54 protein-coding genes and 3 tRNA genes (1 of these 57 running past the window's edge) are annotated in these 57368 nt (G+C 68.9%); 30 read left to right on the top strand and 27 right to left on the bottom strand.

The annotated features are described in order from the left end of the window. The 3 genes from D451_RS0123225 to D451_RS0123215 form a co-directional block, all read left to right on the top strand. Window positions 1–488 carry the 3' end of an ArsA-related P-loop ATPase gene (locus D451_RS0123225; protein ID WP_017536171.1) on the top strand. Its footprint begins 562 nt before the window's first position, so the window shows 488 of its 1050 coding nt (coding positions 563–1050); its start codon lies beyond the left edge, outside the window; it ends in the stop codon at window positions 486–488. Further along, window positions 485–1678, top strand: coding sequence for an ArsA family ATPase (locus D451_RS0123220; RefSeq protein ID WP_017536170.1), 1194 nt, complete (start codon window positions 485–487; stop codon window positions 1676–1678). Before D451_RS0123225 ends, D451_RS0123220 begins: the two co-directional genes overlap by 4 nt. Before the next feature lie 521 nt (window positions 1679–2199). Continuing rightward, window positions 2200–4599, top strand: coding sequence for a penicillin-binding protein (locus D451_RS0123215; RefSeq protein ID WP_017536169.1), 2400 nt, complete (start codon window positions 2200–2202; stop codon window positions 4597–4599). Between the two features lie 59 nt (window positions 4600–4658). Here D451_RS0123215 and D451_RS0123210 read toward each other — a convergent pair whose 3' ends face one another. Then, window positions 4659–5111, bottom strand: a complete 453-nt coding sequence (locus tag D451_RS0123210; protein ID WP_014912788.1) for a GatB/YqeY domain-containing protein — start codon at window positions 5109–5111, stop codon at window positions 4659–4661. Window positions 5112–5209: 98 nt separating this feature from the next. On the opposite strand from D451_RS0123210, the gene D451_RS0123205 reads away from it, so the two are divergent. Next, a complete protein-coding gene (locus tag D451_RS0123205) occupies window positions 5210–6130 on the top strand; it encodes a metallophosphoesterase (RefSeq protein WP_014912882.1) in 921 nt (306 codons plus the stop codon). Between the two features lie 74 nt (window positions 6131–6204). Further along, a tRNA-Pro gene (locus D451_RS0123200) sits at window positions 6205–6278 on the top strand. Window positions 6279–6368: 90 nt separating this feature from the next. On the opposite strand, the gene D451_RS0123195 is transcribed toward D451_RS0123200, so the two are convergent. After that, window positions 6369–6950 carry a hypothetical protein gene (locus tag D451_RS0123195; protein ID WP_017536168.1) on the bottom strand — a complete coding sequence of 194 codons (582 nt, stop codon included), beginning with the start codon at window positions 6948–6950 and terminating at the stop codon, window positions 6369–6371. Between the two features lie 502 nt (window positions 6951–7452). Here D451_RS0123195 and D451_RS0123185 point away from each other — a divergent pair. After that, the gene (locus D451_RS0123185; protein WP_017536166.1) at window positions 7453–8334 is read left to right on the top strand and encodes an aldo/keto reductase; all 882 of its coding nucleotides are present in this window, start codon (window positions 7453–7455) and stop codon (window positions 8332–8334) included. A gap of 54 nt (window positions 8335–8388) precedes the next feature. On the opposite strand, the gene D451_RS0123180 is transcribed toward D451_RS0123185, so the two are convergent. Both D451_RS0123180 and D451_RS0123175 read right to left on the bottom strand, forming a co-directional pair. Continuing rightward, the gene (locus tag D451_RS0123180; protein WP_234305952.1) at window positions 8389–9522 is read right to left on the bottom strand and encodes a protein NO VEIN domain-containing protein; all 1134 of its coding nucleotides are present in this window, start codon (window positions 9520–9522) and stop codon (window positions 8389–8391) included. A 202-nt stretch (window positions 9523–9724) separates the two neighbouring features. After that, window positions 9725–10321, bottom strand: coding sequence for a TetR/AcrR family transcriptional regulator (locus D451_RS0123175; RefSeq protein WP_017536164.1), 597 nt, complete (start codon window positions 10319–10321; stop codon window positions 9725–9727). 71 nt (window positions 10322–10392) lie between these two features. Here D451_RS0123175 and D451_RS0123170 point away from each other — a divergent pair, with 71 nt between their 5' ends. Beyond that, window positions 10393–11934, top strand: coding sequence for an MFS transporter (locus tag D451_RS0123170; protein WP_017536163.1), 1542 nt, complete (start codon window positions 10393–10395; stop codon window positions 11932–11934). Between the two features lie 44 nt (window positions 11935–11978). Here D451_RS0123170 and D451_RS0123165 read toward each other — a convergent pair whose 3' ends face one another. From D451_RS0123165 to D451_RS0123155, 3 genes are all read right to left on the bottom strand, one after another. Then, entirely contained in the window at window positions 11979–12599 is a 621-nt protein-coding gene (locus D451_RS0123165) for a hypothetical protein (RefSeq protein ID WP_234305953.1), read from the bottom strand. A gap of 136 nt (window positions 12600–12735) precedes the next feature. Further along, entirely contained in the window at window positions 12736–13524 is a 789-nt protein-coding gene (locus D451_RS26830) for a hypothetical protein (protein WP_036568592.1), read from the bottom strand. A 171-nt stretch (window positions 13525–13695) separates the two neighbouring features. After that, window positions 13696–14220 (bottom strand): lytic polysaccharide monooxygenase auxiliary activity family 9 protein, encoded by a 525-nt coding sequence (locus D451_RS0123155; RefSeq protein ID WP_017536161.1) that lies wholly within the window; start codon window positions 14218–14220, stop codon window positions 13696–13698. Between the two features lie 519 nt (window positions 14221–14739). On the opposite strand from D451_RS0123155, the gene D451_RS0123150 reads away from it, so the two are divergent. Both D451_RS0123150 and D451_RS0123145 read left to right on the top strand, forming a co-directional pair. Continuing rightward, a complete protein-coding gene (locus D451_RS0123150; RefSeq protein ID WP_017536160.1) occupies window positions 14740–15810 on the top strand; it encodes a DUF4037 domain-containing protein in 1071 nt (356 codons plus the stop codon). Between the two features lie 73 nt (window positions 15811–15883). Further along, window positions 15884–16705 (top strand): oxygenase MpaB family protein, encoded by an 822-nt coding sequence (locus D451_RS0123145; RefSeq protein WP_017536159.1) that lies wholly within the window; start codon window positions 15884–15886, stop codon window positions 16703–16705. Here the strand turns inward: D451_RS0123145 and D451_RS0123140 are convergent. Together D451_RS0123140 and D451_RS28360 are read right to left on the bottom strand one after the other, a co-directional pair. Next, a complete protein-coding gene (locus D451_RS0123140; RefSeq protein WP_017536158.1) occupies window positions 16702–19662 on the bottom strand; it encodes an AfsR/SARP family transcriptional regulator in 2961 nt (986 codons plus the stop codon). The genes D451_RS0123145 and D451_RS0123140 overlap by 4 nt on opposite strands. 166 nt (window positions 19663–19828) lie before the next feature. Further along, on the bottom strand, window positions 19829–19996 hold the full coding sequence (locus D451_RS28360) for a hypothetical protein (RefSeq protein WP_017536157.1): 168 nt from the start codon (window positions 19994–19996) through the stop codon (window positions 19829–19831). 524 nt (window positions 19997–20520) lie between these two features. Between D451_RS28360 and D451_RS0123130 the strand changes: the two genes are divergently transcribed. From D451_RS0123130 to D451_RS0123120, 3 genes are all read left to right on the top strand, one after another. Beyond that, window positions 20521–21141 (top strand): hypothetical protein, encoded by a 621-nt coding sequence (locus D451_RS0123130; RefSeq protein WP_152472987.1) that lies wholly within the window; start codon window positions 20521–20523, stop codon window positions 21139–21141. After that, window positions 21138–21737 carry a hypothetical protein gene (locus tag D451_RS0123125; protein ID WP_017536155.1) on the top strand — a complete coding sequence of 200 codons (600 nt, stop codon included), beginning with the start codon at window positions 21138–21140 and terminating at the stop codon, window positions 21735–21737. Before D451_RS0123130 ends, D451_RS0123125 begins: the two co-directional genes overlap by 4 nt. A 433-nt stretch (window positions 21738–22170) precedes the next feature. Further along, a complete protein-coding gene (locus D451_RS0123120) occupies window positions 22171–22707 on the top strand; it encodes a hypothetical protein (protein WP_152472985.1) in 537 nt (178 codons plus the stop codon). Here the strand turns inward: D451_RS0123120 and D451_RS0123115 are convergent. Then, the gene (locus D451_RS0123115; RefSeq protein WP_020379972.1) at window positions 22704–24050 is read right to left on the bottom strand and encodes a hypothetical protein; all 1347 of its coding nucleotides are present in this window, start codon (window positions 24048–24050) and stop codon (window positions 22704–22706) included. The genes D451_RS0123120 and D451_RS0123115 overlap by 4 nt on opposite strands. Window positions 24051–24152: 102 nt before the next feature. Here D451_RS0123115 and D451_RS0123110 point away from each other — a divergent pair, with 102 nt between their 5' ends. The 3 genes from D451_RS0123110 (at window position 24153) to D451_RS0123100 (ending at window position 26636) form a co-directional block, all read left to right on the top strand. Further along, window positions 24153–24680: an NUDIX hydrolase gene (locus D451_RS0123110; protein ID WP_036568589.1), complete on the top strand. Its 528-nt coding sequence runs from the start codon at window positions 24153–24155 to the stop codon at window positions 24678–24680. Window positions 24681–24881: 201 nt separating this feature from the next. Continuing rightward, window positions 24882–25319, top strand: a complete 438-nt coding sequence (locus D451_RS0123105; RefSeq protein ID WP_017536151.1) for a hypothetical protein — start codon at window positions 24882–24884, stop codon at window positions 25317–25319. 504 nt (window positions 25320–25823) lie between these two features. Next, entirely contained in the window at window positions 25824–26636 is an 813-nt protein-coding gene (locus D451_RS0123100) for a DUF2786 domain-containing protein (RefSeq protein WP_026125298.1), read from the top strand. 211 nt (window positions 26637–26847) lie between these two features. Here D451_RS0123100 and dnaN read toward each other — a convergent pair whose 3' ends face one another. Together dnaN and D451_RS0123090 are read right to left on the bottom strand one after the other, a co-directional pair. After that, window positions 26848–27990: a DNA polymerase III subunit beta gene (dnaN, locus tag D451_RS0123095; protein ID WP_017536149.1), complete on the bottom strand. Its 1143-nt coding sequence runs from the start codon at window positions 27988–27990 to the stop codon at window positions 26848–26850. A gap of 121 nt (window positions 27991–28111) precedes the next feature. Further along, window positions 28112–28570 carry a DUF4442 domain-containing protein gene (locus D451_RS0123090; RefSeq protein ID WP_026125297.1) on the bottom strand — a complete coding sequence of 153 codons (459 nt, stop codon included), beginning with the start codon at window positions 28568–28570 and terminating at the stop codon, window positions 28112–28114. Between the two features lie 115 nt (window positions 28571–28685). On the opposite strand from D451_RS0123090, the gene D451_RS0123085 reads away from it, so the two are divergent. Then, window positions 28686–28774, top strand: a tRNA-Ser gene (locus D451_RS0123085). 92 nt (window positions 28775–28866) lie between these two features. Further along, complete coding sequence (locus D451_RS0123080; RefSeq protein WP_017536148.1) at window positions 28867–29850, top strand: HNH endonuclease; 984 nt, start codon at window positions 28867–28869, stop codon at window positions 29848–29850. 57 nt (window positions 29851–29907) lie between these two features. Here D451_RS0123080 and D451_RS0123075 read toward each other — a convergent pair whose 3' ends face one another. The 3 genes from D451_RS0123075 to D451_RS27520 form a co-directional block, all read right to left on the bottom strand. Further along, the gene (locus D451_RS0123075) at window positions 29908–30837 is read right to left on the bottom strand and encodes a universal stress protein (protein WP_026125296.1); all 930 of its coding nucleotides are present in this window, start codon (window positions 30835–30837) and stop codon (window positions 29908–29910) included. A 111-nt stretch (window positions 30838–30948) separates the two neighbouring features. After that, a complete protein-coding gene (locus D451_RS0123070) occupies window positions 30949–31866 on the bottom strand; it encodes a universal stress protein (protein ID WP_026125295.1) in 918 nt (305 codons plus the stop codon). A gap of 88 nt (window positions 31867–31954) precedes the next feature. After that, window positions 31955–33610 (bottom strand): MinD/ParA family ATP-binding protein, encoded by a 1656-nt coding sequence (locus D451_RS27520; protein WP_017536145.1) that lies wholly within the window; start codon window positions 33608–33610, stop codon window positions 31955–31957. A gap of 180 nt (window positions 33611–33790) precedes the next feature. Here D451_RS27520 and D451_RS0123060 point away from each other — a divergent pair, with 180 nt between their 5' ends. Next, window positions 33791–34765 (top strand): NAD(P)H-quinone oxidoreductase, encoded by a 975-nt coding sequence (locus tag D451_RS0123060; RefSeq protein ID WP_017536144.1) that lies wholly within the window; start codon window positions 33791–33793, stop codon window positions 34763–34765. A gap of 33 nt (window positions 34766–34798) precedes the next feature. Beyond that, on the top strand, window positions 34799–35350 hold the full coding sequence (locus D451_RS0123055; RefSeq protein WP_017536143.1) for a bacterial proteasome activator family protein: 552 nt from the start codon (window positions 34799–34801) through the stop codon (window positions 35348–35350). Between the two features lie 97 nt (window positions 35351–35447). On the opposite strand, the gene serS is transcribed toward D451_RS0123055, so the two are convergent. After that, window positions 35448–36731 (bottom strand): serine--tRNA ligase, encoded by a 1284-nt coding sequence (gene serS / locus D451_RS0123050; protein WP_014910424.1) that lies wholly within the window; start codon window positions 36729–36731, stop codon window positions 35448–35450. 147 nt (window positions 36732–36878) lie between these two features. Here serS and D451_RS28355 point away from each other — a divergent pair, with 147 nt between their 5' ends. Then, the gene (locus D451_RS28355) at window positions 36879–37052 is read left to right on the top strand and encodes a hypothetical protein (protein ID WP_014913146.1); all 174 of its coding nucleotides are present in this window, start codon (window positions 36879–36881) and stop codon (window positions 37050–37052) included. Window positions 37053–37090: 38 nt separating this feature from the next. Here D451_RS28355 and pheA read toward each other — a convergent pair whose 3' ends face one another. The 7 genes from pheA to D451_RS0123010 all read right to left on the bottom strand — a co-directional run bounded on the left by pheA (window position 37091) and on the right by D451_RS0123010 (window position 43213). Further along, window positions 37091–38038 (bottom strand): prephenate dehydratase, encoded by a 948-nt coding sequence (gene pheA, locus D451_RS0123040; protein WP_014908585.1) that lies wholly within the window; start codon window positions 38036–38038, stop codon window positions 37091–37093. A 37-nt stretch (window positions 38039–38075) separates the two neighbouring features. Next, on the bottom strand, window positions 38076–38690 hold the full coding sequence (locus tag D451_RS0123035; protein WP_014912342.1) for a DUF4446 family protein: 615 nt from the start codon (window positions 38688–38690) through the stop codon (window positions 38076–38078). Between the two features lie 42 nt (window positions 38691–38732). After that, a complete protein-coding gene (locus D451_RS0123030; RefSeq protein ID WP_017536141.1) occupies window positions 38733–39584 on the bottom strand; it encodes a glycosyltransferase in 852 nt (283 codons plus the stop codon). Window positions 39585–39589: 5 nt separating this feature from the next. Next, entirely contained in the window at window positions 39590–39946 is a 357-nt protein-coding gene (locus D451_RS0123025) for an STAS domain-containing protein (RefSeq protein ID WP_193789629.1), read from the bottom strand. Between the two features lie 130 nt (window positions 39947–40076). Beyond that, on the bottom strand, window positions 40077–40655 hold the full coding sequence (locus tag D451_RS0123020) for an ATP-binding protein (RefSeq protein ID WP_017536139.1): 579 nt from the start codon (window positions 40653–40655) through the stop codon (window positions 40077–40079). A gap of 235 nt (window positions 40656–40890) precedes the next feature. Beyond that, window positions 40891–42813 (bottom strand): PAS domain S-box protein, encoded by a 1923-nt coding sequence (locus tag D451_RS0123015; RefSeq protein WP_017536138.1) that lies wholly within the window; start codon window positions 42811–42813, stop codon window positions 40891–40893. A 67-nt stretch (window positions 42814–42880) separates the two neighbouring features. Then, window positions 42881–43213: a rhodanese-like domain-containing protein gene (locus tag D451_RS0123010; protein WP_017536137.1), complete on the bottom strand. Its 333-nt coding sequence runs from the start codon at window positions 43211–43213 to the stop codon at window positions 42881–42883. Window positions 43214–43296: 83 nt separating this feature from the next. On the opposite strand from D451_RS0123010, the gene D451_RS0123005 reads away from it, so the two are divergent. Next, the gene (locus D451_RS0123005; protein WP_017536136.1) at window positions 43297–43887 is read left to right on the top strand and encodes an SSI family serine proteinase inhibitor; all 591 of its coding nucleotides are present in this window, start codon (window positions 43297–43299) and stop codon (window positions 43885–43887) included. Window positions 43888–43983: 96 nt separating this feature from the next. Here D451_RS0123005 and D451_RS0123000 read toward each other — a convergent pair whose 3' ends face one another. Together D451_RS0123000 and D451_RS0122995 are read right to left on the bottom strand one after the other, a co-directional pair. Further along, window positions 43984–44595 carry a TenA family protein gene (locus D451_RS0123000; RefSeq protein ID WP_014910743.1) on the bottom strand — a complete coding sequence of 204 codons (612 nt, stop codon included), beginning with the start codon at window positions 44593–44595 and terminating at the stop codon, window positions 43984–43986. Window positions 44596–44923: 328 nt separating this feature from the next. Continuing rightward, a tRNA-Leu gene (locus D451_RS0122995) sits at window positions 44924–45006 on the bottom strand. A gap of 229 nt (window positions 45007–45235) precedes the next feature. Here D451_RS0122995 and D451_RS0122990 point away from each other — a divergent pair. The 8 genes from D451_RS0122990 (at window position 45236) to D451_RS0122955 (ending at window position 54867) form a co-directional block, all read left to right on the top strand. Then, a complete protein-coding gene (locus tag D451_RS0122990) occupies window positions 45236–46000 on the top strand; it encodes an FhaA domain-containing protein (protein WP_421648055.1) in 765 nt (254 codons plus the stop codon). 296 nt (window positions 46001–46296) lie between these two features. Then, complete coding sequence (locus D451_RS0122985; protein ID WP_014912863.1) at window positions 46297–46809, top strand: FHA domain-containing protein FhaB/FipA; 513 nt, start codon at window positions 46297–46299, stop codon at window positions 46807–46809. Beyond that, on the top strand, window positions 46806–48155 hold the full coding sequence (locus tag D451_RS0122980; protein WP_017536134.1) for a Stp1/IreP family PP2C-type Ser/Thr phosphatase: 1350 nt from the start codon (window positions 46806–46808) through the stop codon (window positions 48153–48155). Before D451_RS0122985 ends, D451_RS0122980 begins: the two co-directional genes overlap by 4 nt. 4 nt (window positions 48156–48159) lie before the next feature. Beyond that, a complete protein-coding gene (locus tag D451_RS0122975; RefSeq protein WP_017536133.1) occupies window positions 48160–49566 on the top strand; it encodes an FtsW/RodA/SpoVE family cell cycle protein in 1407 nt (468 codons plus the stop codon). After that, window positions 49563–51023, top strand: coding sequence for a peptidoglycan D,D-transpeptidase FtsI family protein (locus tag D451_RS0122970; protein WP_017536132.1), 1461 nt, complete (start codon window positions 49563–49565; stop codon window positions 51021–51023). Before D451_RS0122975 ends, D451_RS0122970 begins: the two co-directional genes overlap by 4 nt. Then, a complete protein-coding gene (locus D451_RS0122965; RefSeq protein ID WP_026125293.1) occupies window positions 51023–52531 on the top strand; it encodes a serine/threonine-protein kinase in 1509 nt (502 codons plus the stop codon). The genes D451_RS0122970 and D451_RS0122965 overlap by 1 nt, the downstream gene beginning before the upstream one ends. A 107-nt stretch (window positions 52532–52638) precedes the next feature. Further along, window positions 52639–54447 carry a Stk1 family PASTA domain-containing Ser/Thr kinase gene (pknB, locus tag D451_RS0122960; protein ID WP_036568597.1) on the top strand — a complete coding sequence of 603 codons (1809 nt, stop codon included), beginning with the start codon at window positions 52639–52641 and terminating at the stop codon, window positions 54445–54447. Window positions 54448–54612: 165 nt separating this feature from the next. Then, entirely contained in the window at window positions 54613–54867 is a 255-nt protein-coding gene (locus D451_RS0122955; RefSeq protein ID WP_014909918.1) for a cell division protein CrgA, read from the top strand. A gap of 218 nt (window positions 54868–55085) precedes the next feature. On the opposite strand, the gene D451_RS0122950 is transcribed toward D451_RS0122955, so the two are convergent. Then, window positions 55086–55985, bottom strand: a complete 900-nt coding sequence (locus D451_RS0122950; protein ID WP_193789628.1) for a rhomboid family intramembrane serine protease — start codon at window positions 55983–55985, stop codon at window positions 55086–55088. A 42-nt stretch (window positions 55986–56027) separates the two neighbouring features. Then, the gene (locus D451_RS0122945; RefSeq protein ID WP_017536129.1) at window positions 56028–56552 is read right to left on the bottom strand and encodes a peptidylprolyl isomerase; all 525 of its coding nucleotides are present in this window, start codon (window positions 56550–56552) and stop codon (window positions 56028–56030) included. Between the two features lie 247 nt (window positions 56553–56799). On the opposite strand from D451_RS0122945, the gene D451_RS0122940 reads away from it, so the two are divergent. After that, a partial coding sequence (locus tag D451_RS0122940) for a hypothetical protein (RefSeq protein WP_017536192.1) occupies window positions 56800–57368 on the top strand: 569 nt, incomplete at its 3' end.

Raw genomic sequence — 57368 nt, 5'->3', positions numbered from 1 at the left:
CCGGCCTGGCCACCACCGGTCCCGTCCACGACCAGGCCGAACGGGCCATGAAGGTCGTCCGCTCCGACCGGACCCGCGTGCACTTCGTGACGACGCCGGAGGAGATGCCCGTCCAGGAGACCCGAGAGGGGATCGCCGAGATCGAGGCGTCCGGGCTGCGCGTCGGGGCCGTGATCGTGAACATGGTCGGCCCGACGCTGCTCGACGCGGCCGATCTGTCCGCCACCGCCGCGGCGGGCCCGGACGTCGACGCCATCACCGAAGGCCTGAAGGCCGCCGGGCTGGACGATCCCGCGCTCCTGTCCGAGGGCCTGGCCTCCGAACTGCGAACGTACGCGCTGCGCCACCTCCTGGAACTACGCCTCCTCGGCGAACTCCGAGAGACCGGCCGCCCTCTCCTGACCCTGTCCCGTCTGGAATCGGGCGCGCCACGATCCGCGCTGTCCGGGCTGGCGCGAAGACTGACCGAACAGGGGGCACGTCGATGACCGAGGCGGCGAGACCGCGGACCGCTCGTCCCGAACCCCCACCCCTGGACGTGGACGCCCTGATCGACGACGTCGCCACACGGGTCGTGGTGTGCTGCGGCTCCGGCGGCGTCGGCAAGACCACCACGGCGGCCGCGTTGGCCCTGCGGGCCGCCGAACGCGGACGACGCACGGTCGTGATCACCGTGGACCCGGCCCGCCGACTGGCCCAGGCCATGGGCCTGGACCGGCTGGACCACACGCCGCGCCCCGTCACTTCGCGGGAGGACGCGGAGGGTTCCTCCGGGCGAGGCGAACTGCACGCGATGATGCTCGACATGAAGCGGACCTTCGACGAGATCGTCGAGGAGCACGCCGACCCCGAGAGAGCCCGCCGGATCCTGGCCAACCCCTTCTACCGATCCCTCTCCACGGGCTTCTCCGGCACGCAGGAGTACATGGCCATGGAGAAGTTGGGGCAGCTGCGCCGCTCCGAGGCCTGGGATCTGATCGTCGTCGACACCCCTCCCAGCCGGTCCGCCCTGGACTTCCTGGACGCGCCGAAACGGCTGGGCCGGTTCCTGGACGGCGGGCTCGTCCGCTTCCTGACCGCCCCGAAGGGCAACGGGGTCCTCCGCTTCCTGGGCGCGGGCTTCGACGTGGTCGGCTCGGTGATCGGGAGGATCACGGGCCCCGGTTTCCTGAACGACCTGCGCTCCTTCGTCTCCGCCTTCGACGCGGTGTTCGGCGGCTTCCAGGAACGGGCGGAACGCACCTACCGGTCGCTCCGCGGCCCCGACACCGCGTTCCTGGTCGTGGCCGCGCCCGAGCCCGACCCCCTGCGCGAGGCCTCCTTCTTCATCGAACGGCTGCGCCGGGACTCGATGTCTCCGGCCGGGCTGGTCCTGAACCGGACCCACCCCCTTCCCGCCGGCCCGGCCGCCGAACTGAGCGCTCAGGAGGCCTTGGAGGCGGCGGAGTCGCTGGAGGGCACGGGAGAACACCCCCTGGCCGCCGCGGCGCTGCGCCTGCACGCCGAGCGGGTGCGCGCACGCGAACGGGAGCTGCTCCTGCGGGACCGGACACTGGCCGCCCACCCGGGGATCCGGACGGTCGAGGTCGCCGACCGCGCCGAGGCCGTGCACGACCTGAACGGGCTGCGCGGCATCGGCGCGTCCCTGGCGGGCGCCGCCCCGGAGACGGAAGGATAGGGATCGCGGTGCCAGGGTGACGAACGACGCGTCGGCGCCGATTCGCCGGTGGAGAGCGCCTCACGCGCACCGTTCGTTCCGGATTCGGTCGTTCTCCCGACATGTGATCGGTTTCTCGGTCACAGGTGGTCGGTGTGCTCTGGTTGAGTGGAGGGTGACACGGCGGCCTCGTACCGTCGAACGGGATAGGCGACACGCGCGGTGTCGCCACACCTTCGTCTCTGGAAAACAAGGTTCGGACCGTCGAACCGACAGAACCCGGGCGCCCCGCCTCCCGTCTCACCGGGCATGACCCGTACGGGTCCCGACATGGCCGATCGACCACCCGCTCCCACCAGGAGAACGACGTGCGTCGGTCGAACCGCACCGGATCTGTTCGGCGATAAGCGTGTAAAGATGATCAAGGGGCACGGCTCGTGCGTGGAGTCGGGCGTTATCGCGTGAAACGCAACGTCCGGCGCCGATCGCACCGCTTTATCGCGTTCGCGGTCACTTAGTCTGATGGGGTGGGTCAGGGGACATTGCTTCAAAGAATCAGCCAACTCATGATCGTCGGCGTGGTCGCCGGCCTCCTCGTCGCCGCGTTGGCCCTCCCCGCGGTCGGTGGTCTGGGGATCACCGCCCGCAACGTGGCCGCCGGCTTCCTGGAGATGCCCAGCCAACTGGAGACCCCGCCTCCCCCGCAACGCTCCACCATCTATGACCGGGACGGCGGTGTGATCGCCGAGATCTTCGACCAGAACCGCGAACTGGTCGAGTTCGACGACATCTCCCCGGTGATGCGCGACGCGATCCTCGCGATCGAGGACTCGCGCTTCTACGACCACGGCGGACTTGACGTGTCCGGCACCCTGCGCGCCGCCGTCCGCACGATGGGCGGCAACACCGAGGGCGCCTCCTCCATCACCCAGCAGTACGTCAAGAACGTCCAGATCGAAGCGGCCACCTCCCAGGAGGAGCTCGACCACGCCCGCGAGGAGACCATCGCCCGCAAGATCCGCGAGCTGCGGTACGCGATCGCCCTCGAACAGAGGATGACCAAGGACGAGATCCTCGAGGGCTACCTCAACATCGCCTACTTCAGCGATGGCGCCTACGGCGTCGAGTCCGCCGCGCAGCACTTCTTCCAGGTGCCCGCGAGCGAGCTGAAGCTGGACCAGGCGGCCACCATCGCCGGCCTGGTCCGCTACCCCTACCTGTACAACCCGCGCTTCTTCCCCGAACAGACCGAGGAACGGCGCAACGTCGTCCTGGACCGGATGGTCGTCACCGGCGCCATCACCGAGGAGGAGGCCGAGGAGGCCAAGAAGGTCGAACTCGACCTCGAACTGGACACCCCGCCCAACGGATGCGTGCCCAGCGACCAGCCGTTCTTCTGCGACTACGTGGTCCAGGAGATCGAGCAGGACGAGCGCTTCGGCCCCAACGAGACCGAACGGGCCCGCTGGCTGCGCACCGCCGGACTGGAGATCCACACGACCCTGGACCCGCAGACCCAGGAGGCCGGCCAGGCCGCCGTGGACAAGTGGGTCCCGCGTGAGAACGAGTCCCGCAAGGTGGCCGCCCAGGCCGTCATCGAGCCGGGCACCGGCCACATCCTCGGCATGATGCAGAGCCGCAACTACGGGCCGGACGAGAGCAAGCTCGGCGAGACGTCGATCAACTTCACGACCGACTCCGACCGGGGCGGCAGCAGCGGTTTCCAGGCCGGTTCGACCTTCAAGGCGATCACCCTGGCGGCCGCGCTCGACGAGGGACTGCCGTTCAGCACCTCGTTCAACTCGCCCAGCTCCACCACGGTGAGCGGACAGACCTCCTGCAACGGAGGCCGCCTGGAGAGTTGGAGCCTGAGCAACGCCGGTGACAGCAACGCCGGCAACCACAACATGATCTCCGGCACCAAGGCGTCCTCCAACACCTTCTTCGCCCAGCTCCAGGCGCGGGTCGGTCTGTGCGACACCATCAAGATGGCCGAGCGGCTCGGACTACAGCGGGCCGACGGGACACTGTTCACGGAGAACGAGAACACCCTCGCCAACAGCAGCTTCACGCTCGGCAGCGAGGAGGTCTCCCCGATGCGGGTGGCCAACGCCTACGCGACCTTCGCCTCCGGCGGCATGTACTGCGAGCCGCAGGCCATCACCAAGATCGAGGACCGCCAGGCCGGCACCACGATCGACATCGAGCCCGAATGCGAGCGGGCCATCAGCGAGGACGTCGCCGACGGAACCGCCTACCTGCTGTCGCAGACCTTCAACGGCGGTACGGCGGCCAGCCTCGGCATCGGCCGTCCCGCCGGCGGCAAGACCGGTACGACCGACGGCTCGGCCGCCGCGTGGTTCGCCGGTTTCACCCCGCAGATGGCCAGCGCCGTGTTCGTGGGCGACCCCCGCGGACCGCAGCAGTACCCGCTGCGCAACGTCACCATCGGCAGCCGCCACTTCCCGGTCGTGTACGGGGCGACGATCCCCGGGCCGATCTGGCAGGAGACCATGCGCGGCGCCCACGAGGGGCTGGAGACCCGCCGGCTCGCCTCCGCACCGGGAAGCTTCGGTTCCACCTCCGAACCGCGCTCGTCCGACGAGGACGATGACGGGGACGAGGAGGCCAGCCCGGCCTCCGACGACGGCGGGGTCCCGAACGTGATCGGCATGTCGGAGTCGGCCGCGGTGGCGCAGCTGGAGGACGCCGGATACTCGGTGAACGTCTCCGGTACGACCCTGCGCTCCTCCGAGCCCTCCGGTTCCGTGGCCGCGATCAACCCCGACCCCGGCCGGCGGCTGCCCAAGGGCGCCACGGTCATCGTGTTCCTGAGCGACGGCTCCGGACGTGAGAGCGCCGGTGGAACGCACCCCGGGAACGAGGAATGGCATCCGGTCCGACCCGCCACGCTCCCCACCGGGGAGAACTCCGGCGAGTAGGTTCCGGAACCGCGAAGAAGGGGCGGGGTGAGCACATCACCCCGCCCCTTCCGCGTGTTCTAGCCGAGCCGGCCCTTGACCTCGGCGGCCACGCGGGCACCGTCCGCGCGACCCGCGATACGGGGGTTGAGCACCTTCATGACCTTGCCCATCTCCTTCATCCCGGAGGCGCCGGTCTCGGCGATCGCGGCCTCGACGAGTTCGGTCAGCTCCGCGTCGGTGAGAGGCTGGGGCAGGTAGTCCGAGATGACCTCGCTCTCGGCGCGCTCGTTGGCGGCGTCGTCGGGTCGACCGCCCGCGTCGAAGGCCTCGGCCGCCTCACGGCGCTTCTTGGTCTCACGGACCAGGAGCCGGGTGACCTCCTCGTCGCTCAGGACGCTTCGGGAGGAGCCGGAGGACTCCTCGGTGGCGATCGAGGCGAGCACCATGCGCAGGGTGGCGGTACGCACCTTGTCGCGCGCCTTCATCGCGGTGGTGAGGTCGGACTTGATGCGGTCTTTGAGTTCGGACATGCGTCGATCCTACGGTCGCCGCTCCCGCCATCACCAACGGTTTGCGCACGGGACCGTTCCGGATCTGAGACGATCGTGCGACGACGAAGGAGGGTCGGATGGGCGCTGACAACAGACGGATTCTGCGTGGAATCGGGCGTGCGGCCGCGATCACGGGCGCGGTCGGTGTGGCCGGGCTGGGATACGCCTCGGTCATCGAACGCAACTGGTTCCGGCTGCGCAGATACGAACTCCCCCTGCTGCCACCGGGGAGCCCCCGGACCCGGATCCTGCATCTGTCCGACGCCCACCTGACACCCGGGCGCCGCATGCTCATCGACTGGATCCGTGGGCTGGAGAGGTACGAGCCCGACCTGGTCGTCAACACCGGCGACTCCCTCGCCCACCCGGAGGCCGTGGGCCCCTTCATCGACGCCCTCGGTCCGCTTCTGGACCGCCCCGGCGCCTTCGTCTACGGCTCCAACGACCTCTTCTCCCCCCAGCTGAAGAACCCCGCGCGCTACCTGTGGCGGACCAGTAAGACCGACTACCGCAAGCGTCGGGTACCGGACCTGCCCTGGCGCGAACTCGGCGCGGCGATGTCCGCGTCGGGCTGGTTGGACCTGAACAACCACAAGGGGTCCCTGAAGGTCGGCGAGATCGACGTCGCCCTGGCCGGGGTGCACGACTCGCACATCAAACTGGACCGCTACGACGACATCGCCGGCCCGGCCGACCCCGCCGCCGACCTGCGGCTGGGCGTGCTCCACTCCCCCGAACCGGCCAACCTGGACCGGTTCGTGGCCGACGGCTATCAACTCCTGCTCGCCGGACACACCCACGGCGGCCAGCTGTGCCTGCCGTTCTACGGCACGCTCGTCACCAACTGCGGGATCGACCGCAAGCGGGCCTGGGGACTTCACGAATACGACGACGCGTGGCTGCACGTCTCCGGCGGCCTGGGCACCTCGCCCTACGCCCCGGTGCGCTTCTGCTGCCGCCCCGAGGCCTCCCTCCTGGACCTCGTCGCGAAGGCCTGACGCCCCTCCGGTCGACGTGGCGCGAACCGCGTCGCGAGCACTCCCCGAGTCCGCTAGACTTGGGGACGTTGCTTCGGGGTGTAGCGCAGCTTGGCAGCGCGCTTCGTTCGGGACGAAGAGGTCGTGGGTTCAAATCCCGCCACCCCGACAGAGCACGAAGGCCGGTTCCTCAGGGACCGGCCTTCGTCGTGTCCGAGGTGATACGGGGCCTGGCGTCGGTTCGTGCGTCACCCATGCGTCACGACGGTCCCGAGGGCATCACGGCCGACCTTCCGGGCCAGGTCGGCCCCTCGTGCTCCCACTTCACACGATCCACTCCGTGGAACGGGTCCCTGAAGACGATCACCCGTTCCTCCTGCTCCCTCCCACGCTCGATCAGCCTCACCTCGACCTCCGCGTCGGAGACACGTTCCTCGAACTCGCACGCGAATCGGAAGGTCGAGGCGAGGGTCCTCGCCCCCTGCCCCTCCAGTCCGGTCGGATATTCGCCCCGATGATCCGCGGGTTCGAAGACGAGGATGTTCTCCGAGCCGCCCGCACACTCGATCCGAGGGATGTTCCCCTCCGACATGTTCTCCGTCCGGTTGACGACGATCAGTACGAATTCGTGGACCCGGGACACCGCGGCGCCCCCGAAGGCCTCCGTCCTCGAGACGGTCCGCACCAGGGAGTCCTCCACATCGCGCCCCGGTGGGGCGACGTACTCGCCGAACGTCGCCACCCGATCGACCTCCTCGGGGTCGTTCGGCGTCCAGGAGACGAGCGACGCCGCCACCGATCCGACGACGGCGCCTCCGGCGAAGAACACCCACGCTCTCATCCGACCCAAGGGGCGACACTCCTCTTTCGCGCCCTCTCGGGGTTACGCGAGTGGTGGTGGAAGGACACGACCGCCGGAAGGGCGGCCGGGCCCGCGTTCCGGGGCCGGCCCCCGAACGGTCGCGGGGAATCGACGACCACGGTAGGCGTCACCCACCCCGGATCAGGCCATATGACCCATAACGGCCAGAGTGTGAACCCGGCGCCCCCGAAAGCGACGAGGGTCGCCCCGGAGCGCGGAACCGACCATGTCGATCACGGACGACACCGCCACCGATCGAGAGGGGCCGACCGGGCGAAAGCACCGTCCTCGGACGTTTCCACCGTCGAGGCGAACCGGAAACCGCATCACCTCGCCGACGCGCTCAGAGGTTCCTTGCCACCGCCCCGACCTGCTGGGATTCTGCCCGCAACACCGCAGCGAGCCTGCTCTCGCACGTCGTGGCCCGATCCCCCTCCGCCATGAACACGCGGCGCCCCGCGCCGCCCGGAAGGAACCTCTCGTGACCGACGTACACACCACACCGGATCTCGCCCGCCTGTCGGGGACCTTCGCCATCGGCGGCGACCTCCCGGTACACCGGCTCGGGTTCGGCGCCATGCGCTTGACCGGTCCGGGTGCGTGGGGAGAGCCCCATGACCGCGAGGAGGCGATCGCCGTCCTGCGACGCGCCGTCGAACTGGGCGTCACCCTCATCGACACCGCCGACTCCTACGGCCCCGAGGTCAACGAGCGGCTGATCCGCGAGGCCCTGCACCCCTACCCCGAGGACCTTCTCGTCACCACCAAGGTCGGCATGGTGCACTCCGGCCCCGGGCAGTGGGAGGCCGAGGGCACCCCCTCCCACCTCAAGCGACAGGTGGAGGCGAGCCTTCGCAACCTGGGCCTGGAGCGCATCGACCTGCTCCAGCTCCACTGGATCGACCCGGAGGTGCCGCTCTCCGAACAGCTGGGCGCCCTCGTGGAGCTGCGCGAAGAGGGCAAGATCCACCACATCGGGCTGACCGGTGTGACCAGGGAACAGCTCAGGACCGCCCGCAAGACCACCCCCATCGCCTCGGTACAGAACGAGTACAGCCCTTCCCAGCGCAGGTCCGAGGACGTCCTGGAGCGATGCGAGCAGGACGGGATCGCCTTCCTGCCCTGGGCTCCGATCTCGCGTGGAGAACTGGCGCACCCGGACTCGCCGCTGGCCCCGCTCGCGGCCGAGCACGGGGTGACACCGGCCCAGCTCGCGCTGGCCTGGCTCCTGCACCGGTCGCCGGTGATGCTGCCGATCCCGGGCACCTCACGCGTGGAGCACCTGGAGGAGAACATGGCCGCCGCCTCGGTGCGTCTCTCCGAGGAGGAGGCCGAGCGCGTCAGGAGGCTCCTCGCCCTCTGACCCCACCCGGGAGGGGCCGTCCCGCCCCTCCCGGGCTTTCCTCCTTCCGGTCCTCTAGGAGAGGTCCGGATGGTGGTAGACGTACGAGACGACTTTGAGGTGCTGCTCCCGGATCTCCCAGGGGGAGGTGCAGTGCAGAACGCCTCCCTTGGCCTCGGGAGGCGACACCGTGCGGTCCAACTCGATCGAATGGACGACCACGAGAGCGTTGTGGGGCGCGAACTCGCGCTGCTTCTCCACTTCGGCGCGGGTGAGGATCACCTGTGCCCCTTCGGAGGTGGTCCCCTTCACCTCCACGTACAGTCGTTCGTCCCCTCGGGTCAGGAGCAGATCGTAGGATCTCTTCGCGCCGACGTCCTCGACCGACCACCCGTCGGCCTCGAAGTGGGCGGTGGCTCTACCGACGCTGTGGTCCTCCAGCGCCTTCCGTTCGGCCGCGCTCATCCGGCGCCCCTGGCCCGTGCCCGACCGACGGCGCCCGGCGGTCCTGGCCGCCGCCTCCTCGGCCTCCAGGACCTCGGGACTCTCCGCCTCCGGCTTTCGCTCTTTCGGTTTCGGGTTCTCGGAGACGGTGGCCCGCCGTGACGATCGAAGGTTTCCCACAGTGCCGTTCTCGACCCAGTGGCGCCATGATTTGGGCGCCCATTCCAGGGTCTCCTCCGCCGAGTACGTCTTGTTCCTACGTGCTTCGATCCACTCCCATGCGACAGCGTCGTTTTCGGGGGTCAGATCGAGAAGTGCGATGTCATAGGCGTAGTTGATGAAGGAATCCTTCGCCTGCCCACCCTGCTGCTCGACTTTCTCGACCCGCTCGATCACCCCCAATCCGCAGAACTCCACGTAGCCCTTCTGTTTTCCGTTGCGCGGGACGGCGCGGAACAGGAGAAGTGGAGGTGCGTACGCGGACGGCACCCGATGATGATCGAAGGCTTCGAGCATCGCAGCGTTACCGGGGGTCCTGCCGAGTGCGACCTCCGTGCTCGCCTTGTGGTCGCCGTAGTAGCGGACGTACCCGTCTTCCACCTCGAAGTGGTCTTTCCAGGGTGTCTCCACCGTCCCGGACTTCCAAGGGCTCGATCGGATGAGGATGGCGGGACGACGTGAGCCATCGACCGCGGTGATGCCTGCCGTCCCGTTGATCCCCTTCTCCAACTGGACCTGTTCTCCGTACGCGGAAGAGTGGGTCACGTGATGGAAATTGGGGTAGCCGTCCACCTGAGAAATATGTTCGACCTTGGGTCGTGGATAACGAAATACCTGCCCTGCACGCAACCGGCCTTTCACAGCCACCCCTTCCCACCGCTCTCATGTTCCCGCGCCGAGAATAACGACAGGCGACGACACCCACGCTCCGCAGGTATCGAGAAGGTGTGGAGGGGACGAAAGAACCTCAGGGGGTGGGGTGGAGGCCTCGGAAGAGTTCGGCGAGGTGGGTGCCGGCGGTGACCAGCGGCTTCTCGCTTCGGGTGGCGCGGCACTGGATCTCGGCGCCCTCCAGGGCGCTGAGCGCGAAGCAGGCCGCGTCGTCGGCGGTCGCCTCGTCCACTCCGACGGCCCGAAGCCTGGCGGCGATGATGTCCCTCCAGGTGCTCAGGGCGGTCTCGTAGTCGTGTTGGACGGGGGCCGAGTGGCCGATCCGTTCCAGGGCCGCGGCCGAGGCCAGGCAGGCGTCGCGCCATTCCGAGGCGCGTAGTTCCTCGATGTGCAGGTGCGCGAAGGCCACGATCCCCTCGGCCGGGTCGTCGCTGCTCTCCATGCCCTGGCGGAGAAGGGAGGCGTAGTGGTCGGCGTCGACGCGGAGCGCCTCCGCGGCCAACTGACCCTTGCCGTCGGGGAAGAAGTGGTAGAGGGAGCCGAGTGTGGCGTCGGCCTCGCGGGCGATCTGTTTGACCCCGGTGCCGTCGTAGCCCTGCCTGCGCAGCAGTTCCACGGTCGCCCGCAGGATCCGGTCGCGTGTAGGGAGCGTTGAACCGGTCGACTCGTCCATACCCCCGACTTTACTGGATAGAGCGATCGTTCTATTGTCTAGATCGAACGTTCTAATCAGTGGAGGATCGAATGAACCCCCAAGCGACCGAGGACCGGGCCGGCGCCCGGGCATGGCTCGGACTCGCGGTACTGGCCCTGCCGACACTGCTCGTCGGCATCAACACCACCGTGCTGTTCCTGGCGCAACCGGAGCTGAGCGCGGAGCTCGGCGCGAACGAGGCCCAACGCCTGTGGATCACCGATATCTACGGGTTCCTCATCGCCGGGTTCCTCATCACCATGGGGACCCTCGGAGACCGGATCGGTCGACGCCGCCTGCTGCTGATCGGCGCGGCGACCTTCTCCCTGGCCTCGGTGCTGGCGGCCTTCTCCCCCACCCCCGAACTGGCGATCGTCACCCGAGGGCTGATGGGCGTCGCCGGCGCGACGATCATGCCGTCGACGCTCTCCCTGATCCGGAGCATGTTCCACGATCCTCGACAGCGCACGTCGGCGATCGCCGTGTGGGCGACCTCGCTGTCGGTCGGCATCGCCCTGGGCCCGCTCCTCAGCGGCGCGATGCTCCAGTTCTTCTGGTGGGGCTCCACCCTGCTGATCGGCCTGCCGTTCCTGATCCTGTTGCTCGTCGTGGGGCCGATCCTGCTCCCCGAGTATCGGGATCCCACGGTCAGAGGCTCGATCGACCTGCTCAGCGTCGCCCTGTCCCTGGTCTCGGTCCTGGCCGTCATCTACGGGATCAAGCACGCGGCGACCGACGGGCTCACCCTCTCCACCGTCGCCTCGGCCGTGGCCGGTGTCGTCATCGGCGTGATCTTCCTGCGCCGCCAGCACAGGCTCGACGACCCGCTGCTGGATCTGACCATGTTCCGCGATCGCGCTTTCAGTGCCGCTCTGTCGCTGATCGTGCTGGTGCTCTTCGTGTTCGGCGGCATCCAGTTCCTGTTCTCGATCTATCTCCAACAGGTGGTCGGGTTCTCTCCGATGTGGTCCGGGATCTGGATGGCGCCCTCCGCCGCGGGTCTGCTGGTGGGCTCCCTGCTCGCGCCCTCCCTGATCCGTTGGGCCCGGCCGGGCGTCGTCGCGGCCGGCGGTCTCGTACTCTCGGTCGTCGGCCTGGGTCTGATGTCCCAGGTGGCGACGGCGGGCGAAACCGACACCTCCTCCCCCTCCTTCCTTCTTCTCCAGCTCGGGGTGACCCTCGCCTTCCTCGGCATGGGGCCGTCCATGGTGCTGGGAGCGGATCTGGTGGTGGGCTCCGCTCCCCAGGAGAAGGCGGGATCCGCCTCGGCCATGGAGGAGACCGCGGCCGAGTTCGGCGTCGCCACCGGCATCGCCGTCCTGGGCAGCGTGGGCGCCGTCCTCTATCGAGGGTGGATGTCCGGCGTGGACGTGGAGGGGGTCCCGGAGGAGGCCTCCCGTCGTGCCGTGGAGAGCCTGGACGGGGCCTTGGCGGAGGCGGACGTGATCGGCCCGGAGCTGGTACATCGGGCCCAGGAGGCCTTCGCCCAGGGCTTCGCCTGGGCCGGGCTCGGCAGCGCGTTCCTCTTCGTTCTCGTGGCGGTCGGAGCGGTCCTGTTCCTGAGGAACGTCTCCTCCGACGGCGGTCACTGACACTTCCCGTGGGTGGTGGGGCCGGCCTTCCGAGGCCGGCCGTCTCACCCCTCCAACAGGGACACCGCGCGTTCGGCGATGGCGACGATGGTCTCCTCGTCGTCGGTGAAGTCCGCGGCCCCGGAACGCCCGTCCCAACGCTCCTGGGCGGTGACCTCGACCAGGACGCCCTCCACACGGGCCAGCACCGTGACCCGGCTGCTCTTCTCGTCGCCGCCCTCCAGGTGGTGGGAGAGGACGGCCCCGTCCCCGAGTTCGAGTTCACGGGAGTCGAGGACCTCCACGGCCCAGTAACCCTCGTCCTCCCCGTCGAGCAGTTTCCCGGACTCGGTCTCGTACTCCTCCTCCGCGTCGCTCACAGCCCGGAGGGGTTCTCGATCCTCGTCGACGGGAAGTCGGTATTCGAGCCGGAGGAAGCCCTCCGTCCCGTCCGAGAACTCGGCGCCCCACCCGCACGAGGAGGAGGTCTCGGAGAACGTGGCGTAGGGCAGGGTCGCGGAGACGGAGTCGAGTTCGGCCGCGGTCGCCACCCCGCACGATTCGGTGGGCAGACCTTCGAACTCCGGGCCGGTGACACTCCCTCCTCCCCCTCCCGCCAGCACCGCGCCGACGGCACCGGCGACCAGTACGTAGGCTCCGAGCGTCACCGCCATGGTGATCGCCACGACGCGTCCGGTCGAACGAGGCGGGCGTGCGGGCGGGGGAGTCGGAGGGTGGGGGAACCGCGCTTCCGGGCCGTGGTACACGGCGGATCTCCTGTTCTGGGCGTCGTCCATGCGCCGGTCTTGGTGTGGGGGTCGCTCAGCCGAACACGTCGTCGGCCACGGGGGTGAGCAGTCGCTCCGCCTCGGCCAGGTCGATGTCCTCGAACTCGGTGCCCACGAGGAAGGAGAGCACGCTCACCAGGCCTTCTTCTCGAACGGTGAGACTCACGTACTGCGACCTGCCGTCGGAGTACTCGTAGGTGGTGTCCAGCATCGTGAGCGTGCTCTCGTCCCCGTAGGAGAGGGAACGCGTATCCGTGGAGAGGGACGCCTCGCTGTCCACCGCGTAGTCACCGCCGGCCGCGCTTTCGAGAGCGGATCGGTAGAGCCCATCGGCGTCCCGGGGGACCTCTTCCTCCCCGCGTTCCTCCTCCAGGGCGGCGTCCTCTTCGGACAGCGGCACCATGCGTTCGAAGTGCAGGGTCGTCTCGTCGCCGTCGAGGGAGACCGTCCAGGAACAGCCGTTGGAGTAGGGGCTCGTGTTCCAGGAGGAGACCTCGGCGTCCAGGTCCGTGAGGGTCTCTTCGGCGAGGACGGCGCACGGGTCGTCGGTGGGGAGGCCTCCGGCGGAGCTCACCCCGCCGGATCCGTAGGCGAAGACGACGGTCCAGGTGAGGATCCCGGCGACCGCCAGCGTTCCGGAGGCGGTGAGGGCGATGGCCGCGAGCGTTCTCGGGGGCCGGGGAGGGGGCGCCGCGAGGTGGGCCGCATGCGGAGGGCCGGGCGGGTGGGGTGGAGGTCCCGGAGGTCCGGTGAACCCCGGTGGGGGCGGCCCTTGGGGTCCGGGGCGGGGCTGTCCGTGAGGGGGCGGGTAGGGGTGGCCCATGCGTGGAGGTCCGTCCGGGGGTAGTCGAAACCTGACTCGACGGATATTCCCACGAGGCGCCGGACGAAAGCACCCCGATCCTCGCGAACGAATACGTCCCGGCCCGGCTCACGGCCGGACCGGGACGCGAGGACGCTCATGGCCCTCAGGGCGGATCACTCCGCCCGAGGATCACAGGGCGCCGACGTTGACGTCGATGCAGGCGTAGAAGGCGTTGGCGGTGTCGGCGACGTTCCACCGGGCCAGGACGGTCTGCTCACCGGGGTAGTTGGAGAGGTCGACCTGGTGGGTGAAGTTCCACGGCGGACGGGCGCCACCGTCGTCGAAGCTGGCGACCAGCTGACCGTCGATGAAGTACTCCCACTCGGCGCTGGCGTGAGCGGCGGTGATCGTCCACTCGAAGTTGGCGGTGGTGCCGATGGGGGTGACGTCCCAACCGTAGTTGTCGTCGTTGAGCTCGGAGAAGGCGGCGTTGCCTCCGGCGCACTCCATCAGCCCCTTGGGGCCTTCGACGCTCTGCGGCTCCCACTGGATCGGGCCGCACTGGACGACACCCGCGGCGCACTGGGCCTGACGGCTGGGCGGGTCGGAAACGTAGCCGTGGGCGCTGGCGGCGCCGGCCGGCATGAGAGTGAAGGCCAGGGCGGTCGCGGCGGCGACGGCCGCGCCGGAACGGATCTTGCTGCGCACGGTCATGAATTCGTGCCCTTCCTGTGGGTCACGGCTCCGAGGAGCCGTAGCGGGGGTGACCCGGACCGTTACCGGTCCAGGGGTGGGCGGAGGCACTCACGGCCGGTTATTTCCATGAGCTCCAGGGGATGTCCGAGAAAGATCCCGTGGTTCTCGGGAACTTCCCCCACCCGGTTTTCGAAGACCGTAAAAAGCGCGTCATCCCCCGTCAAGACCGCCGTTACCGAAGGCAGGCAGGCCCCTACGTACCGGTTTTCGGGACCAGGGGGCCGTCGGCGGCCACTGGTACTGGCCCCCTCGATCACGGGTGCGGCTCCGAACTGGCACGACTCACTCACCGATCGTGTCCGGTCCGGTGCGACACAAGGTGGACCAAGAGGGTCTTTCCATGACCATCGAGGCAGACCTCACCACAAGGTGATGTTTTCCTTACCCACCCCTCGGGAGCCCTCCGGGCGGAAAATCCGTGGCCCTCCTCGAGGTCTGCATGGGATAACCGACCCCGATCTCCGTGAGAGGACGCCGATGAACGATCCGACCCCGCGTTTCCTTCCCGGACTGGAGTTGTCCAGGGCTCTGTACGAAGAGGCCGTCGCCCCTCTTCTTCAAGGGATCCCGCACGCCGCCGCCCTACTGGGGCCGGGGTCGGAGGTGCCGGGGCTGGACACGGAACGTTCCACGGACCACGGTTGGGGACCTCGCCTCCAGATCTTCGTGGACCGGAACCATCGGCGGATCGACGATCTCCTGGAGCGGAGCCTGCCCGGACGGATCCGCGGATGGCCCACGCGCTTCCTGCCCGACCCCGACGACCCCGGGAACCGGATGCTCACCGACTCCCCCGAAGGGCGTCATGGGGTGGACGTCGTCGACCCGAGGACCTGGTCGGTCGAACAGCTGGGGTTCGACCCGGGACATGGGGTCCGCACCATCGATTGGCTCGCCGTTCCGACCCAACGACTGGCCGAGGTGATCGGGGGAGCCGTCTTCCACGACGACCTCGGCGAGATCACCCGGATCCGCCACGCCCTGGAGTGGTACCCCGACGACCTGTGGCGCTATGTTCTGGCCTGCCAATGGCGGCGGATCGCCCAGGAGGAGGCGTTCGTGGGCCGTTGCGCCGAGGTCGGGGACGGGCTCGGCGAACGGATCGTCACGGCCCGCCTGGTCCGTGACCTGATGCGGCTCTGTCTGCTCCTGGAACGCCGGTACCCGCCCTACTCCAAGTGGCTCGGGACGGTGTTCGCCTCCCTCGACGCGGCGGTCGAGGTGGGACCGGTACTCGAAAGGGCCCTGACCTCGGCCCGCCCCGCGACCGAACTCGCCGAGGCCTACCGGAAGGTGGCGGAACTCCAGAACCGCACCGGTCTGGCCGACCCCCTCTCCCCCGAACCACGCCCCTTCCACTCTCGCCCCTATCCGGTCCTGGACGCCGGGCGGTTCACCGAGGCGCTTCTGGCACGGATCGAGGACCCCGCGCTGCGCGACGGCGTCCCGGTGGGCGCGGTCGACCAGTACATCGACGGCACCGACGCCCTCGCACGCCTCGGTCCGCTGCGCGACCTCGCCGGGCGGTTCCTGGAGGAAGAGGGATGAAACGCGCCTTATCCCCCGCCAGGGAAAGGCGTGCCACCTGCGGGGAGGTGGGGCGCTGCCGTACGATTCGAACATGGACCCGTCCGATGAATCCATGCTGCGTCGGACCGGTGGGGAGGCCGGCATCCTCGCCGGCGCCGGTTACGCGGTCCTGCTCCAGATCGCCCACCCCGACGTGGCCCGCGGTGTGGCCGACCACAGCGACTTCGCGTCCCGCCCTCTCGACCGACTGCGCGGCACGCTCTACTACGTCTACGGCGTCTCCCTCGGCACCGAGGAGGAGCGCGCCCGGGTCGGGGCGATCGTGCGGGCCCTGCACCGGAAGGTGCGCGGTCCCGGTTACGACGCGCTCGACCCCGAACTGCTGCTGTGGGTGGCCGCGACCCTCTACCACTCGGGCGCCCGGTTGTACGAACTGGTGCTCGGCGAACGGTCCGAACAGGAGCGTGAGCTTCTGTTGAGGGAGTCCGCCCGGTACGGGACCTCGTTGGGACTGCCGGAGGAGCACTGGCCCGCCTCCCTGGAGGAGTTCGAGGAGTACTGGGAACGGGCCTGCGCGCGCCTGGAGGTCGGCCCCGAGGCCCGGGCCCTGGCCCGTGATCTGTTCCGGCCGAACAACCGCCTGCTGTGGCCGCTCACCGCGGCCCAGCGTTTCATCAGCGGCGGCCTGCTCCCCCCGGATCTTCGAGAGGCCTTCGGCATCCCCTGGTCACCGGCCCACCAGCGAAGATTCGATCGCCTGTTCCGGATGGTCGGAGCGGTGTATCCGAGGCTCCCACGAGGGGTGAGGACACTGCCGTCGACGTTGTACCTGAGGTCGATGCGTCGAGGCGGCGGCTGGAAGAAGCGCCGTCGTGGATCAGGCTCGGCCGGAAGAAGGGCCCGGGTCTCCTAGAAGGCGGGCGCGACGTCGGGGCCGGGTTCCGCGTCCAGGGTCTGAAGCCGCCGACGGGCCGCCTCCGCCTCCGGCAGGTCGAGGTCCTCGAAGATCCGTACCGACTCCGCGAGCAGGTCGCGCGCGCGTCCCGGGTCGACGAACGGCCCCGGGATCCCTCCGAGCGCGAGCGAGGCACGGGCCTCGATGTACCGCTCTCCGCGTTCGACCGCGAGCTCCAGGGCCCGATCGAGTCCTTCGCGGGCCTCCTCATAGCGGGCGGCCTCGACCTGGGTGACCCCCAGATCGGTGAGGATCTCGGCGTCCCCACTCCGGTCGCCGGACGTCTCCGCCAACGCGAGGGCCCTGCCGTGCTCCCGGACGGCCTCGTCGAACCGCCCCGCCGCGCGGTGGGCGATCCCCCTGGAGTTGTGCACGTAGATCCTGTTCCCCACCAGCTGTAGGTGGGAGGAGAGTTCCATGGCCTCGTCCAACTCCTGAAAGGCCGAGTCCATGTTCCCCAGGCACGTGTGCGCCTCTCCCATGACCCGTTTGGCCCGGGCCCGGATCTCCCCCTCCTGCTCTCCCTGGGAGATCAGGATCGCCCGTTCCGCGCTCGCCAGGGCCTCCTTGTACTCACCGAGGGACTGTTGGAGAACGGCCAGGTTGCCCCACTGGAGGGCCTCGACCTTGGGGTTGCGGAGCTCCTCGGCGTAACGGAGCACCTCCTTGATCGCCGCGGCGGAGTCGGCGAACCGTCCCATGCGCTCATAGACCATGCCCAGGTTCGCGAGGGCGCGGATCACGCCTCGACCGTCCCCGAGCCCCTCGAGGATCGTCCTGGCCTCGCCGAGCAGTCTCAGGGACTCTTCGAAACGCCCGGAGATGTAGTAGGCGATCCCCAGTCCGATCAGGGTGACGGCGCGCCCTCGCCGGTTCCCCTGACGTTCGCTGATCTGTAGGACCCGCTCATGGGAGGTGACCAGCAGCCCCATCTGACCGCGCACCGCGTAGAAGCGCCACACGGCGTCGGCCAGACGCCAGGCCTCCTCTCCGTGGTCGCGCGAGGCGAAGTACTCGATGGCGTCGGCCAGATTCTCCTGGTGGAGGGAGAACCAGTCCTCGGCCTCCCGCCGACTGGACAACTCCACCCGGTAGCGGGAGAACGACACCTCGGACCTCTCCTGGACCCGGGGCCCCAGGAGTTCCGCCGCGCGCTGCGCGGTCTCCAGGTAGAAACCGGAGAGCCGCACCTTGATCCGGTCGGCCTCCTCGTGTCCGAACTCCGCCAGGGCCCGGTCGAGGGCGAAGGCCCTTATGAGGTCGTGCGCCCGGTACACGTCCTCTTGGGGTTCCTCCAGGAGGCACACCCCGACGAGCTCTTGGAGGGTGTCGTCGGCGTCCTCGACCGACGTATCGAAGAGCGCCGCGGCGCCGGAGAGGTCGATGACGTTCCCGACCATCAGCCCCAGAAGGAGGAAGGCCCTCCGCTGGGTCGGGTTGAGGCTCTGGAAGGAGAGGTCGATGGCGACCTCGACGCTCTGGCCTTCGACCGCCAGCTCCCGGAACGTCCGGTTCTGTTCCACCAACCGTCTGATGACGTGTGCGAACGTCCATTTCGGCCGACCCGCCATACGACCGGCGATCACCCTCAACGCCAGCGGGAGGCCGCCGCAGAAGCGGGCCACCTCGCGGGCCCCCTCCAACTCGGAGTCGACGCGCGCGTCTCCGAGGATCAGTCGCAGCAGCTCCAGAGACGAGTCGTCGTCGAACATCCCCAAGGACAGGAACCGCGCCCCGCTCAGTCCGACGAGTTCGTTCCGTGTCGTGATGAGCGTCAGGGTCCCGGAAGAGGAGGGGAGCAGCGGGCTGACCTGGGCATGGCTGAAGGCGTTGTCCAGGATGAGCAGCACCCTGCGCCCGCGCAACGTGGCCCGCCACAGCGCCGAACGTTCGGCCAGGGACTCGGGAACGGCCTCCGGCTCGATCCCGACCGCGCGCAGTAGGGAGCCGAGGGCCGAGGCCGGATCCAGTGGTTCCTTGTTCGAGGTATAGCCGTAGAGGTCGATGAAGATCTGACCGTCCGGATACCGGTCCGCTATCTCATAGCCGAAATGCACGGCGGTCGTGGTCTTGCCCGCCCCGCCGCTATCGGTGATGACGCAGATCTTGGCCCGACCGTCGTCGCCGAGTGAGAAGTCCTCCAGGTTCTTCAGGGCCTCGCCTCGGCCGGTGAAGTCGGGAAGATCCCGTGGCAGATCGTTGCGGATCCTGAAATCCGGTACCGATTCCTCCACTGGATCGACGTCCCCTTGGGGGGATACGTCCTCATGAAGGATGCGGGAGTGGAGGGAGAGGAGTTCGTGTCCGGGGTCGACGCCCAGCTCATCGGCCAGACGTCGCCGGAAGTCCTCGTACACGGAGAGGGCCTTGGCCCTACCGCTCGCTTTCCACAGGGCGGTGATGAGGAACTCGTGCAGACGCTCACTGAAGGGTTCCTCGCTACTCAGCGAGGTCAACCTGGCCACGACGTCGGAGTGGCGCTCCAGCTCCAGTGCGTGGGAGGCCCAGGAGATGACCGCCGACCATCGCTCCTCGCGTATGGGGCGGACCACCGAATCGTCCAGATAATCGGAACCGACACCGGAAAAAGGAATTCCACGCCAGCATTTCAAAGCGAGGTCGAGGAATTCGATGGCCTCCGCGGAATCCGCGCGGGCCGCTTCGTCTCTGAGTCTGCGAAAACGATGGAGGTCGACCGATTCGGGGTCCACCTCCAGGACGTACCCGCCACTGGTCGTCGCGATCCGCCCCGGGAGCAGTCGGCGCAGGTGGGAAACCTGCACCTGGATGACCGAACGGGCGGTGCGGGGCGGGTCCTCGTTCCAGAGGTAACCGGTGAGCTGGTCTATGGTGACCTCGCGCCCCACGTGGACCAGAAGCGCGCCCAGGACACAACGCTGGCGTGGTCCGCCCACGGAAACGGGTTTTCCGTCTGACCATACGGCGATAGGGCCGAGCACACCGAATTCCACAAGCAGCAACCCTAGCAAGGTCGCACTCGCGAAAGAAGATAAGCCCGACGGCCCCGAGTACGCCTCCCATTGTCGTACTCGGGGTGACCGTCGGGCCACGGACGAGGAACTACTTCTCCTCGGCGGGCTCCCGCTCCTCGGGGCCGTCCTCGGTCTCGTCCGGAAGCCTGCGCTCGGGGTCCGGCTCTCGGAGCGGGCCCATCTTGGCCTCGGGGGTCAGGGCCACATCGGCGACGATCGCTTCGAAGCGTTCGTCCATCGTCAGCATCTTCGGCACGCGAACTCCTCTTCTCACAGCGCTCGTGTAGAGCCGCAAAGTGGCCCTACGTCGTCTACGAAGCATCATGGGATCACCGCTCCCCGGCGGGACGGTCATCCGTGGCGCCCCCTCCAGGTACGCCACGGATGACTGGTGTCCGAAACTCCGACGAGTCGACCGTGTTCCCGCGAGCCGTCCTCTCGCGGGCATCGGCCTCGTCGAACAGGTTTCACACTAGAGAGACTCTCTTCCATCGCGCTTTCAAAGCGCTTTCAATGGTGAGGGGGTCCGCAGGGGGCTCTTCACGCGCCGGCGACGGGCGCCGTTCACGGCGCTTCCGCTCTCGAATCGAATTATGCACAACGGGTGACGTTCTAAACACGCCCCCCCTGAAGAGAGGGATCGAAATCGGGGGCCGGGTTCGCCGCCGAGGACGTCCCCATCCATCCGAACACCCTCTGACCTGCGCTTTCACCGCCCACCCTGTTCATCGTCATCGTCCCGAGATCGCCTTTGGCGCTTTGGCCCTAGAATTGCGGCTCGTGGTCCACCATGTCCGTGCCGCCGATATCGCACGGCGGTCCTTCCTCCCCGTCGATCCCCTCGCCCGCTTCGCACTGGTCTCCGTAGTCGGTGCGGCCGGAGCGATCGTCACCCTGATCGTGGCCGCCTTCGGCGGTCTGGACAGGGCCGACTCACAGACCTCCCCCGAGCCCCCGGGGACCGAACTGGAGAACGAACTGTTCGCCGTCACCCCTTACGAGGCGTGGGTGGAGACCGGTGACGACGGCGCCCGCCTCCAGGTCCGGGCGGACATCGAACTGCGCGCGTCCGACGTCTCGGTCCCGATGTTCGAGGTCGGCAGCGGGCTCGTCCTGCTCCTGGGCCCCTCCGGCACCTCGACCGACCGGCCCGACGTCTCCTTCGAACGCATGCCGGAGAGCCTCGTGGCCTCCCTTCAGCCTCATATGGCCGAGGAGAACGCGGTGCTGTCCTGGGAGATGCCCGAGGACATCACCGCCTCCGACCTGGGCGAGGTCGACCTCGCCGTCCACGGGATGCAGGAACTGGGAACGCGCGACGGTCTCGGGTCCTTCTGGATCTCCTCCGACGATGTGGCGGGCACCGTCACGCTCCCACTGAACGAGAGAGGACGCTCATGAGCCGCAGCCTGACGGCCGGCCTCCTGTGCGTGCTCCTGGTCGTCGGCATCGCCGTCCTTCAGCACTTCACGCTGGACAAGAAGAGCCTGTTCGCCCCGGTCACCACCACCGGCTCCGTCGGAGAGCCCGTCGTCACCGACGACTTCTCCCTGGAGGTCGTGGACCTGGAGGTCGGATCGGCTCTGGAGGCCACCGACATCCTGGGAGACCCGATCGGCCCGGTCGAGGCCAATGGTGTCTGGGTCCTCGTCCGTGCGCGGATCACCGCCGCCCACACCACCATGACCAACTTCCCGGCCGAACTGCGGATGAAGGACGGCACCACCTACGACGTGCCCGGCTGGTTCTCCGACTCCCTGGACCGGGCGACCCTCTCCCCCGGCCTCCCACAGGAGGGCGCGTTCCTGTTCGAAGTCCCCCTCGACCGGATCGACGAGCCCGCGCTGGTCGTCACCCACGCACCGGACTTCAACCGGTATCTGGGTGCTCAGGCGTCCGTGGCGCTGGACCCGGTGGAACCCCGCCCTCTCGACGACCCCCTGGTCCTCCTCCCTCCCGAGGTCCGTACCGGGAAGGACAACGATGCATCCGAATGATCCTCGCCGTCGGGACCCCTTCCGCCCGGGTCGAGAGGTCTTCCCTCCCCCTCCGGCCCAGGGGCCGCCTCCATCACAGCGGTGGCCCGGGGACCGCCCTCCGGCCGGACCCGCACCCATGGGCGGGCGTCCGGCCGCGCCCGATCCTCGAACACCTCCCGTACCCCGAGGGCCTCGCGGCCGTCACGGTGGCGGCCCGGGACCCACTCCTCCTCCACCCGGGGCCCCGGGGCCGTACGGGCCGCCGTCAGGGCCGGGGTGGGACCGGACGAGGCCGGACCCGCGCCGGGCTCCTCTCGGGCACGGACACCGCTCCCACCGACGCCCCGAGAGCGCGCCCCGGCCCCGCTCCGGCCGACCGCGTCGTGGACTGCCGCTGTGGAAACGGCTGCACCTGCCCTACGTCGCCGCCCTCCTGGTGCTCTTCCCCGTCATGGTCGGCTGGCCGTACCTGAGCGAGCTCGACGAGGCCCGCGAGAACGGCCGTGTCCGTCCCGAGGCCCGGCTCGTGGAGGGGGAGGACACCGCCTCCCTGGTCGGTAGCGAGTGGCTGGCGGCCGTCTACGTGGTCGGCGTCCTGGGAGGGCAGCCCCCGCCCCCCGAAGGCGTGGAGCTGGTCGACATCGGCTTCCGGGTCACCCCCCGGGACGACGAGGCCGGCGAACTGCTGGGCGCCTACTGCCGGTTCCGCGCCCTGGACGGCGAGGGTCGATCCTGGGAGCCCACTCTCGAATACGGCGACCGAGGTCTGTCCCGAGACCCCGGGAACACGTCCGGTGGTTGCACCGACGGCTCGATGCGGCCGGTCCGAGGCGGCACGGAACAGACCTTCCTGGTGTCCTACCTGGTCCCCGAGGAGGTGGCGGAGGAGCTCCGGTTCGAGGTGAGCGTCACCACCACCGGAGACTCGACCCGGCCGGCCCCGGAGGCCCTGGTCTTCGACATCGAGCCCATGGACACCACTTCCTAGTGGGCGCCTCGACCGGGGCCCGTCCCTCTTCGGACCGGGCCTCGGGCCTCGGGCGTGGGCACGGCGTGCCCGGCGACCCTCCACAGGTGCCGTCCCACACTGGTCTCCTCCGCCTTGCGCAGGGCGATCTCGAAGGTCGCCGCCAACAGGCAGAGCCGGAGCAGCATGTGCAGAGCGGTCATCACGAAGTCGACCGGTTGGGTCCAGAGCCACACCTCGTTCGGTTCCCCCGTCCGTTCCAGGAGCACGAGGGCCCCCCGGTGCAGCCTGCTGAACACCAGGTCCAGAAGGACGAAGTAGAGGCAGAAGGTCAGGTAGAACACCGGACCGGCCCCGAGCACGAACCGTACGGCGTTGAGGCAGGGCGTGAACTTGTCACGGAAGTCGGAGTCGGCGTGCTTACCGAAGATCCGGCTCAACCTCGCGGTGCGGTTGACCGCGGCCCCGAACCGGCCACCGCCCCGGCGCTCCTCGAAGAGCGCGTCGTGATCGTCGATCTGGGCCCGGTACACGACGGCGGTGATGGTCAGCCACAGCATCGGCCCGATGAACCCCTCCTTGACCGTGGCCCAGAGCGCGGCGAAGGCCGCGGAGACCCCGAGGGACAGGTTCGGAACGTCGATGAGGTCGCCGAAGCCGTCGATGCCCCGGGTGATCGAGAGCTCCACCGACACCCAGAGGACCCGGCTGCCGATCCAATCGTTCCAGAGCCCTATGAGGACACCGATGGAGAACACGACCATGAACATCCACACGCCCTCGAAGAGAGCGGTGAGGATGCCCAGGACCGGGTTGCGCCCCGTCTTGTAGAAGTGCCCGCACACCCGTCGCAGCAGCCATGCCGAGCACGCCACCAGTAGGGGCATGCCGAACCAGGCCATCTCGGTGGGCGCGGAGAAGGCCTCGACACCGCCGGTGTTGAGCAGGTCGACACTGTAGGTGTTGTACTGCTCCTCGAAGAGCCCCCAGGCCCCGTAGAAGAGCAGGAAGGGCATGATCGCGAGGGCGACACCGTCCACGACCCGACGTTCCCGTTCCGCGAAACCTTTCCGCTTGTTACGCCGTACGATCTCCGCGTTGAGTTCGGAGTCGACGAGGGGGAGCCCGGGGCGCAGGAGTTGGAACATCACCACGAAGGTGACCAGGGTGATCAGGAGGGTCAATCCCAGACCGGACAGCGCGAGAGCGGGCTCGACGTCGTTGAACGCCACCAGACCACGCATGATCAGGGCGTGGAGCAACATTCCACCGGTGTACACGCACAACAGCGGAGCCCAGTGGCGACGTACCAGGCCGAGCGTGTAGACGGGGAGACGGGCTGCGGAAGAGGTCAAGGGGGCCATAGGTTCAAAAGATTAGTGGGGTTCGCGATCTCGAATCCCGTTGTCCACAGGTCCGCGGTGGGAGATCGTGGGCCGGAGGAGATCGCTCGATCGGAGGGCCTGATGCAGGAGGGTGACGGAAACGGTTGGGTGACGCTGCCCGACGGTTCCAAGAGGTGGGGGCTCTACGGCGCCGCCGGGCTGTTGTTGTACGCCACCGATGAGGCCGGTGGTGGGCATGTACTGCTCCAACACCGTGCTGGGTGGACCCATATGGGAGGCACCTGGGGGATCCCCGGCGGGGCGCGCAACAGGGACGAGAGTCCCCTCGAGGCCGCCGTCCGCGAGTTCCGCGAAGAGGTCGACGGAGACCTCGACGGCTACACGGTACTCGCTCGACACGAACACGACCTGTCCGTATGGCGGTACGACACCTTCCTCCTGCGTGTCCCGGCCCTGACCCCGTTCCGTGCCGGGAACTCGGAGAGCGAGGAGATCCGCTGGATCCCGTTGGAGACGACCGAGTCCCTTCCCCTCCTCCCGGCGTTCCGTTCCGCCTGGCCGGAACTGCGCGCCGACCTGGGCGCGTCCCCCCGGGACGAAGGGGAACACGAGAACACCGGAACGGCGGGCACTTCCGGGGCCTTCTGATCGTTGTCCCCATCCGAGGCGTCTCGAAGACGGCTTTCGGCCGGGCACGTGTCGGCTTCCTCAAGGATGTCGGGTGCCAGGGCGTCGACTCCGGGGTAAGTCAGGGACAGGCCCTGATGCGCGGGAGGCCTCGACACCCCATCCTGGTGGGGAGGGTCCCGCGAAGCGCGGAGGCCACGCGATTCGACTGGAGCTGTGAACATGACGCTGGAGCGCGGTAACGCATTCACTCCCGTCGCCTCGGCGACGATGATCTGGCCGTGGGGCGCCTCGATCGTGGGCGGCTCGGTGGCGGGCGCCCTCTCCTTCCTGATGAACTTCGGGCTTGCCGGTATCCCCGGTGCGGTCACGACCGGAATCTTCTTCTTCGCGCTGATCGGCGGTATCGGCGGCGTGATGAGCAAGAAGGGCGACCGGCGAGGGCGCCGTTGGGCCGCCACCTACCCGTTCCGCTATGCGAGCGCTCCGGCGATCCTCGGCGGCGGCGCCACCGCCGTGATCTCCTACATCGGTTCCGTGATCGGCAGCTTCGCGATCTTCAGCGGTCTGTTCGGCGCGGCCTTCGCCGGTCTGGGCGTGGGCCTGATGCTGTGGCTCATCATCGGCGTCGTCGCGGCCGTGGTCGGCGACAAGAACTAGGTCGTGCTTTTTGGATCATTCCTCCCGCGCCGTCACCCACCACCACCCTCAACGGTCGCGCTGACGCGCGCGGTGCTTCACACGGGGCCTGGCTTCCTCTCGCGGCGCCGCCCATTCGAAGCAAACACTGATGAGGACAGCCGAACCCGGGCGGGCCCCCGCTGTGCGATCCTGCGTAGCAGGGCACAGTAGGGGCACCTTCGCTCGTCGTCCGGCGAGAGATCGCCCGGCGACCGCTCGCCGAGGATCGGCTCCGCCGATGCCAGGCGAAAGCATCCAAAAAACACTCCCTAGCCCCCGTCCTCCCCTTTCGGCGGCCTGGAGACCAGGGCCGCCGCGAGCGGGAGAGGCGGGCACGGACGGGCGCCGAGGCGATCCACCGGGCTCCGTGATGGTGGTGGGGAACAAGAGGGCTTAGGCTCGTTGTTTCCGCCCGGGGACGGGACCACGACACTCACCTAGGGGAGACGACCGGCGCCGATGACTGAAGCTGCCCGTCAGAAGATGGTCGAGCGGGTCCGCGGGCTCCTTCGCATGGCGGAGGACCCCGCGGTCACCGATGCCGAGAGCCAGGCGTTCACCGCCAAGGCCGCCGAGCTCATGACCCGCCACGCGATCGCCGAGGCCGAGGCCCGCGTCGAGCGGGGCGAGGAGCCGGACGCGATCAGCCGCATGGACTACACCGTCTCCGGAGTGGGCGGCCACGGCAAGGCCCGCGTGAAGGCCCTGGCCGACATCGCGGCCGCCTACGGCTGCCAGTCCGCGGTCCGAGGCAACTCCTCCGAGAACACGGACCGCACCATCATCCTGGTGGGCACGACCAACGCGCTGGAAGCGCTGCGAATGCTCATGCCGTCGATCTCCATGCAGATGGAGGCGTCTGCGAGGTTCATGAGCTCGACGCACGTCTCCGATATCAGGGAACTGCGCAACTACACGCGTTCCGAGTTGGAGACCGAGCGCAAGCGTTACTACCGTTCCTTCGTTCGCGCCTACGGGCAGGCGGTGGCCGAGCGCATTCGCGAGTTCCGCGCCCGCCTCCAGGAAACGGTCTCGCCCGAAACCGGCGCCGGAGGGGTGACCGACGGTGATGGCGAGAACTCGAAGCGCGGGGCCGAACTGGTGCTCCGAGACGACCTGCACCGGGTCAACGAGGAGTTCCACAAGCAGTTCCCGCAGTTGCGCAAACACCGCCCCGAACGCACTCACAGCGCCGCCGGATACCGGGCCGGATACCGGCGGGGGCGTCAGGCGGAGTTGGGTCTGGAGACCCCTGTGACCAGTGGCGGGACGTCCACTCTGGCCGAGGGCGAATAGACCCTCACCCCGAGTTATCCACAGGCTGTGCACAGATTGGCGGAGAGTTCGATTCTCCCTTGTCAAAGGGGAAATACGAGCCCTTTCCCGGGGTGACCCGCCTCTTCGAACAGGGTGATCACCCGGAGTTGTCCACAGCCTCGGAGGGCAGCCTGTGGATAACTTGTGCACAACGGTGGACGGAGCCCTTCGAAAGTCAAGAAGACGCAGGTCACACGGCACGCAGAGGCTGCACGAGATAGCGGAAGACCGGCTTCTCCCCCTCCTTCTCAGGAACGTCGGTGAACACGGCCGGTTTCGTGGGTCGCGTGAAGTTCAGGTGGGCGGTGGCGCTCTCCACCCCGGCCAGCCCGTCGATGAGGTAGTCGGGGCGGAAGGACAGCCTGATCGGGTCCCCCTCGAAGGACACCGGAATGGCCTCCATCGCCTGGGCGTCCTCCCCGGAACCGGCCTCCAGAACGACTTCACCCTCCGTGAAAGCAAGCCGGAGAGGGGTGTTTCGGTCCGCCACCAAAGCGACGCGTTTGACCGCCTCCACCAATGACGTGACGGGCACTTCCGCCCGTGAGGAGAACTCGGTGGGGAACCAGGTCTCGTACTTGACGAAGTCGCTGTCGATCAGCCGGGTGGTGGTACGACGGTCGCCATTGGCGAACCCGATCATCCCCTCACCCGGAGAAAGCCCCCCGCCCTCGGCCGCCTCTGCCGGAGAAAGAGCGATGTCCACGTGGGAACGGCCGATCAGACCCTTCACCGTGTTCGCCAAGGTACGGGCGGGAACCAGCGCGGACGTGTCGATTCCCGGGTCCAGGGGCCGCCACCGGAGTTCGCGCACCGCGATCCGGTAACGGTCGGTGGCCGCCACCTTGAGGGTGTCACCGGTGAGGTCCAGATAGGCGCCGGTGAGCATCGGCAGGGTGTCGTCCCTGCTCGCGGCCGGGGTCACCTGACGCACCGCGGCTCCGAACGCGTCCGAGGCCACCGAACCGACCGCGTCGGGCATCCCGGGCAGCTCCGGGTAGTCCTCCAAAGGCATGGTGATGAGCGTGAACCTCGCGGCCCCGCCCTCGATCCGCACCTTGGGGCCGTCGGTCTCGATACGCACCGAGCCGGAGGGGAGGTTGGTGACGATCTCGGCCAGCAGGCGTCCGGGCACCAGGACGGCGCCGCCCTCCTCGGACAGGACCTCGACCGAGGACCGCGTGGAGACCTCGTAGTCGAACCCGGACAGGCGCAGGGCGGAACCGTCCTCGGACAGCTCCATGCGCATCCCGGCGAGCACGGGTACCGCGTGCCTGGCCGGGAGGGCCCGAGCAGTCCATGTGACCGCCTCGGCGAACGCGTCACGATCCACTCGTAGTCTCACCGCGCGACCTCCTCTTCGGCTGATGCCTTTCGAGGTCAACGTACCCAGGGGTAACGACAATCGGCGGGACACGGTCGGACCCCGCAGGAGGGGTCCGACCGGAGCGCTCCTACTTCTTGTTCGGCCGCAGGGTCCACAGGACCGTCATGCGGCCGGTGACGGTGCCGTCGTCGGTACGCAGCTCGATGTCGACGGGGAACTCGGGACGCCGGCCCTCGTCGAGTTCGGCGACGACCTCTTCACGGGGGCGTCCGAGGACGGCCTCGGCGGTGACGTCGCCCATGGCCAGTTTGAGGTAGCGGATCTCGGCACTGACCGCGAGCGGGACCGCGCGGTTCAGCTGGTCTCCGAAGGTGCCGATGACGATGGCGCCGGAGGCGGACTCCGCCAAGGTGAACATGGCGCCCGCGTGGGGACCGCCGACGTGGTTGTGGTGGGCCGCGTCATCGGGCAGCCGCATGACGGCGCGACCGTGGTCCAGGTCGGTGAAGGTGACCCCGAGGGTGCGCGCGAAGGGAACCGAGTCGAGGAACCCGGTCTTGACCATTTCCGCCGTCGCGGCGTCCATTTTCTCCATGCCACACATGTTACTCACGAGTAACCACAATGCGCCACCCCTGACACCCCGATGCCCCCGACGCACCCGTGGGCTACCATGTCTGGCGGAGAGTCACTCTCCCCCAGGAGGGTTCGCATAGCGGCCGAGTGCAGTGCTCTTGAAAAGCACCAAGTCCTTGACGGGGCTTCGTGGGTTCAAATCCCACACCCTCCGCGCCCGAAGGGCCGTTCGTCACCGACGAACGGCCCTTCTTCGTTACCCCGGGGAGGGGAGACGCTGTCACCCCTCGTCTCTAGGCTGACGGCATGGGTCCGGCAGACATCACCGCGGACGCGGTCCTCAAGGCGATCGCCGAGTACGACGCACTCGGCCGGGAGGCCTTCCTCGACACCTACGGGTTCAGGCTCACCTCCTCCTACGCCCTCGCGCACGACGACAGAACCTACGACCCCAAGGCCGTCTTCCATGCGGCCCACAAGTACGCCACGGGGCGACTCCCCTACGATTCCGAACTCCCGGGTGGGAGAGCCGACATCGAGAAACGGCTCCGCGAACTCGGGTTCGAGGTCCGCTCGACCCCGAGCATCCCCTGGGCCTGGGACGAGTTGATCCTGGCGTGCGACCTTCTGGTCGAGCATGGATGGAAGACCCTGGACACCACCCGCTCCGAGGTGATCGCGCTCTCCGAGCTGCTCCAGCGTCTCCCCCTCCATCCCCGAGAGAAAAGACCGGTGGGCTTCCGCTCCCCGAACAGTGTCAGGCTCAAGACCGACAACATCCTCAACGAGCACCCCGATCGGGACACGAAGAAGACCAACGGCAGCGCCCGCGACGCCGAGATCATGTGGGCCTTCCTCGACGAGCCCCGACGCATGAGGAACGCCGCGGAGAACATCCGCCGCGGTGTGCGCTCCGGGGAGTTGGCAGGGCTCCCTGCCTTCGAGGAGGAGGCGGACGAGGACATCAGCGCCCCCGAGGGGCGTCTGCTCATCCGTAAGCACTACGCCCGAGAGCGCGACCGCGGCCTCCGGAAGAAGAAGATCGACCGGACCCGCGCCGAGGGCCGGCCCATCGCCTGCGAGGCCTGCGGCTTCGACTTCGGTGCCACCTATGGCCCCCGCGGCAAGGACTACATCGAGGTCCACCATGTGGTCCCGCTCCACCACATCGGAGAGAGCGTCACCCGTCTCGAGGACCTCGCGTTGTTGTGCGCCAACTGCCATCGGATGATCCACGTGTCCCGGCCCTGGCTGACCGTCGACGAGCTGCGGGCACTCCTGGATCGATAGAGGGACCTCGGGCCGGGCGACGTGCCCCGGGGGGGCTTCTCACGCCCCCGGGGAGGGTCAGTCCTCGTCGGCGTGTTTGGGCATCACGACGACCGGGACCTTGGCGTGGTGGAGCACGCCCTGGCTGACGGAGCCCATGAGCAGCCCCCGGACCGTGCCACGGCCTCGGGAGCCCACCACGATGACGTCGGCCTCCGCGGCGGCCTCCAAGAGGGCGTCGACCGGGTTGGACTGGGTGCGCACGATGGTGACCTCGATCCCGAGGTCGCCCGGGCGCTCGGCCATCACGTCGTCCAGCAGTTCGGCGACGAGCTTCTCGGACTGCCTCTCGAAGATCTCGTCCTGCGACTTGTACCCCGCGGCGGTCATCGCGACCGGGTCATAGGGGAAGGGCACCTCCCAGCTGTTGACCACGATGAGCTCCCCTCCGCTCTCCGCGGCCACGTCCACCGCGAGCCCGAGGGCGCGGTGGGAGGGCTTGGACCCGTCGACCCCGACCACCACACGGTCGAGTCCGGTCCTGGTGGCGTGCCCCTCCTCGTCGGCGGGCACCACGACCACGGGGCACGGTGCCTGGGCGGAGACGCGGACGCTGACGGAGCCCACGAACATGGACGCGAACGCGCCCAACCCCCTGGTGCCCACGACGATGAGGTCGTGCGGGTGACTCTGCCGGAGCAGGGCCAGCGGCGCCTCCTCCAAGGCCGTCACCAACTCGACGACGACGGAGGGGCGAAGCTCGTTGACGTACCTCTCGGCCGAGTTCAGGACCGCGTCGGCCTGACCCGACATCTCCTCGGTCGGCTGGAAGCGGGCCGGGCCACCGTAGGCCGAGACGATCACCGGCATCCCGAGGGCGTGGACGATGAGAAGCGGGACCCGACGACGGGCGGCCTCCACCGCCGCCCATTCCAGGGCCGCGCGCGACTGATCGGAACCATCGATACCCACGACCACCTTGGCGGTTCGCTGCGGTTCTGTTGCCATTGTTCCCCCTAGGTTCCCCTTGGCGCCGACCACCATCATCACCGAGTAGACCGGATCCGCCCCGTAGCGGCACAGGGCGGAAGGTCCCTGGTGGGAAGGGTCGTCCGCCGTTCAGTCCGTCTCCTCCGCGCGCGGCGGCAGAACGGCCACCGGGACCGTCGCCCGGCGCAGTACCCCCTGGCTGGTCGACCCCATCACCAGTCCGCTCACCCCGCCCCGGCCCCGGGATCCGACGACGATCATGTCCGCCCCCTCTCCTGCTTCGAGCAGGGACTCCACCGGGTCGGCCTGGATCCGAACGGCGGAGATGTCGAGCCCCTCGGTCCGATCGTCGATCACCTCGGCCAGCACACCGGCGACGACCTCCTCCGACTGGCGGTCGAACATCTCCTCGTGCAGAGAGTGGGTGTCGGCGGCGAGCGACTCCGGGTCCTGGGGCAACGGCACCTCCCAACTGTTGACCACCACCACGGCGGCGTCGGTGACCAGGGCATGGTCCAGGGCGAAGCGCAGGGCCCGACGCGAGGAGGCCGAGCCGTCGACCCCGACCACGATCCGACCCCCGCGCCGCCGCTCCGACACCTCGGGGACCACGATCACCGGACAGGGCGCGTGGGTGGAGGTGCGCAGGCCGACCGAGCCGAGCATGATCGCCCGGACCGCGCCGAGCCCGCGCGAGCCGACGACGATCATGTCCCGGTGCCCGGCCTCGTCGAGCAGGACCGCCGGGGCGTCCTCCATGGCCAGGAGGGTGGAGACGTTCAGGTCCGGGTGGACCCGTCGGGCCTCCTCCGCCGCGGCCGCCAAGAGCGCGTGTCCGCCCTCCCGGGCCTGTTCCCCGGCCTGGTGGCGTTCGGTTCCGGATCCGGCGAGGGTCCCCATCACGGCGGACATGCCCAGGCCGTGCACGATCCGTAGTCGTTCGTCCCGTTCGACGGCGGCCTCGATCGCCCACGCCTGGGCCGCCTGCGCGGCCGACGTGCCGTCCACCCCCACGATGACCGTCGGCGGGCGCTCCTGTCCGCTCATGTCCACCCCTTCCCCTCCTCTCCCATTGTCGTCATCGGGGAGCGATAAACCAGTGTCGAGGGAAACACGCGCCGAGGGTCGTTCGAGGTCAGCCCCGATGGGCGAAGGCCTCCCCCACGTTCGCTGCCAGTTGCAGGTAGGCGTCCCTGGTGGCCGGTGCCAGGCGCTCAAGGTCCACCTCGGCCCCCTCTTCCAGGTGTCCGTCCCAGGGGACCCGGACGACGGCCCGGCAGCGTCCGGCGAAATGGTCCTGGAGCCGATCGAGGTCGACGCTGCTCTTGTTGTCGGTCCGCACCATGGACAGCACCACGACGGCGCTCGCGACGAGGGCCCCGTGGCCGTGGGCCTCCAGCCAGTCGAGTGTCGCGCTGGCGCTGCGCGCGCCGTCCACGGAGGCCGAACTCACCAGCACCACCTGGTCGGCGAGTCCGAGCACCCCCCGCATCGCGGAGTGCAGCAGACCGGTGCCGCAGTCGGTGAGGCAGATCGAGTAGAAGTGCTCGACGAGTCGCGCGACCTCGCGGTAGTCCTGGTCGCTGAACGCCTCCGAGACGGCCGGGTCCCGGTCGGAGGCCAGGATCTCCAACCGACTGGGCGACTGGGAGGTGAAGCCGCGGATGTCGGCGTAGCGCGCGACCAGGTGACGTTCGTTGAGCAGGTCGCGAATGGTGGCGGCGGTCTCCAGCCGTACCTTGTCCGAGAGGGTGCCCCGGTCGGGGTTGGCGTCCACGGCCAGGACCCGGTCCCCGCGCAGGGAGGCGAGGGTGGCGCCGAGCGCGACCGTGGTGGTGGTCTTGCCGACCCCGCCCTTGAGGCTGAGCACGGCCACACGGTGATGGCCCGAGGCGACGGGTGTGCAGGCGCGGGCGACGAGTTCGCGTTCGCGCAGCACCTTGGGGGACTCTCCCGGGTTGATCAGGCCGAGGCTGGCCGTGTGCACGGCCTTGCGCCATCCTCCGCTGGGCCCTTGTCTACGGTTGCGGACCAGGGTGGCCGCGTCGAGGGCGTCGGAGGTCACCCCGGCCTCGGGGTCGGGCCCGGGGTAGGGCGGAGGGGCCGGGGGATCGCGGCGTACAGGGGCGGTGCCTTGGGAACGCGGACCGGTCGGTTCGGGCCACGCCGGGGGCCGGAACGGTTCCGGTTCGACGCGATCGCTCGGGGCGGGGCGCGGTTCGTGCGCGACCGGCGCGGACGCGCCGTTCTCCGGCCCCCATGGTCCGCTCGGGGGTTCGGCGCGTTCGGCTTCGAGAGGCGGAAGCTGTTCGGGTTCGGGGACGTCGGAGTCCGCGCGCGTTCGTCGTGGGCCGAGCGGGTCCCGTGGCGCGGCACCGGGTCGGGTGGGCCTGACGGGGAGTTTCGGTGGATCCTCGCGCCAGGGTCCGGCCGGCCGTTCCTTGCGCGCGCCACCGGGCATGAGCCGGATCGTGCCGCCTCCGGCCTCTCCGAGACCGTCGAAGGGGGTCTCCTCGTCCTCCGCCCTCTGTGGGGCGGGGGCGTCGAAGGCGGTGCCGGGGAGCGGTGGCGGGGTCTCCTCGGGCGACCTGGCGTAGGGAGGAGGCGGTGGGGCGGTGCCCTCGAAGCCTCCGAACCACTGTTCCCTGGGTGTGGGCGCGGGCGCCCCCGGGGCGGCCTCGCCGGTCTCCTCACCGAGGTCGTCCGGGACGTCCGGGGAACTCCGGACCGAATCGGTGCGGTCGGGCGTCTCCGATTCGGTGCCTGACCCGTCGTGTTCGTGTTGTGCCACCGGGGTTCTCCTGCGTCAAGGGGGCTTGCTGGGGAGGTGGGCCCTCCCTGGGGGAGGTGTCGGGACGGCCCTCGGGGGTTCTCTTACCCGTGTCGGGGCGGCGAAGCATCCTTCCCGGCCCCCGGAACCGGTCCGGACCCCGCGACGTGATCCTCCCCGATCCTGGGTACTGTCAGCCCCATGCACGCGATCCGAATCATCGAACCGGGCGGACCCGAGGTCCTGGCCTGGTCAGAGGTCCCCGATCCCGTTCCCGGAGAGGGTGAGGTCCTGGTGGACGTGGCGGCCACGGCGGTCAACCGTGCCGACGTGTCCCAGCGTCAGGGGAACTATCCCCCACCGCCCGGGGCCTCCGAGTATCCGGGGCTGGAATGCTCGGGGACCATCGTAGGGTCGGGCCCCGGGGTCGAGACGACCGGCTGGGCCGTCGGCGACAGGGTCTGCGCCCTGTTGACGGGGGGCGGCTACGCGGAGCGGGTGGCCGTTCCGGTCGGCCAGCTCCTTCCGATCCCGAAGGGTATGGACCCGGTCGAGGCCGCCGCGCTTCCCGAGGTCGCCTGCACCGTGTGGTCCAACCTGGTGATGGCCGGCCGGCTGCGTGCCGGGGAGACCATCCTGATCCACGGTGGCGGTAGCGGCATCGGAACCTTCGCGATCCAGTTCGCGCGCGCTCTGGGGGCCCGGGTGGCGGTCACCGCCGGTAGCGCGGAGAAGCTGGAGCGCTGCCGTGAGCTGGGCGCCGAGATCACCATCGACTACCGGAACGAATCCTTCTCCGAACGCATGCGGGCCGAGGGCGGCGCCGATCTCGTCCTCGACATCATGGGCGGGTCGTACCTCGGGGCGAATCTTCGATCGCTGACCACGGGCGGCCGTCTGGTGATCATCGGGTTGATGGGCGGCCGTACCGCCGAACTCGATCTGGGCCGCATGCTGGTCAAACGGCTCTCGGTCCAGGCGACCACCCTGCGTTCCCGCCCCGCGGCGGAGAAGGCCACGATCGTCTCGGGAGTACTGGAGCAGGTCTGGCCGTTGGTAGAAAAAGGAGACATCCGCCCCGTCGTCGACCGCGCACTGCCCTTGGAGGACGCGGCGGAGGCACATCGTGTCATGGAATCGAGCGCGCACACCGGCAAGATCCTTCTCACCCGCTGACAGCGTGCCGAACACAGCAGAGCTAGGGGATCGATGAGCAACGCAGACGACCAGAAGGAACCCCGGGTCCTGGTGATGGACTCTGATTCGGGGCACGGGGACGAGGACGGCGAGGGCACGGCCGAGCCGCGCTCGCTCGCCGACATGGTGGAGCAGCCCGCCAAGGTGATGCGGATCGGCAGCATGATCCGCCAGCTCCTCGACGAGGTGAAGGCCGCCCCTCTCGACGAGGCCAGCCGCGCCCGCCTGAAGGAGATCCACACCTCCTCGATCAAGGAGCTGGAGGACGGTCTGGCCCCCGAGCTCATCGAGGAGCTCGAACGGCTCACCCTGCCGTTCGCCGAGGGGTCGGCGCCCAGTGACGCCGAACTACGGATCGCCCAGGCCCAGCTGGTGGGCTGGCTGGAGGGCCTCTTCCACGGCATCCAGACCACGCTGTTCGCCCAGCAGATGGCGGCCCGGGCCCAGCTGGAGAACATGCGCAAGGCGCTTCCGCCCGGCGTCGCCGGGTTGCAGGCCCAACAGGAGCCCGAGGGCGAGGACGGTCGGGGGCGCCCCCACATGGGGTCGGGCCCCTACCTGTAGTCCTTCACCGCGCACCTGAACGAGAGCGGGGCCCGACCCGTCCGGTCGGACCCCGCTCTCGTGTCTCGGACGGCTCACGGCCGTCGGGACGTCACGTTCACTTCTTCTTGCCACGCGGCGCCTGGATCGGTTCGAGCACGTCCAGGCCCAGGTAGGGGCGGAGCGCCTCGGGGACGACCACGGAGCCGTCCTCGCGCTGGTGGTTCTCCAGGATGGCGACGATCCACCGGGTGGTGGCGAGCGTGCCGTTGAGGGTCGCCGCGAAACGGGGCTTGCCGTCCTCGTCCCGATAGCGGACGTTGAGCCGGCGGGCCTGGAACTCGGTGCAGTTCGAGGTCGAGGTCAGCTCGCGGTAGGTCTCCTGGGTGGGGACCCAGGCCTCGCAGTCGTACTTGCGGGCCGCGCTGGTGCCGAGGTCGCCGCCGGCGATGTCCACCACGCGGTAGGGCAGGTCGAGCTTGTCGAGCATCCGCCGCTCCCAGGCGAGGAGCCTCTCGTGCTCCTCGTGCGCCTGGTCCGGGTGGGTGTAGACGAACATCTCCACCTTGTTGAACTGGTGGACGCGGATGATGCCGCGGGTGTCCTTGCCGTAGGAGCCGGCCTCACGACGGAAGCAGGACGACCAGCCGATGTAGCGTCGGGGCATGGATTCGCCGGGCAGGATCTCCCCGCCGTGGTATCCGGCCAAGGCCACCTCGGAGGTGCCCACGAGATAGAGGTCGTCCTCGGGAAGACGGTAGACCTCGTCGGAGTGCTCGCCGAGGAACCCTGTGCCCTCCATGGTCTCGGGCTTGACCAGGACCGGCGGGATCATGGGGGTGAACCCGGCCTCGACGGCCTGGTTCATCGCCATGTTGAGCAGGGCCAGTTCCAGGCGGGCGCCCACGCCCGTGAGGAAGTAGAAGCGGGCTCCGGAGACCTTGGCGCCGCGCTCCATGTCGATGGCGCCGAGCATCTCGCCCAGCTCCAGGTGGTCGCGCGGGGTGAAGTCGAACTCGCGGGGCTCGCCCACGGTCTCCAGGACCACGAAGTCGTCGACCCCGCCCTCGGGAGCCCCTTCCTCGACGAGGTTGGGCACCCGGGCCAGGACGGCGTCGAGCTCGTCTCCCAGACGCCCGGCCTCGGCCTCGGCCTCCTTGACCTCGGCGGCCAGCGACCTGGCCTTGGCCAGCAGCCCCTCCCGTTCCTCGGGAGAGGCCTTGGAGACGGACTTGCCCACACTCTTCTGTTCGGCCCGCAGGGTCTCGAACCTGGTCAACGCGGAACGGCGGTCGGCGTCCAGGGCGAGCAGCCGGTCCGCGACGGCGGGGTCCTCGCCGCGCGCACGCTGCGATGCACGGAGTCGTTCGGGGTCTTCTCGAAGAGCGCGAAGGTCGATCACGTCTTGCAGGTTACCGCCCGCCCTCACCCGGGTTCACATCTTTTCCGCGTAGTCGCGTCATGGAAGGTCACCGCCCTCGTCCTCCATGTGGAAGGGCCGAACGGGAGCGGGGGCTCCCGACGGCACGGCGACCGTGGGGAGACAGTCGTGAAACCACTCGGCGAGATGAACATCGAAGAGCTCACGGGGGCTCTGGAGGCCTTGGACGACGCGCACTCCGAGGACACCGCGTTGAGGCTGGCCCTGTACCTGGAGCTGCGCCGGGCCGCGTCCGAGGAGTGGGTGTTCGAGGAGGTGGGCGACCTCACCGAGGCCGGTTGACGGCCCGGTGTGGAGGGGGAGGGCCCCGCTCGGGGCCCTCAGTCGATGTCGCCGGCGCGGACGCGGGCGAGCCAGCGCTCGGCCTCGGCGAAGTCCGCGTCGGTGGTGGTGCGCGGGCGCAGCGGCGGGTCGAGTTCGGTCCCTCGGCTCCGGCGCGGATAGCTGCCGAGGAAGCGGACGTCACGACAGACGCGGCGGATCCCCATGAGCGCCTCGCCCACGCGCGCGTCGGCGACGTGTCCCTCGGCGTCGATGCAGAAGCAGTAGTTGCCCAGGCCGTCGCCGGTGGGCCGGGACTCCAGCCGGGTCAGGTTGACCCCGCGGACGGCGAACTGGTTGAGGACCTCGATGAGCGCGCCGGGGTGGTCGTCGGTGATGAAGGCGACCAGGGAGGTCAGGTCGGCCCCGGTGGGTTCGGGCAGCGCGCCGCCCCGTGACAGGTAGATGAAGCGGGTGGCCGCGTCGGCCCGGTCGCCGATCCCCGTGGCCAGGGCGTGGAGTCCGTAGCGTTCACCGGCGATGACGGCGCAGATCGCCGCGTCGTAGGCGGCACCCGGCTCGGCCACGGCGCGGGCGGCGGCCGCGGTGGAGGAGACGGTGTGCGTGTCGGCGTTGGGGAGCCGGCGTGAGAGCCACCCCCGGCACTGCGCGAGCGCGTGGGGGTGGGTGGCCACCCGTTTGACGTCCTCCAGCACGGTGCCCGGACGGGCGAAGAGCGCGAACTCGACCGGGACGGCGGTCTCGCCGGTGATGAGCAGAGGTTCGCCGTTGACGAGTTCGGCGATCGTGGTGGTGACCCCTCCCTCGACCGAGTTCTCCAGCGGCACCACCCCACCGTCGACCGCCCCGGAACGGACCGCGTCGAAGACCGCCGCCACCCCGTCACAGGGGACGCGGTCGTCTTCGGTGGCGTCGGGGCGCAGGTCGCGCAGGGCGGCTTCGGTGAAGGTGCCCTCGGGGCCGAGGTAGGCGTAACGGTTGGGCATGCTGTTCAGGCTATACGGGAAGCGCGGTCGGAGGTGGTCAGCTCTCGGATCGTGGTTCGGGCGTACGGGCGGTGGTCCGCTCGACCGGTTCCTCCATGTCCGTCATCTCCTCCGTGTCGAGGCCGATGTCGGGCCCCGTACCCGCGCCGCCGGTCGTCTCCCCCTCCGGCCCGGGGACCGAGACCAGGGTGACCGAGGGCTCTTCCTCCGATCCGGCGGTCTCCTCCTCGAACGGTCCGGGATCGGGGAGGGCGGCGCCGACCCCGGCTCCCAGGCGCGCGGAGCGGACCACCCGGTACTCCTCGGGGCTGAGGAGGGACTCGGACTCCCCCTCGGTCACCGTCTTGGCGTAGGTGCGCGATTCGGTGCGCCCGTTGATGGAGGTGACGACCACCCCGTCCCCATGGCTGTTGAGCAGGGCCAGGGAGAAGGAGCGGGCCCCGGTCATCTCCTCCAGGGCGTCGTAGTGCAGAACGGCGACGTCGCGGACGGCGCGCGGGTCGGTGCCGGAGGCGTTGACGGCCAGGGCCCGACGGGCCAGGAGCCGGTACTCGTCCTGGAGCACACGGATCCTGAGCAGCATGTACACGCCGAGGGCGAGTCCCCCCAGTCCGATGAGTAGACCGATGAAGGCCAGGAACGTAGTGAACACAGCGCGAGCGTATCGCCACGCATCGCGTCCGTGTGGTCACTCCTAGCGTTTTTTGCGAGCAATCTGCCCGATTTTTCGAGACATTTCCTTAGCCCCACCCCTGGCCCCGTCGACCGCGTCGCCCCAGGTCCGCCGTACCGCGGGCCCCAGGTCTCGGGCGGCCAGGGCGCGCGCCACGTCGACGAACTGACGCGCCCGGTGCATCTGGGCCCGCAGGTCGGTCCCGGTGGCCCGGTGTTCCAGGGGCACCTCGACCTCCTTCACCCGAAAGCCCGCGCGCAGGACGTCGATGCTCAGGCCGGTCTCCACCCCGAAACCCGGGGCGAGAGGTCGGGCCGCTTCGAAGGCCGCCCGCTTCAGGCATCGCTGACCGTTCAAGGGCTGTTCGGGCTCCCAGCCGGTGGCCTTGCGCACCCCGTCCCTGGCCAGACGGACCACGAAACCGTGGCCGCCCAGGCGCAGACGGGTGGCCGGGAAGAGCGCGACGGTCATGTCCGCGGTGCCCTCCAGGACCGGAAGCACCAGCGGGGCCGCGTCCTTGGCGGTCTCCGCGAGGTCGGCGTCGAGGAAGAGCAGGTGGCGCGGGGGACGTACGGTCCCCGCGGCGGCCTCGTGCTCCTCCACCATGAGGACCCCCTCGGCCCCGGTCTCCATGGCCGCGCCCTTGCCCCGGTTGCGGCTGTGCCGGAGCACCCGGGCGCCCGAGTCCAGGGCGATCTCGACGGTCCGGTCCGAGGATCCGTCGTCGACGACGACGACGAGGTCCACGGCGGGAAGTCCACGTGCGGCCGTCACCGTGGCGGCGATGCGGTCGGCCTCGTCCTTGGCGGGGATCACCACGGCGACCCCGGCATCGGCCGGCCCGGCGGGCCGGCTCCGGTCCTCGGGTGCCATCGGCGTTACTCGATCCCGCCGGTCCCCGCGGTCATCGGGGAGGCGTCGAGATCGGCGTGGATGGTGAAGACCTCGTGGAGCCCGGTGACCTCCAGGACCTTCATGACCGCCGGCTTGGGGGCCACGAGTTCCAGATCACCGCCCTTGTCACGAGAGCGCTTCATCGCGGAGAGCAGGACGCTGATCCCGGTCGAGTCGCAGAACTCCGTCCGCGACATGTCGATGACCAGCCGCCGTGCCCCGTCCTCCAGGGAATCGACGAGCTCGTTGCGCAATTGGGGTGCCGTGTACAGGTCGATCTCGCCGCCCACGGTTACCACCGCGACGTCATCCTGAGACCGGCTTGATATCTTCAACTCCACAGTCGTGACTGTAGCGTCCAGACCAGGGCCGGGCCACCTCGTCGACGGTGTTTCGCTCCATCGGTCACGTTCCTCCGCCCGGAGCGTGGGGGACCCTCCCGAAAGGTCGGAGCCTCCCCGTCGTCCGCGACTACAGCAGAAGGCCGCGGACCGGCTCTCGGGGGTCGAGGCCGAACTCCACGGCCCCCTCCCCGCCCGTCGAGGGGAACGACATGCCGGTATCGGCGGCGTCGTCCGCCACGGGGGGTTCGTCGACGGCCAGGTCCACGAGCGCCCAGACCGTCGTGGTGGTGGGCTCCATCTCGGTGCCCCAACGCCCGGCCAGGGTCTGCACGATGCTCAGCCCGCGGCCGCCCAGACCGGAGATCGAAGGACGGGCCACCCGCGGCATGCTGCTCGATCCACCGTCACGGACCGCGATCTCCAACCGTCCACCGGCCTCGCCGCCCATCTCGATCCGCCAGGCCACCCCGACGGTGTCGTCCGGTAGGGGTCCGGCGTGTCTGAGGGCGTTGCTGACCAGTTCGCTGAGGATCAGCGCCGCGTCACCGATCCGTTCGTCGCCGACCTCCAGGGCGCGCAGGTCGGCGCACAACCCTCGTCTGGCCTCGGTGACGCTCTCGGCGGCGTAGGGAAGAGCGACGCTCCGCTCGACCTTCCGCGGGTTCCCGGGGTCCCCGTTGTCGAGTGGGGTGTGGTCTCCTGACACGGCTTTCGTCCCTGCGCGATCGTACTTATCGGCTGGCCCGGAACCCGTCCGTTGTATGACGGCGAATTCCACCAGGGGTGGAAATGCCCCGATCACCCGGGGAGGAAACCAACGCCGAGGTGAAACCCCCCTGACACCCCCTCTCACCGGGGCTTACATCATCGGCGCCACAGGGCTTCGAGGAACTTTCAGGTTTTTTTGCACTCCGTCCGGTACGAACGACCTGGCACTACGCTCACGCGGATGAAGGCCCCGGAACCCTCCCTCGCACGGACGTATCCTCCGGACCCACCCCGAACTCGACCTCCTCGCCGCGGTGTCTGGGCAGGGTGATCCGCATCCGGGTCCCCCGCTCCAACCGATGAGCGGTCACCTCCCCGCCCTGTTCCCGGACGAGTTGGCGCACGATGTACAGGCCGATCCCCAGGCCGCCGTAGCCTCGACGGTCACCGCGCTCACCGCTCTGGAAGAAGCGCTCGAAGATCCGTTCCTCGTCTCCCGGGTCGATCCCCACCCCCTCGTCCTGAACGTGGATCGTGAGAGAGTCCTCCCCGTCCTCCTCCACCGTGACCCGTACCTCGCCGCCGTCTGGCGAGAACTTCAACGAGTTCTCCAGCAGTTGATCCATGACCATGCCGGTGACCAGCGGGTCCCCCACCGTCCACAGCGGCCCCTCCGAGTCCAGCACCAACTCCTGCCGCTCGGCCAGCGGGCGGAAGGCCGCCACCGACTGGCCCAGCAGCTCCGCGAGGTCGAAGGGGACCCGGTCCAGGGTCATCTCACCGCTGGCCACGTCCGACCCCAGGCGCAGGCGTTCCACCAGTTTGGCCAGGGCCCGGGCACGATCCAGGATGATCTCGCTGGCCTCTTGGCGCCCGGCCGGACCCAACCGCTCTCCCTTTCGCGAGAGCATCGCCGCGTACCCCTGGATCACGGTGACCGGGGTCCGCAGCTCATGACCGGTGCTGGCCAGGAAGAACTCCCGTTCCTCCTCCAACGCCTTCTGCGCCGTGATGTCCCGGAAGTCCACCACCCACTCGTCGGTGCTGGGGATCCGCGCCATGAGGATCTCCAGCCAACGCCCTCCGTCGTTCTTGTGCTTGACGGGCTCTCCGTGCGCGGCGGGGATCGGGAAGGGAGGATGCTTGCCCTCCACCTCCTCGAAGGAGTAGCCGGTCAACTCCGCGGCAGAGCGGTTCCACTTGCGGACCTTGCCACTGAAGTCGAGTACGGCGATCCCGTCGGCGCTGGAGTCGGCCACCGCCCGCTCTCGGGCCCGTTGCAGCTTGAGCTCCTCGTAGGCCATGGCGTTGCCTATGGCCACACCGGCGTGCTCGGCCAACAACTCCAGGAGCTCCAGCTCCACGTGGCCGACCCTGCGCCGGCTGTACAGCGCGTACAGGGCCCCGTAAGGGCGTCCTTGGGCGTTGGAGACGCACAGGGCGATGGTGTGCAGCCCGGGTAGGTCGGCCCAGACCAGATCCTCCAGGCTGCGGGTGTCGCTGTTGGCCAACAGCACGGACTTGCCGCTGCGCAGCAATTCACCGAACAGGCTGGTCTCCAGCGGTGCGCTCACCCCGTACAACTCGTCGGACAGGTGCGTGAGGCTCACCAGCCGCACCCGGTTCTCGTCCAACAGGACGAAACCGCCCGCGTCGGCGCCGGTGAGCTCGGTCAGGCTGCTGATGATCCGGTCCAGGACCGATTTGAGACTGAGGTCGGTGTTGATGTCGGCCACGACATCCGTGAGCCTGCGCACCAGTCGGGCCCGCTCCATCGCGGAGGCCTGCGCCTGGGCCTCCTTCTCCCGCGGGTAGAGGACCAGGACCCAGCCGTTGTGCCGCCCTCGATCGTCGTGCACGCAGCCGGTGCTGACCCGCACGTCGAGAGCGGTCCCGTCCCTGCGCAGACGACGGGTGAAGATGGTCAACGGGGTGCCCGCGCGCACCTGTTCGAGCACCGCGCCGTACTCGGGTCTCAGCTCTTGCGGGATGATCGGCAGCTCGCCACCGAGCACCTCGTCCGCGGACCAGCCGAACATCCGTTCCGCCGCCGGATTCCAGAAGGTGACTCGGAGCTCGCCGTCGATGCCGATCACCGCGTCCGCTGAGGAGGCGAGCATGGCTTCGGCGCTGAGGGGCGCGCGCTCGGAACTCACGACGTCATAGTGCCACCCGGGAGCCCCCGAGTGGCAGGCCTTTGCGTAATCCGTCCAGATTCGAGTCTCAGAGGACCGTCGGCTCGGCGTCCGAGTCGGCCTTCATGTCGAACCCCGCCGCCTCCCAGGCGCGCATACCGCCCGCGACGTTGACCGCGTCCCAGCCGGCCTGGCCGAGCGCCATCGTGGCCTGAGCGGAACGCCCGCCCGAACGGCACACCACGTAGACCTTCCGGTCCTGGGGGACCTCCGCCGCGCGCTCCCCCAGCGTTCCCAGCGGGATGTGCACGGCGTCCGGGGCGTGCCCGGCGCTCCACTCGGCGGGCTCGCGGACGTCGAGAAGATAGGCGCCCTCCGGAATCTCGTTCACGAGAACCTCGGCGACCTGACCATCGGACATGGTGGTGACCCCCTGTATCGGGTGTGTACTGAAAAAGTGAGAGGACGACGGAACCCCGGGTTCGCGCGCCCCGTCCAAGCAGTATGCGTGAGCACAACTTCGGAACGGCCCTGCCGACCCGCCTCGCCGCGCTCGCGGCCCTAGGCCTGCTACTCACGGCCTGCGGCAACGACGCCACCGAGGTGGGATCCTCAGGGCCCGACGCCGAAGCCCCTCAGGAGACCGCACCCGAGACCGACCCCTCGGAGGAGACCGATCCCACGGACGGCACCTCTGAGGAGAACGACTCCGACGACACCGACGATTCCGGAACCTCCGAAGACGGTGGGAACGGCGACGCCGAGGTGGAGCTCGTGATCGAGGCCTTCGTGGCCGACGAGGACGGCCTGCCCCCCTCCGAAGACTTCCAGGAGGGTACCTGGACCCTCACCTGTTCCCCGACCGGCGGCGACCACCCCGACCCCGAGGCCGCCTGCTCCGAGATCGACGAACTCGGCTCCGAGCCCTTCGTCATGGAGACCGACGGCATGGCCTGCACGATGCAGGTCGGCGGCCCCGAGGCGGCCCGGGTCACCGGCCACGTCGGGGACACCGAGATCGACACCGAGTTCAACAGGCACAACGGATGCGAGATCGAGCGCTTCTCCGACGTCGAGGCCGTGATCGCTCCCTGAGCCGGCCGCGGCGCGCCCGCTCCGGCCCCGAACGGAGAGAACGTGTCCGGGGGCCGGGGCCGGAGTGAGGGCGCTCGCCCGTGATTCCGATGGAGATCAGGTGTAGGGGGTGTTCCAGAAGGCGATCTCGTGACGCATCCCCTCCAGGAAGAAGCGCTCGGCCCTTTCCGGGTCGGCTCCGGACTCCTCCAGCATGCGCCCGTACCTCTCGGTGAGCTCGGTGAAGCCGGGGTCGTTGTAGGTATCGACCCAGCGGGCGTACCTGGGGTCCTCCGGACGGTCGCGGGCCAGTTCCCGCCCCAGGGTGTTGTACCCCCACATGCAGGGGTAGACGGCGGCGAGCCCGTCCCGGTAGTCGGCGGCGGCCTCCAGGAGCCACGAGGTGTAGGCCTCGCAGGCGGGCCCCTTCTCCTTGGTGGTCAGGTCCGCGCCGAACTCCCCGGACAGGGAACGGTGCAGCTCGAGTTCCTCGGTGAGGGTGCTGTGCGCGATACCGACCAGGTCGGCCAGATGGTCGTCGGGGGCCTGCCAGGCCAGACGGGAGAAGGCCCTCGCGTAGTCGAGCAGGTAGAGGTGGTCCTGCTCCAGCCAGTAGCGGAAGGCGCGCTCGTCGAGGTCGCCTCGGGAGATGCCGGCGACCGTCGGGTGCGCGAGTTGTTCGGCGACCAGCGGCCGCCCGATCTCATGAAGTCGTTCGGTGATACCCACGCCCGAAGTGTCTCATCACACGCTTTTCGTCCGAATGAGCACCCCGGCCTCACCCCCACCGGACGACCGGGCCCTCGACGCCCGACATGTGCCCCGTGTTCGGTTCCGACCCGCGAAGGCGGCTTGCCGCGAACCTAACGATCCAAGATCGTTGATCGCGCTTGCCCGGTATTACGGTCACCCCGAAACCAGGGGAGCCGGCGCCGCCCCGAAGCCTCTCTCCCCGGGGAGGGCCGATGAGGCCCCCTCGACCCACGAACCCCGGAGGAAACGAAGAACGACCCCGCCGGAGGCCTGAGCCTACCGACGGGGTCGTCCCGTGAACTTGTGGGCGAGGAGGGATTTGAACCCTCACATCCTTTCGGACACACGGACCTGAACCGTGCGCGTCTACCGTTCCGCCACCCGCCCGAGTGACATGTATTCGATTATGATGCCAGTTCGGAGCCGGTTTTCCCCGCTTCGCCCTGGCGACATGAAGAAGATTAGCACGGTCTGGAGGTGCCTCGCACACCGTTTGCGGACGGCCCCGATCACACTCCTCCGGGCCCGTCCCGGGGGTGCACCTGAAACCAGGGGCACCCCGGCCCGGTTACGATCGTCTACACATACGGAGTGGAGTACGAAAGGGAGGTACCTCGTGGGAGTGCTCCAACGCTTCGAGCGCAGGCTCGAGGGCATGATCGAAGGCACCTTCGCGATGGCCTTCAAGTCGGAGCTCCAGCCGGTCGAGGTCGCGAGCGCGGTCCAGCGGGAGATGGACGAGCGGGCCGCGATCGTCGCCCAGGGCCGCACACTGGTCCCGAACGACTTCATCGTCGAACTCTCGGCCAGCGACAAGGAACGCCTGGAGGTCTACGCCGACAGCCTGGGGCAGGAACTGTCCAAGTTGGCGCGGGACTACGCGACGGAGCAGGGCTACTCGTTCGTCGGCCCGGTCCGCGTACAGTTCCGTTCGGACGACGGCCTGAAGACGGGCCGCTTCCGCATCCGCTCCGGCGTGGTCCGGGGCAGCCTCGTGGAGGGCGGAGAGCTCCGCCAGCCCGTGGGCGACCCGGGACAGGGTTCGGGACCGCAGCAGACGGGCCGCCCCCGTCTCCTCATCTCCCCCGGCGGCGCGACCGCCGAGGGCAACATCGCGAGCCAGGGGATGCAGCAGTCCTTCGAGCTGACCACCCCGGTCACCCTCCTGGGCCGCGGCACCGACTGTGACCTTCGTCTGGTGGACAACGGCGTCTCCCGCCACCACGTGGAGATCCGCGTGGACGGCGACGAGGTCATCCTGGAGGACAAGGGGTCCACCAACGGGACCTTCGTCAACGGACAGCAGGTCAGGCAGGCCCGGCTGGTGGACGGCACCCGTATCAGCCTGGGCCGCACCACCATGACCTTCCGTCGCGACTGATCGTCTCCCCGATCCCCCTAAGGGATGACGATCCGGCCCTTCCGGACCGCAACCAACGGCGCCGAATCGGCGTCTGAGTGTTCGATGACCGGGTCGGTCCCGATACCGAGTCGTATCGGAACACCGACCGGGAGGGTAGTCTCCGCGAAGACCCGACCGATCGGGCACAATGACCGCGGCCGGCTGGGCCGTGGACCAGCGACCCGGACTCACCGACCGAAGGTGGGGCAGACATGGTGGCGGCGCCGATGACCGCCACCCCGGCCGAAGCACGACAGGGGCTGAAGAGCAGTTCGATGTCCAACTTGACCCTCATATTGATCAAGATCGCGTATCTCGCGGTGCTTTGGCTGTTCGTCCTCATGGCGGTCGGTGTCATTCGCACGGACCTCTTCGGCCAGTCGAAGAGGAAGTCCAGGAAGAAGAAACCCAGGCCCTCCATCCGGCCTCCTCAGCGCAGGCCCGTCGCGGCGTCATCGTCATCGTCGCAGGCCCGGCCGCAGCGCGCACGTCGTAACGAGCCCACGGTCCTGGCCGTGACACAGGGATCCCTGGCGGGCACCACGGTCGACCTGGCCTCCCAACCCATCCTGATCGGACGCGCCCCCGACTCGACCCTGGTCATCACCGATGACTACGCCTCGGGTCGGCACGCACGCGTCTACTCCGAAAACGGCCGCTGGTTCGTCGAGGATCTCAACTCCACGAACGGCACCTACCTCGGCCAGCAGAAGCTGAACCGCCCCCAGCCCATCACGGTGGGTCAGCCCATCCGTATCGGCAAAACCGTCCTGGAACTGCGCAAATGACAATCGCTCTCCGATACGCGGCGTACTCCGACGTAGGATGCCTCCGCGAAGGCAACGAAGACTCCGGTTACGCCGGCCAACACCTCCTCGCGGTGGCCGACGGTATGGGCGGTTACGCGGGCGGCGAGGTGGCCAGCTCCATCGCGATCTCGTCGATCCGCAGCCTGGACACCCCGGACGACCCACGGGCCGAGGAGATGGCCGAGGTCCTGCAACGCGCCGTCGAGCAGGCCAACGACTCCCTCGCCATCCGCATCCGGCAGGAGCCCCAGCTGGAGAACATGGGCACCACCCTGACCGCCATGCTGTGGTCGGGCTCCCAGGTCGCCCTGATCCACATCGGCGACTCGCGCGCCTACCTGCTGCGCGGCTCCCGGTTCGAGCAGATCACCCACGACCACACCCTGGTGCAGACCCTCGTCGACGAGGGCAAGATCACCGAGGAGGAGGTCGCCACCCACCCGCAGCGGTCCCTGATCCTGCGCGCCCTGGACGGCAAGACCCCGGTCGACCCGGACATCTCCATCAGTCGGGCGAAGGTCGGCGACCGGTACCTGCTCTGCTCGGACGGGCTCTCCGGTGTGGTCAGCAAGAAGACCATCCACGAGACCCTGGCCGCCGAGAGCGACCCTCGCGCGGCGGCCAAGAAGCTGATCGAGCTGGCCATCCGCGGCGGCGGACCGGACAACATCACCGCGGTGATCGCGGACGTCATCGAGACCGACACCGACCAGGAGGGGCCCACCGCCGCTCCGCAGACGGTCGGCGCCGCGGACCAGCGTGACGAGTCCACCGGCCCCAACGAGACCAGCCCGGCCAGACGGGCGCAGGAACTGCGCGGCGCCGGCGGTGGCGACACCGCCGAGATGAACCCGATCCGGGAGGAGATCCCGGCGCCCGCGGGCGCCGCCCCCTCCTCGTACGAGGAACGTCCCTACGAGGCCCCGCCCGCCGGCGGCCCGAACGCGGACGGCGAGCAGGAGTACCGGTCCCGGAGTTGGTGGCCGATCGTGCTCGTCTTCGTCATCGTGGTCGGCGCGATCGCCGGCGGCGGCTACTACTTCGGCCGTCAATACGTCGAGGACCAGTACTACGTGGGTCTGTCCTCCGACGGCCGGACCGTCAGCATCTACCAGGGCGTCGACACCGACATCGCCGGGATCAGCCTCTCCGAAGAGGTCGAGAAGACCGACCTCGGCGTGGACTCCCTCGCCCCGACCGACCGTCAGGGCGTCGAGGCCAACATCGACGTCGAGAACCTCGAAGCGGCACGAACCCTGATCTCCGATCTGGAGAAGGACGCGGACGGCTCCGGTCGGGGGACCGAGACCCAGGAATCGGGGTGACCCTGTGAGCACCACCGCCCCTGAGGCACCCACCGCCCTACCACCGGTCAAACGGCGCAACGCCGAACTGGTGCTGGTCGGGCTCACCATCCTCATCACCATGGGCGCGATCGCGATCGCCGGGTTGAACCTCAACAACCAGATCCCGGGAGCCATGTGGGGCTACGGCCTCATCTTCGGCGCCCTGGCCCTGGCGACCCACGTGGCGCTGCGCTTCATCGCCCCGTACGCCGACCCGCTGATCCTGCCCTGCGCGCTGTTCCTCAACGGGGTCGGCGTGGCCATGATCTGGCGACTGGACGCCGCCGAGTCCGGCGAGATCGAGCACGCCGGCATCGGCATGCAGCTCGTGTGGACCGCTGTGGGCATGATCTTCTGCATCGCCCTGCTGTTCTTCCTGAAGGAACCGCGGGTGCTCCAGCGCTACACCTACATCAGCGCCCTGGTCGCGATCATCCTGATCGCGCTGCCGATGGTGCCGGGTCTGGGCATCAACGAGTACGGCGCCCGCCGGTGGATCGGCTTCGGCGGTTTCACCATGCAACCGTCCGAGTTCGCGAAGATCGCCCTGGTGATCTTCCTGTCCTCGTATCTGGTCACCAAACGCCAGGTCCTGTCGCTGGCCGCCAAGTCGATCAAGGTCGGCCGGTTCAAGATCCTGGACCTGCCGCGTGCCCGTGACTTCATGCCGATGGTCGTCGGCTGGGTCATCGCGATCGGTCTGCTGGTCATCACCAAGGACCTCGGTACCTCGCTGCTGCTGTTCGGCACCTTCCTCGCGATGCTGTACGTGGCCACCCAACGATCCTCGTGGGTCATCATCGGCCTCACCGTGTTCATCGGCGCGGCCGCCCTGGCGATGCAGATCTTCTGGCACTTCCGCCAGCGCGTGGACATCTGGTTCAACGCCTTCGACCCCGAGGTCTACGAACGGCTCGGCGGCAGTGAGCAGCTCGTCAAGGGGCTCATCGGCATGGCCTACGGCGGCCTGTTCGGCACCGGCTTCGGCGGCGGCCAGGCGCACCACATCTTCGCCGCGGACAGCGACTTCATCTTCGCCTCATTGGCCGAGGACCTCGGGCTGACCGGCGTCATGGTCATCCTGATCGTGGTCTTCCTCCTCGTGCAGCGAGGGATGCGCGTGGCTCTGGCCTCCCGCGAGCTCTTCATCAAGATGCTCGCGAGCGGCATCGCCTTCGTCATGTGCTTCCAGGTGTTCGTGGTGCTCGGCGGCCTGACCCGGATCATCCCGCTGACCGGTATGACCACACCCTTCCTGGCCGCGGGCGGTTCCGCCCTCATGGCCAGCTGGTTGATGATCGGACTGCTGCTCCGGATGAGCGACAACGCGCGCCGCCCCGCCCCCCAGGCGATCCAGGACGAGGGGGCCACACAGGTGATCCGACGATGAACACACCCATCCGACGCCTCAGCGTCTTCTCGATGCTCCTGTTCGGTGCCCTGATGCTCCAGCTCACCTGGATCCAGGGCTTCCAGGCCGACGCCATCCGAGAGGACCCGCTGAACCGACGACAGTACTCCGAACGGCTCACCGAGCCGCGCGGCCCGATCGTCATCGGCGGGGAGAACGTCGCCTACTCGGAGAACATCGCCGACGAGGGCGACCCGGCCCGCTACCAGCGGATGTACACCGACGGAACGCTCTACACCCCGGTGGTGGGCTCCTTCCGCAGCTACGGTGCCTCCGGTATCGAGGACACCGAGAACAGCCTGCTGGACGGCAGCGACGACCGGCTGGCGGTGCGCAACTTCCGCGACATGATCACCGGCAGCGAACCGGAGGGCGCCCGAGTCGAGCTGACCATCGACCCCGCCGTACAGCAGGCGGGCTTCAACGGTTTCAAGGACCTGGGCATGAACGGCGCCGCCGTCGCCATCGACCCCTCCACGGGGGCGATCCTCGGCGCGGTGTCCTACCCCTCCTACGACGCCAACGACGTCGTGAGCATCACCGACCAGACCGAGGCCATCGAGAACTATGGCGCGTTGGAGGTCGAACCCGACCAGCCGCTGCTCAACCGCGCCCTCAACGAGCGCTACCCCCCGGGCTCGACGTTCAAGATCGTGACCGCCACGGCGGCCATGGAGTACCTGGACGCCGGCCCGGACAGCACCATGGACGCTCCGGACACCCTGGAACTGGGGCACCCGCTGCCCAACGCCACCCCGGGCGGTACCTGCAACGGCGGCGACCCCGACACCCTGGCCCACTCGATCCAGATCTCCTGCAACACCTCGTTCGCCAACTGGGCGATCGAGGTGGGCGGAAAGAACCTGTCCGAGCAGGCCACGGCGTTCGGGTTCAACCGTGAGAAGGAAGAGGAGAGGCTGACCGTCCCGATGGGCGTGACGCCGAGCCTCGCCCCGCCCGAGGACGACCGCAACATCCTGGGACGCGCCGGCATCGGCCAGTCCAACGTGGAGGCGACCCCGCTCCAGATGGCGATGGTCGCCGCCGGAGTGGCCAACTCCGGCGAGGTCATGCGGCCCTACCTGGTGGACTCGGTCCGCGACGCCGACCGTTCCGTCGTCACCCAGACCACGCCCGAGGTCTACTCCCAGGCCATGAGCGCCAGCACCGCCTCCGACCTGACCGACATGATGGTCCGGGTCACCGGGCCGGACGGCTCCGGACCCAACGGCGCGATCTCCGGTATCGACGTCGCCGGTAAGACCGGTACCGCCGAGACCGGTGGCGAGATGGGCACCCACAACTGGTTCATCGGGTTCGCCCCGGCCGACGACCCGCAGGTCGCGGTCGCCGTCGTGATCGAACACGGCGGCGGCAGCGGTGGGTCCCTGGCCGCGCCGATCGCGCGGAACATGATGGAGGCAGTGGTTCTGTAGTGAGCGCCTACGAACCGTCTTCACAGAGCGGTCCCGGTGGACTCACCGGGACCGTTCTGAGCGATCGTTACCGCCTGGAGGAGCAGATCGGCTCCGGCGGTATGGGGACTGTGTGGCGGGCGACCGACACACTGCTCAACCGCTCCGTCGCGGTGAAGCTGCTCCACCCGGCCCAGATGGCCGAACCGACCGCGCGCGAGCGCTTCCGAACCGAGGGACGGATCACCGCCGGTCTCTCCCACCCCGGCATCGCCCAGGTCTACGACTACGGCGAGGAGGACGGCCGTGCCTTCCTGATCATGGAGCTGGTGGTCAGCGACCCCCTCTCCCAGGTCCTGCGCGAGCAGGGAAGGCTGAGCCCCGACCAGACCCTGGACTTCGTGTGCCAGGCGGCCAAGGCACTGGCCGCCGCGCACGCCCGCGGCGTGGTGCACCGGGACATCAAACCGGGCAACCTGCTGGTGACCGAGGAGGGGCAGCTCAAGCTGACCGACTTCGGTATCGCCCGCGGGGACACGTCCGTCACCCTCACCCAGACCGGCATGGTGATGGGCACGGCGCAGTACATCTCGCCCGAGCAGGCGTCCGGGCGGCCCGCGAGCGCCGCCTCCGACCTGTACGCGCTCGGCGTGGTGGCCTACGAATGCCTCGCCGGAGAGCCTCCGTTCACCGGCGACAGCCCGGTGGCGCTGGCCCTGGCCCACACGCGCGACGAACCTCCGTCGCTTCCCGAGGACATCCCGGCCGAGATCGACGACCTGGTCTTCTCCATGTTGGAGAAGGACCCCGAGAACCGCCCCTCCTCCGCAGGCGAGGTCGCGCATCTGGCCGCGGTCATCCGCTCCGACGCGGGGACGGGACCGCCCACCCCGTCCACCGGTTTCTCCGGTATGGCGCAGACCCGGGTGGTCGGGGCCGTTCCGGACACCGGGCCGCGGAGCGGATCCCAGGCTCGACGAACCGCCGATCAGCCCTTCGTACCCGCTGATCAGAACGGTGATTCCGCTACCCTGGCGAAAGGTTCCGGGTCCGAACGCCGGATCAGGACGCCGGTCGTGCTCGCGGCCGTGGTCGCGGCCGTCATGATCGTGGCGGCCGCCGCGGCCGGTTTCGTGTTCGGCGGGGACCCCGGGACCGACAAGGTCAACGACAGCAACCCGCCCGCGGTCTCGGAGACCTCCCCCTCCCCCACACCCAGTGAGGAACCCGAGGAGCCGGAGGAGCCGGATATCCCGGTGCCGGAGAACGATCTCCCCGATTGGACCCCTCCGGCCCACGATTGGGGAGGTTCCGAGGGCCCTGACACCGGTGAGGGCGACGAGGAACCCACTCAGCCCGAGGACGACGGCGAGGACGACGTCCCCGAGACCGAGAACCCCGACGGTGGGGACAACACGGATCCTCCCCCGGACAACGGCGGCGACAACGGCGGCGGAGAAGACGGATCCGGCGGCGGTGGCGGCGGTGGCGGTGGCGTGGACAACCCGCCGGGGCACGAAGGGAACTAGCTTTCAGCACGAGACACGGACCGATGACCAAGCGATGATCGAGAGACGCTCAGGATAGGCGGCGGCCTGCGGGCGGTCTCCGAAAGACACGAGGATTAGTGCACGACATGTCCCAGCCCCGGCTCCTCGGCGGACGCTACGAACTCGACACGGTGGTCGGGCGCGGCGGCATGGCCGAGGTACACCGCGCACGAGATCTGCGACTCGACCGACTCGTCGCGATCAAGACGCTCCGACACGATCTGGCCCGTGACCACATCTTCCAGGCGAGGTTCCGAAGGGAGGCCCAGTCCGCGGCCTCCCTGAACCACCCGGCGATCATCGCGGTGTACGACACCGGCGAGGACATGATCGACGGGGTCTCCATCCCGTACATCGTCATGGAGTACGTGGACGGCCGCACCCTCAAGGAACTCCTCGACGACGACCGCAAGCTCGTGCCGGAGCGTTCGGCGGAGCTGGTCGACGGCATCCTCAAGGCTCTCGAGTACAGCCACGACAACGGCATCGTGCACCGGGACATCAAGCCCGCGAACGTCATGTTGACCCGCAACGCCGAGGTCAAGGTGATGGACTTCGGTATCGCCCGCTCCATGGGCGACGACCAGGCGACGATGACCCAGACCTCCCAGGTCATCGGCACCGCGCAGTACCTCTCTCCCGAGCAGGCGCGCGGCGAACGCGTGGACCCTCGCAGCGACATCTACTCCACCGGTTGCGTGCTCTACGAGCTGCTCACCGGGCGCCCCCCGTTCACCGGCGACTCCCCCGTGTCCATCGCCTACCAGCACGTCCGTGAGGATCCGATCCCGCCCTCCGAGGTGGATCCGCAGATCCCGGAGTGGCTGGAGGACGTCACCCTCCGCGCGATGACCAAGGACCGTGAGGAGCGGTACCAGAACGCCGCGGAGATGCGCGCCGACATCCAGCGCGGTCTGGCCGGGATGCCCACCCAGGCGGGCACCATGGCGATGGCCGCGGCGGGGGCCACCACGGCGATGCCGCCCGCGGGGGACGACCGCTACGACGATTACGACGACTACGACGACGACTACCGGGACGAGAAGAAGGGCAACGCGGGCAAGACGGCCCTGTGGGTCCTGCTCGCCCTGGGCGTCATCGGCTCCCTGATCCTGGTCTTCTTCCTCCTCAACCGGAGCGGTGATACGGCCGAACAGGCCACCGTCCCCGACGTGGCCGGCATGTCCCAGGAGGACGCCGAGGCCGCGCTCCGCGATGAGGGTTTCGAGAACATCGGCACCGATACCCGGGCCGACGACGAGATCGACGAGGGCACGGCCATCGAGACCGACCCCACGGCGGGCACGGAGGCCCCCGTCGACGAGGAGGTCGTCATCGTGCTCTCCTCCGGGCCCGGGGCGATCGAGATCCCGAGCGTGGAGGGGCAGACCGAGTCGGAGGCCCGGTCCACTCTGAGCGATCAGGGCTTCGAGAACGTCACCACCGATTCCCGGGCCGACGACACCATCGCCCAGGGCAGCGCGATCGGTACGGACCCCCCGGCGGGCAACGAGGTCTCCCCGGACACGGAGATCACCCTGCACATCTCCTCCGGCCCCGACCAGACGAGCGTGCCGGACCTTCAGGGGATGACCCGGGAGCAGGCGCAGAACGCCCTGGACCAGGCGAACCTGGTCGCGGACTTCCAGGAGCAGGAGACCGCGGACGCCCCGGAGGACACCGTCGTCAACCAGTCCCACGCCGCCCAGCAGAGCGTGGACGTGGGCACCACCGTGACGGTGACGATCGCCGTCGCCCCCGCCGAGGAGGAGCCGACCGAGCCCGACGAGCCGGACGAGCCCAGCGAGACGGACAGTCCGCCGATCGAGTTCCCGCCTCCGCCCTGGGAGACCGATCAGCCGGAGGAGAACGGGTTCGTCCTCGGCCGTCGATGAGACCCGGAGCAGTGTGAGAGGGGGCCGTGTCCGAAGGGGCACGGCCCCCTCTCACGTTCCGGGTGGGACCGTTGGGGTTTCGGGACCTGCCGGCGGTGACGCCCGGGGCGCCCGGGGCGTACACTGTGGTGATTCCGAACCGCCCCACATCCTGGAGCAGCGACCGTGCCCAAGTCCCGCAACGATCGCAAGAAGAAGGCCGTCTACACGCCGCCTCCTTCCAAAGAGCAGCCGAAGGTCAGCCCACGCTGGCTGGTGCCGACGATGCTGGGCTTCTTCATCCTGGGCATCCTCTGGATCGGCGTGTACTACCTCGCCGGCGCCTCGGTCCCGTACATGCAGGACTGGCACAACTGGAACCTGCTGATCGGCTTCAGTGGCATCATCATCGCCGTCATTCTGTCGACGCGCTGGCACTGACCCCGGTCCTCCCGTGGGCGTGATGTCCCCCGTTCACCCCCGGGCCCGATAACGGCGCCGACGCCCCACTCGGCCGTTCGAGCCGCCTTGATCAGGTTTTCCACAGAGTTATCCACAGGTTGTGGGTAGCTCTACTCTGCGTGTCGCACCATGCCCGCCATGGATGTGGACGAAAGGCCCCCGGAACGTTCTCCGAGGGCCTTTCGCGTTTCCGGACGTCAGCCGTAGATCAGGATCCACAGTCTCGGGGCCAGAACGACCAGGGTGAACAGGAGAACACCGAAGGCCGCCAGGAGGAGCGTGTGCACCAGGGTGCGCCGTCCCTCCTTGACCGAACTCGACGGCAGATAGGCCAGGACCGCCCCGATCAGCAGCCCTCCGACCAGACCACCGATATGGGCGGTCCAGGAGATCCCCGGGACCAGGAAGGTGATACCGAGGTTGAGCGCCAGCAGGACCAGGAGCATCCGGATGTCCAACCGCAGACGCCGACCGATCACGAACACCGCGCCGAAGAGGGCGAAGATCGCGCCGGAGGCGCCCACGGACGGCTGGTTCGGCGTGGCGATCAGGCTCAGCACCGAACCGGACAGGGCGCCCAGGACCCACAGGGCCAGGAAACGCCCGTGCCCCAACCAACGTTCCAACTGCGGACCGAGGGCGTACATCGCGTAGCCGTTGAACAGCAGGTGGAGGACGCCCCCGTGCAGGAAGGCCGCGGTGATGAGCCGGTACCACTCGCCGTGCCACACGACGCCCTGGCCCCACATGCTGAAGTGCTGGACCAGAGGTGTGCTCAGGGCCTGGCCGAGCGGGACGGAGGTGCCCAGCTGGAGGACGAAGCCCACCACCATCATGACCAGGATCGACCAGGTCACGTAGGGCTTGTCGACGACCTTGCCCCCGAAGGTGGTCCGCGCCGACCGCACCCTGCGGTTCCCCTCGGCCACACAGGCCGGGCACTGGAAGCCGACGGCCGCCTCGACCATGCAGTCGGGGCAGATCGGCCTCCCGCACCGCGTGCAGCCGACCCCGGTCTCTCGGTCGGTGTGCCGGTAGCAGGTACGCGGCGTTCCCTGGCCGGACGAGGCCCCGGGGGAAGGGGGAGGTGCGGTCATGGTCGGCTGGTCACTCCTCTGGGTCTGACCTCGATACCCGTGTTATCGGGTGATCTCGATGCTGTTGATCACGACGTCCTCGTTCGGACGGTCCTGAGCGCCGGTCTCGACCTTGCTGATGGCGGTCACGACGTCGGCGCCCTCGACGACCTCACCGAAGATGGTGTGGCGGCCGTTGAGCCAGTGCGGCTCGGTGACGGTGATGAAGAACTGGGAGCCGTTGGTGCCCGGACCGGCGTTGGCCATGGCCAGCAGGAACGGACGGTCGAAGCGCAGGCTCGGGTCGATCTCGTCCTTGAACTGGTAGCCGGGGCCGCCGCGGCCATTGCCCAGCGGGTCGCCGCCCTGGATCATGAACCCGTCGATGACCCGGTGGAAGATCGTGCCCTCGTAAAGGCTGTTGTTCGACGGCTTGCCCGTCGTGGGGTCCATCCACTGCTTGGAACCGTCGGCCAGGCCGATGAAGTTGGCGACCGTCTCCGGCGCCTGCTCCTCGAACAGCTTGACGACGATGGTTCCCTTGGAGGTGTTCAGCCGCGCGGTGGGCTGACCCGTGGAGTCCGACACCTCAGTGCCTTTCGCTCGAGTGAGATTACGTGCTCACGTTACCCGGCCCACCGGCGCGCTTCACCGGAAGCCCGACGACCGTGGACGGTGTCGAAACGTAGATCACAGACGCAGAGGACGTATGTTGAGATAACACCCGGATAACAGGGAAGGACGACCGGCGGCACCATTCAGGCGGCCGGAACGTGTCGGCCGCCGGGTGAAGTGACCGTACGAACCGGTGAGAACGATCGAAGGAGCTGACGACGTGCCTATCACTGCCAAGCGTCGCAAGGCACGCAAGGACGCCGAGGACGCCCTCGCCCGCCTACAGGAACTGGCCCGGGAACAGGCCGACCGACTCGGCCCCTACGCCGATCAGGCACGGGACCAGGCGGCCGTGAAGCTCCTCCAGGCCCGCGGCTGGACCGCACCCCGCCTGGAGACCGCCGCTCAGCGCGTCGAGGACACCGTCGCCCCTCGGGTGGCCGGTCTGCTGACCGTCGCCGCCCAGCGGATCGACCCGAAGCCGGGCCGCCGTAGTCTGCGCGGACTCCGCGCCGGTGGCCGGAGGATCCCCCGAGGTCTCGTGATCGGCGGCGCCGCCCTGGTCGGCGGCGTGCTCGTGTACTCGCTCATCCGCCTGCGTCAGGCCTCCCAGGACGCCGAGTGGCAGGAGCACCTGGACCAGGCCCGTGAGCAGGTCCGTGAGACCCGCGAGAACCTGGAGGAGAAGGCGGCCGACGTCGCGGAGGACGCGGCCGACAAGGCCGAGGAGACCAAGGCCAAGGCCAAGGAGAAGATCCGATCCTCCTCCAACGGCAGGTCCGGCGAGTA

The organism is Nocardiopsis alba DSM 43377, assembly GCF_000341225.1.
GTDB classification, from domain to species: Bacteria; Actinomycetota; Actinomycetes; order Streptosporangiales; family Streptosporangiaceae; genus Nocardiopsis; species Nocardiopsis alba.
Note: the sequence above shows the minus strand (reverse complement) of the source record. Positions and strands in the feature narration are given on the sequence as shown.

Coding starts and splice junctions, on each gene's coding strand:
- D451_RS0123220 (WP_017536170.1), top strand. CDS start 485: ATGACCGAGGCGGCGAGACCGCGGACCGCTCGTCCCGAACCCCCACCC.
- D451_RS0123210 (WP_014912788.1), bottom strand. CDS start 5,111: ATGTCCGAACTCAAAGACCGCATCAAGTCCGACCTCACCACCGCGATG.
- D451_RS0123205 (WP_014912882.1), top strand. CDS start 5,210: ATGGGCGCTGACAACAGACGGATTCTGCGTGGAATCGGGCGTGCGGCC.
- D451_RS0123195 (WP_017536168.1), bottom strand. CDS start 6,950: ATGAGAGCGTGGGTGTTCTTCGCCGGAGGCGCCGTCGTCGGATCGGTG.
- D451_RS0123175 (WP_017536164.1), bottom strand. CDS start 10,321: ATGGACGAGTCGACCGGTTCAACGCTCCCTACACGCGACCGGATCCTG.
- D451_RS0123170 (WP_017536163.1), top strand. CDS start 10,393: ATGAACCCCCAAGCGACCGAGGACCGGGCCGGCGCCCGGGCATGGCTC.
- D451_RS26830 (WP_036568592.1), bottom strand. CDS start 13,524: ATGGGCCACCCCTACCCGCCCCCTCACGGACAGCCCCGCCCCGGACCC.
- D451_RS0123155 (WP_017536161.1), bottom strand. CDS start 14,220: ATGACCGTGCGCAGCAAGATCCGTTCCGGCGCGGCCGTCGCCGCCGCG.
- D451_RS0123150 (WP_017536160.1), top strand. CDS start 14,740: ATGAACGATCCGACCCCGCGTTTCCTTCCCGGACTGGAGTTGTCCAGG.
- D451_RS0123145 (WP_017536159.1), top strand. CDS start 15,884: ATGGACCCGTCCGATGAATCCATGCTGCGTCGGACCGGTGGGGAGGCC.
- D451_RS0123125 (WP_017536155.1), top strand. CDS start 21,138: ATGAGCCGCAGCCTGACGGCCGGCCTCCTGTGCGTGCTCCTGGTCGTC.
- D451_RS0123120 (WP_152472985.1), top strand. CDS start 22,171: ATGGTCGGCTGGCCGTACCTGAGCGAGCTCGACGAGGCCCGCGAGAAC.
- D451_RS0123115 (WP_020379972.1), bottom strand. CDS start 24,050: ATGGCCCCCTTGACCTCTTCCGCAGCCCGTCTCCCCGTCTACACGCTC.
- D451_RS0123110 (WP_036568589.1), top strand. CDS start 24,153: ATGCAGGAGGGTGACGGAAACGGTTGGGTGACGCTGCCCGACGGTTCC.
- D451_RS0123105 (WP_017536151.1), top strand. CDS start 24,882: ATGACGCTGGAGCGCGGTAACGCATTCACTCCCGTCGCCTCGGCGACG.
- D451_RS0123100 (WP_026125298.1), top strand. CDS start 25,824: ATGGTCGAGCGGGTCCGCGGGCTCCTTCGCATGGCGGAGGACCCCGCG.
- D451_RS0123090 (WP_026125297.1), bottom strand. CDS start 28,570: ATGGACGCCGCGACGGCGGAAATGGTCAAGACCGGGTTCCTCGACTCG.
- D451_RS0123080 (WP_017536148.1), top strand. CDS start 28,867: ATGGGTCCGGCAGACATCACCGCGGACGCGGTCCTCAAGGCGATCGCC.
- D451_RS0123075 (WP_026125296.1), bottom strand. CDS start 30,837: ATGGCAACAGAACCGCAGCGAACCGCCAAGGTGGTCGTGGGTATCGAT.
- D451_RS0123070 (WP_026125295.1), bottom strand. CDS start 31,866: ATGAGCGGACAGGAGCGCCCGCCGACGGTCATCGTGGGGGTGGACGGC.
- D451_RS0123060 (WP_017536144.1), top strand. CDS start 33,791: ATGCACGCGATCCGAATCATCGAACCGGGCGGACCCGAGGTCCTGGCC.
- D451_RS0123055 (WP_017536143.1), top strand. CDS start 34,799: ATGAGCAACGCAGACGACCAGAAGGAACCCCGGGTCCTGGTGATGGAC.
- pheA (WP_014908585.1), bottom strand. CDS start 38,038: ATGCCCAACCGTTACGCCTACCTCGGCCCCGAGGGCACCTTCACCGAA.
- D451_RS0123030 (WP_017536141.1), bottom strand. CDS start 39,584: ATGGCACCCGAGGACCGGAGCCGGCCCGCCGGGCCGGCCGATGCCGGG.
- D451_RS0123010 (WP_017536137.1), bottom strand. CDS start 43,213: ATGTCCGATGGTCAGGTCGCCGAGGTTCTCGTGAACGAGATTCCGGAG.
- D451_RS0123005 (WP_017536136.1), top strand. CDS start 43,297: ATGCGTGAGCACAACTTCGGAACGGCCCTGCCGACCCGCCTCGCCGCG.
- D451_RS0122985 (WP_014912863.1), top strand. CDS start 46,297: ATGTCCAACTTGACCCTCATATTGATCAAGATCGCGTATCTCGCGGTG.
- D451_RS0122980 (WP_017536134.1), top strand. CDS start 46,806: ATGACAATCGCTCTCCGATACGCGGCGTACTCCGACGTAGGATGCCTC.
- D451_RS0122970 (WP_017536132.1), top strand. CDS start 49,563: ATGAACACACCCATCCGACGCCTCAGCGTCTTCTCGATGCTCCTGTTC.
- pknB (WP_036568597.1), top strand. CDS start 52,639: ATGTCCCAGCCCCGGCTCCTCGGCGGACGCTACGAACTCGACACGGTG.
- D451_RS0122950 (WP_193789628.1), bottom strand. CDS start 55,985: ATGACCGCACCTCCCCCTTCCCCCGGGGCCTCGTCCGGCCAGGGAACG.